The sequence below is a fragment of the Lysobacter sp. BMK333-48F3 genome (genome assembly GCF_019733395.1).
Lineage (GTDB): Bacteria > Pseudomonadota > Gammaproteobacteria > Xanthomonadales > Xanthomonadaceae > Lysobacter.
In genome coordinates, this window is record NZ_JAIHOO010000001.1 from 2,998,602 (window position 1) to 3,054,264 (window position 55,663).

Sequence of the window (55,663 nt, forward strand, 5' to 3'; positions counted from 1 at the left end):
GCCGGCGAAGAAGAAATCCTCGCGGCGTCCACGCCCTTTGTAGGAGCGGCGTCCACGGGGATTTCCTCCGGTCACAAGCCGCGACAGCCGAAGCGATGGAATATCACGCCTCGGCCCGAGGCGGTGGCGCTCGGCGCATGCGGTCGCCGTTTGGATTTCGGTCCCCGCGCTTGCGTACGTCGCTGCGGCGGTCGCGGCTTGTGAGCGGAGAAATCCCTGTGGGACGCCTCCTGCAGGCGATGGGGGCGGGCGATGGGTTCGGGCTTCGATCAGTGGCGGCGGCCTTGGTTTTTCTGCGCGTCCCGTGGTCGCGGCTCGCGCCGCTCCTACCCCCTTGCAGGTGCTCAAGCCGGCGGTGGGTCGCCCTTGTCGACCGCCAGCAGCCAATCGAGGAAGGTCTTGGCCGCGGGGCGCAGGCGGCGGTGGGCGGGGTAGATCGCGTAATAGCCCCAGCGCGCCGGCATCGCCGGGCCGGGCAGGCGCTGCAACTGGCCCGAGCGCAGATAGGGCACGGCGATCTGCGCCCGCGCCAGCGCCACGCCCAGGCCCTGCGCGGCCGCCATCATCGCGTCGGTGGTGTCGCTGAAGGTATAGCGCTCCTCCAGTTTGCAGCCGTGCACGTCGGCGGCGCGGAACCAGTCGTGCCAGCCCTGGCGCGCGTGGTCGGCGATCAGCGGCAACTCGGCGATCTGCGCCGGCGTGCGCACCCGTTCGATCCCGGGCATCCGCGGCGAGGCGACCGGAAACAGGCTGTCGTCCATCAACGGGTGCGCGGTCAGGCCCGGCCAGTGGCCGGCGCCGTGGCGGATGCCGAGGTCGGGGCCGCCGTCGTCGAAGCGGGCCAGGGCGATCTCGGTATCGAGGCTGAGCTGGATCTTGGGGTGAGCGCGGGTGAACTCGGGCAGGCGCGGCAGCAGCCAGGTGTAGGTCAGCGAGTGCAGGGTGGTGATGCGGACCCGGTCGCGGTCGTCGCGGGCCAGGCGCAGGCTGCGCAGCACCCCGTCGACGTCGGCCAGCGCGGTGCCGGCGGCGTCGGCGAGTTGGCGGCCTTGCGCGGTCAGCGCCACGCCGCGGGCATGGCGCTGGAACAGGCTGACGCCGAGCCGGCTTTCCAGCTTGCGCACGTGGTGGCTGACCGCGCTGGCGGTCAGATGCAGTTCCTCGGCGGCATGGGCGAAGTTCTGGTGCCGCGCCGCCGCCTCGAACGCCGCCAGGGCCGGCAGCCAGTCCGCTCGCAATGCCATCGGAGCCTCAAATATGGTTTGTGGCTGGATGCGAAAGTATGCGCTTGCATCGGGTTGCGGGCCAGTCAGAATAGGCGGCAGGGAAAAGCCAGATTGTCGTCGCGACCCGCGCGACCCGCCATCCAGTACTTGCGCATGAGCCTCATCGACCTGCTTGCGACCTCCGCCGAACTGCCCGACGCCTGGCGCTCGACCGTGGTCGGCCGCTTCGGCGGCGCCAACTTCAAGCTGGTGCGGATGGACGACGGCGGGTACGAGGAAGAGACGCACGATTTCGCCGAGGGACTGCTGGTGCTCGACGGCGCCATGAACCTGAGCATCGGCGACCAGATCGTCGAAGTCGGGGCAGGGCAGCTGTACGTGGTGCCCGCGGGCGTGGCCCACGGGGTCGCGCCGGGCAGCCGCGGCACGCTGGTGATTTTGGATGTCTGAGACCGGTTGCGAGAGCGCGGACGTCTGAGCAGGGACGTCTGAGCGAGGACGGCGGGCCGGATCGCGGTCGGTTCCGATTCGTTCTAGCCGTCAGCTCTTGCATGGATTTCGTTCTTGCATAGATCCGGATATCGGCACCCGGGCCGCGCGCCGATACTGCGATCGGCTCCCGTGTTGGATTGCATCAAGCCAGGGCCGGCGCCGATCCACCGCAACGCGCGCAACGGCGTCGCCGCCGCTGCGCCCAACGCGCCGCCGCGAGGCCGGGCGCGGCCGTATTCCCCCGCAGGCGCCCGCATCGCGCGGCCGCCGCTTTCGAGGATTTAGCGCATGCGTTCCCCCGAGCTCGCCGCCAGCATGACTTCCAACGGCTCCGCTTCTTCGGCCGCCGTCGCCACCGATTCCGCGCGCGCCGGCTGGCGCACGCCGCTGGAGCTGACCGTGCTCGGCGCGATCTGGGGCGGCTCGTTCCTGTTCATGCGCGTGGCGGCCAAGGACTTCGGCGCGCTGCCGCTGGTGGAGATGCGCCTGGGCCTGGGCGCGCTGATCCTGCTGCCGTTCCTGTGGAAGGCGCGCGAGTCGTTCCGCGGCGGCAAGATCTGGGCCAAGCTGGCCCTGATCGGCCTGATCAACTCGGCGGTGCCGTTCGTGCTGTTCGCCTGGGCCGCGCAGCGCGCGCCCGCCGGCATCGGTGCGATCACCAACTCGATGGCGGTGCTGTTCACCGCCTTGGTCGGGTTCCTGTTCTTCGGCGAGAAAATCGGCCTGCAACGCGCGATCGCGCTGCTGGCCGGTTTCGCCGGCGTGGTGGTGCTCGCCAGCGGCAAGACCGCCGGCGCCAGCATCGGCTGGGCGGTCGCCGCCGGCTGCACCGCGGCTTTCCTGTACGGGATCGGCGCCAACCTGGTCCGGCGCCAGCTGACCGGCCTGCCGGCCGCGGCGGTGGCCGCCGCGACCTTGGGCACTTCGGCCCTGCTGACCCTGCCGTTCGCGATCGCGCAATGGCCGGCGCACGCGATTCCGGCCAAGTCCTGGCTGTCGGCGGCCCTGCTCGGCGTGCTCTGCACCGGCATCGCCTTCGTCATGTACTACCGGCTGATCCAGCGCATCGGCGCCGGCCGCGCGGTCGCGGTGACCTACCTGGTGCCGCTGTTCGGCGTCGCCTGGGGCTGGATGCTGCTCGGCGAACCGCTGACCGCGACCATGCTGGCGGCGGCGGTACTGATCCTCGGCAGCGTCGCGCTGAGCCAGCGCGCGGCGAAGTAAGCACGGTCGGCGACGACGGCGAAAGAGTGCGGCGCGGCGACGCTCGGCTGGCAGCAGCCGCGGCAGACTTCTGAAATCGTCATTCCCGCGAAAGCGGGGTGAATGGATGCGCTTGCGAACCATGGGTTCGCGCATCCGAGAACGCCAGGGCGCTTTGCGCCCTGGCCGGGTCGTCAAGCCTTCGGAGTCGTGTCGCGGTGGAGCCCTGGATTCCCGCCTTCGCGGGAATGACGAGCAAAACCGTAGCCTCAGGCTTTAGCCTTTCCCGATTCCCGATTCCCGATTCCCGATTCCCGATTCCCGATTCCCGATTCCCGATTCCCGATTCCCGAGTCCCGAGTCCCGAGTCCCGATTCCCGATTTCCGAGTCCCCATTCCCCATTCCCCATTCCCCATTCCCCATTCCCGACCCAAAGCCTTGAACGCCATCCAACACCGCGTCCAGTTCGACTTCGAAATCGAGTTCAGCAACGGCGGCGGCCTGCAAGGGCAGGGCTTCCGCCTGGACATCGACGGCGACGACATCGGCGATGCCGAATTGATCGACTACATCGTGCGCGACCTGCGCCTGCTGATGGTCGGGCCGGCGCGCATCCTCAACAAGCGCATCATCGTCGAGGCGCACAAGCGCAAGGATGCGCTCGAGACCGGCCGGCTGCGCTACGTCGATCTCAGCCACACCATCGAGGACGGGCTGGTGACCTATCCCGGCCTGCCGGCGGCGCACGTCTGCGATTACCTCAGCCGCGAACGCTCGCGCGAGATCTACGAAGCGGGCACCGAATTCCAGATCGGCCGCATCGACATGGTCGCCAACACCGGCACCTACATCGACTGCCCGTCGCATCGCTACGCCGACGGCAAGGACTTGTCGCAGATCGGCCCGGAAGACTGCGCCGATCTCGACGCCATCGTGGTGCGGGTGCCGGCGGAGGTGCAGGCGATCGACGTCGAGCGCTTCCGCGACCTGGAGCTGCGCGGCCGCGCGGTGCTGGTGCATACCGGCTGGGACCGCCACTTCGCCACCCCGGCCTACGCCGACGGCCACCCCTTCCTGACCGAAGCCGCGGCGCGCTGGCTGCGCGATTGCGGGGTCAAGCTGGTCGGCATCGATTCGATGAACATCGACGACACCCGCGGCAAGGCGCGACCGGTGCATACGGTGCTGCTCGGCGCCGGGATCCTGATCGTCGAACACCTGCGCAATCTGGCCGCGGTGCCGGACCAGGGCTTCCGCTTCAGCGCGGTGCCGCCGAAGGTGAAGGGCATGGGCACTTTCCCGGTGCGGGCGATCGCGACCCTGGCGGACTGAGCGCGCCGCGCCGCGGCCGGCTCAGGCGCCGGCCGAGGGCGCGTTCGCGTCGAGATAGGCCTGCAACGCGGCGATCGCCTGGCGCACCTTGGCCGGCTGCGCATCGCGCTGGGCGGTGACCGCGTACACGCCCAGCGGCGGCATCGACCACTCCGGCAGCACCGGCACCGCGCGGCCCTCGGCCAGCAACGGCAGCGCGTCGGGCTCGGGCAGGCGGACGATGCCCAGGCCCTGCAGCATCATCTGCTGCACGGTGCGCGAGTTGTTGCTGACGATGCGGCCACCGACCCGGACCCGCTGCGCGGGCTCGCCGGGACGGTGCATCTCCACGTACTCGGGCTGATTGATCACGCTGAGGATGATCAACTCGTGCCGGGCCAGCTCGGCCGGCGTGCGCGGCAAGCCGTGCTCGCGCACGTACTCGGGCGCGGCGACCAGCAGATGCCGCCATTCGGCCATGCGCCGCGCGATCAGGTTGGAGTCGACCAGCCGGCCGATCCGGATCGCCAGGTCGATGCGCTCGCCGATCAGGTCGATCTGGCGGTCGTCGGCGAACACCCGCAGCGACAGCGCCCGATGCGCGCGCATCAGCGGCGCCAGCGCCTGGGCCAGGTGGGCGGCGAAACCGATCGGCACGGCGATGCGCAACTCGCCGCGCGGTTCGTCGCGCAGATTGCCCAGGCGGCCGTCGGCGTTGCGCGCGGCGTGCAGCATCGCCGCGCAGTCCTCGTAATAGGCCTGGCCGACCTCGGTGGTGGTGAGCTTGCGGGTCGAGCGGTGCAGCAGCACCACCCCGGTTTCGGCCTCGAGCTGGCGCAGTTGCTGGCTGACCGCCGAGGGGGTCATGTCCAGCTCGCGCGCGGCCGCGCTCATCGAGCCCAGCTCGACCACCCGGGCGAACACGGCCATGCGCTTGAGGCGGTCTATCGTGAAGTCCAGCTTCATGGTCCTAGTCCGATCGGGCGGATTATCGCCGCGTCTGTTAGTGGTCAGACTAGATCCCGTCCCCACTTACTGCAACGGAGTCGTCCCATGAACCTCGTCCTGATCGGCGCCACCGGCTATGTCGGCCGCGCCCTGCTCGAAGAAGCCCTGCAGCGCGGCCACCAGGTAACCGCGGTCGCCCGCGATCCCTCGGCGCTGCCGGCCCGCGACGGCCTGCGCCTGCGCCCGGGCGCGATCGACGGCGGCGACCCGGCCCGGGCGGCGGAACTGGTGCGCGGCGCCGATGCGGTGATCGCCTCGCTCAACGTCGGCGGCTGGAGCAACCCAAACCTGGAAGACGACACCGTCGCCGGCTACGCCCAACTGGTCGACGGCCTGAAGCAGGCCGGAGTGCCGCGCCTGCTGGTGGTCGGCGGCGCCGGCAGCCTGGAAGTCGCACCGGGCCAGCAGTTGCTCGACCAGCCCGGCTTCCCGGATCAATGGCGCGGCGGCGCCGAGGCGATGCGTCGGGTGCTGGGCACCCTGCGCGACGAGCGCGAACTGGACTGGAGCTTCCTGTCGCCGGCCGCGCACCTGGTGCCGGGCGAACGCACCGGCCGCTTCCGCCTCGGCGGCGACCAATTGCTGGTCGACGAGCAGGGCGAAAGCGCGATCTCGGTGCAGGACTACGCGTTGGCGATGATCGACGAGCTGGAACAGCCGGCGCATTCGCGGCGGCGGTTCACCCTGGCGTACTGACCAAGCCAGGAACGAGTGGAGAGGAACGGGTAACCAGCGAAAGAATCGGCGAAACAGGCGGCGTTCTTGCTGGTTGCTCTTTTCTCTTCACTTTTTGCCGGCCCCGAGCCGATCGATCAGCCCCATCGCCGCCGCCGGATTGCGTTCCTTGGCGGCGCTGATGAAATAGACGAAGACTTCGCGCGGCGGCGCGTCGGTCTGCGCCGCGGCGACGTGCGGCAGGTCGGCGCAGTCGCCACCGCGGGCCCACAGGCGGGCGCGCTCGGCCCAGGCCTGCAGTTCGTCGTCGGGATAGCCGGTGTCGACGCCGGCGCGCGAGCGCATCAGGCGCGCATAGACGAAGTCGCCGGTGAGATCGGCCAGCGACGGATACTCGTCGGAGTCGGTGAACACCGTGGCGATGCGTCGTTCGCGCGCCAAGGCCAGATAGGCCGGATCGAGGAAACTGGGGTGGCGCACTTCCAGCACGTGCTTGAGCGCTCGTCCGTCCAGTTCGCGCGGCAGGGCGTCGAGAAACGGCGCCAGGTCGTCGCGGTCGAAACGCCGGCTCGGCGCCAGCTGCCACAGGATCGGACCGAGCCGGTCGCCGAATTCGCCCAGGCCGCCGTCGATGAAGGCGCGCGCGCCGTTGCCGGCGCGGGCCAGCGCGCCGGCCTGGGTGATGCGCCCCGGCGCCTTCAACGAGAACACGAAATGCTGCGGGGTTTCCGCCGCCCATTTGGCGTAGGTCGCCGGCTTCTGCGCGCTGTAGAAAGTGCCGTTGATCTCGATGCTGCTGAGCCGGCGGCTGGCGTATTCCAGTTCGCGCCGTTGCACCAGCTTGTCGGGATAGAAATTGTTCCGCCACGGCACGAAGGTCCAGCCGCCGATGCCGACGCGGATGCCGTCGACGGCGGCCGGTCCCGGGCCGAAATCGCCGGCGGATGCGGCCGTCTTGGCCGGAGCGGGCGCGGCGAACAGGTCGTCGGCGGGTGCGGAAGCGGAGCGTTTGCGGTTCATAAGGTCCAGGGGTTGTAGGTGCCGAACCACCACAGCCGGCCTTCGAGGTCGCGGCAGGTGTAAGCGCGGCCGCCGAAGTCCTGATCGGCGATGTCGGCGACGATCTGCGCCCCGGCGGCGCGGGCGCGGGCGTAGTGCTCGTCGGCATCGGCGACGATGACCGAGCAGGCCTGAGTTTCGCGTCCGCCGATCTCATCGGGTTGGACGATGCGGCGGGCCCATTCGTTGTCGTCGTCCTCGACCACCGAGCCGAGCATGATCATGCCCGGCCCGTAGGTCAGCTGGGCATGGTGGACGATATCGCCGTCGGCGTAGACGGCATGCTTCTCGAAACCGAAGGCGCGGCACAGCCAGTCGATCGCGGCCGGCGCGTTGCGGTAGCGCAGCGAGGGGATGATGGTGCTGCCGGCGATGGGGTCCATGGATGCGCTCCTGGCAGCGGGACGCAGGCGGCCCGCGGATGACGAACGTCAGGCGACGAGGATAGCGCGGCGGCGTTATTCTCGCGTCTTCGACGGCGCGGGAGGGAACGGCTATGACGACGTATACCGGCGGCTGCCACTGCGGCAAGATCGCCTACACGGTCGAAGGCGAGATCGAGCAGGCGATGGACTGCAATTGCTCGATGTGCCTCAAGCGCGGCGGCCTGCTGTGGTTCGTGCCGCGCGCCTCGATGAGCCTGACCACCGATCGGGCCGAGCTGGGCACCTACCACTTCAACAAGAACGCGATCGATCACCACTTCTGCCCGAGCTGCGGCATTTCGCCGTTCAGCGAAGGCAAGATGCGCGACGGCTCGCCGATGGCGGCGATCAACGTACGCTGCCTGGACGGGATCGACTTGAGCCAGATCAAGATCGTGCCGATCAACGGCCGCGAGTTCTGAGTCCGGCCAGCGGCGCGGTCGCCCTCCTGTAGGAGCGGCGTGAGCCGCGACCACCGAAGCGATGTCATACCACGCTGTCGCAAGAAGCGAGGTTCGCCAGGGGGTTCCAGAACGTTGCGATGATGGCTTCGGCAAGTAGCGCTTGCGTTCATCGCTTCGGTGGTCGCGGCTTACGCCGCTCCTACAGGGGGAAGCGCGTCCTTCGCGGCTTATGCCTTGCCCGCGGGCGGAGGCCCATCCTCGAGACGGGCGCGGCCGCGCTCGGTCAGCACGGCCTCGAGGATGGGCCTCCGCCCGCGGGCAAGGCATAAGCCGCGAAGGACGCGCTTCCCCCTGTAGGAGCGGCGTAAGCCGCGACCACCGAAGCGATGAACGCAAGCGCTACTTGCCGAAGCCATCATCGCAACGTTCTGGAACCCCCTGGCGAACCTCGCTTCTTGCGACAGCGTGGTATGACATCGCTTCGGTGGTCGCGGCTTATGACCGGAGGAAATCCCCGTGGGACGCCGCTCCTACAGGGGGAAGCGCGTCCGTCGCGGCTTACGTCTTGCTCGCGGGCGGAGGACCGTCCTCGAGACGGGCGCGGCCGCGTTCGGTCAGCACGGCGATGCGGGTTTCGCCGCGCGCGTCGCTGCGCACTTCGATCCGCACCCAGCCCAGGCCGGCGTGTTCGCCGATCGGGTCCTCGCCGATCCAGGCCAGCTCGCGCAGCAGCACGCTCATGCGCAGGCCCAGGCGCTTGCACAGCCGCGGCAGCGACACGCCGCCGGGCTCGGCCGCGAGCGCGGCGAGCAGGCGCGGGGTCGGACTGCCTTCAGTCCACTCGGACATGGCCGATGTCCCGCGCCGACTGCAGTCCCGCGTCCGCGACCGGACGATGCGGATGGACCACCACCGGAATCGATTTCGAGGTCGGCGTGCGCGCCTGGTCGGCGAAGCTCGACAGCGGCACCAGGGCGTTGGTCTCCGGGTAATAGGCGGCCAGGCAGCCGCGCGGAATGTCGTACTCGACCAGCAGGAAGCGCCGGGCGATGCGTTGCACGCCGTCTTCGCCCAGGCTTTCCAGGTCGACCCAGTCGCCGGCCGCGAGGCCCAGCGCGGCGATGTCCGCGCGATGGATGAACACCACCCGGCGTTCGCCGAACACACCGCGGTAGCGGTCGTTCAAGCCGTAGATGGTGGTGTTGTACTGGTCGTGCGAGCGGGTCGTGGCCAGGTTGAACACCGGTTGCGCCTGCGCCGCGCGGGCGCGATGCAGCGGCAGGTCGGTCGGCACCGCGTGCGGCTTGAACAGCGCCTTGGCTTGCGGATTGAGCCAGCGCCGTTCGGCGGCGGCGTTGGGCAGATGGAACCCGCCGGGTACGCGCACGCGCCGGTTGAAGTCGTGGAAGTCGTCGAACACCTGCGCGATCAGATCGCGGATGCGGTCGTAGTCGCCGGCCAGCCAGCGCCACGGCAGCTTGCTGCGTGCGCCCAGCGTGGCCTCGGCCAGACGCGCGACGATCGCCGGCTCCGACAGCAGCATCGGATCGGCCGGCGCGTTGATGCCGGCCGACAGGTGGACCATGCTCATCGAGTCCTCGACCGTGACCGCCTGCGGGCCGGCCTCCTGCAGGTCGATCTCGGTGCGGCCCAGGCAGGGCAGGATATAGGCCTCGCGCCCGTGCACCAGGTGGCTGCGGTTGAGCTTGGTGGTCACGTGCACGGTCAGCTCGCAACCGCGCAGCGCGCGGTGGGTGGCTTCGGTGTCGGGCGTGGCGGTGGCGAAGTTGCCGCCCAGGCCGAAGAACGCCGTGCAGCGGCCGTCGAGCATGGCCTCGATCGCGCCGACCGTGTCGTGGCCGGGCGCGCGCGGCGGCTCGAAGCCGAACACCTGCTGCAGCCGGTCGAGGAACGCGGCCGAGGGCTGTTCGTAGATGCCCATGGTGCGGTCGCCCTGCACGTTGCTGTGGCCGCGCACCGGGCAGGCGCCGGCGCCGGGCCGGCCGATGTTGCCGCGCATCAGCAGCAGGTTGCACAGCATCTGGATGGTCGCGACCGAATGCTTGTGCTGGGTGATGCCCATGCCCCAGCAGAAGATCGCGCTGCCGGCGCGGGCGTAGATATCGCCGGCGCGCTCCAGCTCGTCCCGGCTCAATCCGGATTCGGCGCAGATCGTTTCCCAGGGCTCGCCGGAGACGTCGGCGGCGAAGGCCTCGAAGCCCTGGGTGTGCTCGGCGATGAAATCCAGGTCGAGCGGGCGCGCGCCGCCGTCGCGCCGCGCCCGGGCGTCGAGTTCGAGCACGCGCTTGGCGATGCCCTTGGCCGCGGCCAGGTCGCCGCCGATGCGCAACTGGAAATAATCCGAGGAGATCCGGGTCGAGCCGTTGTGCAGCATCTCCCGCTTGTCCTGCGGGTCGGCGAAGCGCTCCAGGCCGCGTTCGCGCAGCGGGTTGAACGAGACGATCGCGGCGCCGCGCTGGGCCGCGCGGCGCAGCTCGCCGAGCATGCGCGGGTGGTTGGTGCCGGGGTTCTGGCCGAAGATGAAGATCGCGTCGGCGAGTTCGAAATCGCGCAGCTGCACCGTGCCCTTGCCGACCCCGAGCTGGGCCTTCATCGCCGTGCCGGAAGGCTCGTGGCACATGTTGGAGCAGTCGGGAAAGTTGTTGGTGCCGAACTCGCGCACGAACAACTGGTACAGGAACGCGGCCTCGTTGCTGCAGCGGCCGGAGGTGTAGAACAGCGCGCGGTCGGGCGAATCCAGCGCCGCCAGTTGCGCGCCGATGCGGGCGAAGGCCTCGTCCCAGCCGATCGGCAGGTACTTGTCGCTGGCCGCGTCCCAGCGCATCGGATGGGTCAGCCGGCCCTGGTTTTCCAGCCAGTGATCGCTGTAGCGGGCCAGTTCGGCCACGCTATAGCGGGCGAACAGCTCCGGCGTGGCGCGGTGGCGGGTGGCCTCGGCGGCCACCGCCTTGGCGCCGTTCTCGCAGAACTCGAAGGTCGAGGTGTGGTCGCGATCGGGCCAGGCGCAGCCGGGGCAATCGAAGCCGTCGGGCTGGTTCGCAGAGAGCAGAGTGCGCGCGCCGTGCACCGGCACCTGCTGTTCGAGCAGATGCTGGGCGACGCTGCGCAACGCGCCCCAGCCGCCGGCCGGGCCGTCGTAGGGGCGGATGGTCTTCTTGCTCATGGCGGGGTTCCGGTGGCGTCGGCGGCGTCGTCGAGCAGGCGCTGGGGATGGGTGTAGACCGCGTAGCCGTCGTCGCGGGCGAAGCCGACCAGGGTCAGTCGCGCGCTGTCGGCCAGGGCGATGGCCAACGCGGTCGGCGCCGAGATCGCCGCGAGCAGGACGATGCCGGCCTGCGCGGCCTTCATTGCCATCTCGTAGCTGGCCCGGCTGGTGACCACGGCGAAGCCTTGCGCGGGATCGATCCGGGCGGCGGCGAGGGCGCCGATCAGCTTGTCCAGCGCGTTGTGCCGGCCGACGTCCTCGCGCACCAGCGCGATCCGGCCGTCGCCGGCGGCCCAGGCCGCGGCGTGGGTGGCGCCGGTCAGCGCATTGAGCGGCTGCTGCGCGCGCAACTCGCGCAGGGCGCGGGCGAGGGCGGCGCCGGCGATCGGCGCGCCGGCAGCGACCTGCGGCGGCGCACGCAATACCGCATCCACGCTTTGGCTGCCGCACACGCCGCAACCGCTGCGCCCTTCCAGGCTGCGCCGGCGTTGGGCCAGGGCCTGCGCGCGCGGCTCGGGGATGCGCAGGCACAGCTGTGCGCCGTCCAGGCCGTGGGCGACGGCTTCGATGCGCAGCTCGGAGGGCGCGGCGACGATGCCTTCGCTGAGAGAGAAGCCCAGGGCGAAGTCTTCCAGGTCGGCCGGGGTCGCCATCATCACCGCGAACGGCGCGTCGTTGTAGACCAGGCTCACCGGCACTTCGGCGGCGATCGCGTCGAGGCCGTCCTCGCGGCGATCGCCGCGGCGGCGATGCACTTGCCGCCGCACCGCGCCGGGTTCGGCGGCGATCTCGGCGGCGGACGGGTTCGGGTTCGCAATCATGGCAGCGGCCGCGGGGCGGCCTTCCTCTCGGCGCGACGGTAGCATGCCCGCGGCGGCGGCGCGGACCGTGCGTCGGCGCCGCCCCGACGAGGCGGCTACGAGGCTAGCGCAAGCGGCGCGACGGAACCATCGCCGCCGGCACAAAGCGCGGCGGCGCGGCGCCCGGCGCGATTCGGCGGCCGCCGCGGTTCAGCGGATCGGCTCGTCCAGCACCAACTGGCGCACGAAGCGCACCGGCGGCGCGCCGTAGGACAGCACCTGGTCGTGGTAGGCCTTCTGCTCGAACTTGTCGCCGAGCTTGGCCTGCACCGCCTTGCGCATGTCGAAGTGCTCCTGCGCGCCGACGAAGTAGGTCGGCAGCTGGGCCGAGGTCAGCTGCGCGCGCACCCACTTGCCTGCGGCTTCGCGCTCTTGCTGGAAGGTCTGCCGGGTCATGAACTCCATCGCCTGCTCGCGGCTCCAGTCCTCGACCTGCACGCCCTGGTCGAGGATCGCGTTGCCGATGCTGCGCAGATAGAACTTCAGCTGGACCAGGCGGAACAGCGGATCGCCGCCGAGGTAGCCGGCATCGGCCATCATGTCCTCGGTGTACACCGCCCAGCCTTCGGCGAACACGCCCGAGCGCAGCACCGCGCGCAGGGTCGAGGGCGCCTTGGCCGAATGCGCGCCCTCCAGGTAGTGGCCCGGCATCGCCTCGTGGATCGACAGCAGGTGGACCATGCGCGAGTTGTATTCGCGCAGGAACGAATCGACCTGCTGCGGGTTCCAGTCGTCGGGAATCGGCGAGATCGCGTAGTAGGTGTCCAGGCCCTTGTCGAGCGGGCCCGGCGAGTCGCAGTACGCCAAGGCCACGCCGCGCTGGAACTCCGGCATCAAGATGATCTTGACCGGCGCGTCGGGCACGGTGACCAGGTTCTTGGCGCGGGTGAAGGCGGTGGCCTCGGCGGTGGTCTGCTTGGCGAATTCGACCACCTTGTCGCGCGCCGGCTTGTCGGCATAGGCCAGCTCCAGCGCCGCCTCGATCGCCTTCTGCTGCTGTTCGGGGGTCGGCTTGTCCGGCAGTTCCGGCGCGCCGGGCTTGCCCTTGAGCTCCTGCTGGGCGATCGCGTACATCTCCTGGCGCACCCGCGCCAGTTCGGCCTGGGCGCGCTGCATGATCTCGGCGCGCGACAGCGAGGCGTTGAGCGAGAACTTCAGCTTCTCGTCGTACAGGGTCTGGCCGATGCGGAAATTGCCCTTGGCGTTCGGCACCAGGGTCTGGTCCAGCCACTGCTGCTGCTCGGCCACCGCCTTGCGCAAGCCGGCCACCGCCGCGTCCAGGCGCTTGCGCTCGGCGCCCTTGAGCTGGCCGGCGTTGGGGACGATGAAGGTGTCGATCAGGCTGAGCACGCCCGCGTTCTGCTTGGACACGGTCTCGGCGTGGATCTTCGGCACCCGCGCCGGGTCGAGGTTGGCGCGCGCCTGGGCGAAGATCTGCGGGATCTTCTCCATGCGCGCGGTCGCCGACTTCAGCCGCTGCGGCATCGGCGCGAACTCGCGCGCCATCAGGTTGTAGATCGCATCGCCGGCCAGGCCGTTGTAGATCAACGGATCCCAGGCCCAGCTCTGCAGGGTCTGCAGCGACCACACTTCCGATTCCAGGCGATTGCGCAGGATCGCCGCGTCGACCTGGTTCTCGCGCGACAGCTTGGCGGCGTCGACGGCGTCGAGCTCGGCGAGCAGCTTGCGGTTGAAGTCGAGCTGGCGCTGGCGGCCGGCGGCGCTGAGGTCGTCGATCTCGGCGTCGTAGCGGTGGTCGCCGATCTGGGTGGCGCTGACCGGGTTGAGCCGCATGACTTCGTCCAGCCAGCGCTTGGACAGCGCCGCGAAGGCGGTGTCGACGGCCGGGTCGGCGGCGCCGGGCGCGGCGGTCGCGGCCGGGGCGGCGCCGGCCGCGGGCTGGGCGGCGCTGTGCGGGCCGCAGCCGGACAGGGCCAGGGCGAGCAGGGCCGGAGCGAGCAGGGCCAGCGCGAGCGGGCGCGGCGCCGGAGCGAACGGGGAGGGGGAGGGGCGCAGACGCATATCCATATCGGGTCGTGGCAGGCGGCGGTGGCCGCGATGCGCGGAGGATAGGCCAAGCCGCAGGGCCCCGCATGGGTCATTCGTGGGGCCTTCGCTGCGCCGCGGCCGTGCCGTTGCGGGCGCGGCACGGGCGTGGGCGCGCGGGCGACGCCGTCGGCACCGGCGACCGCCGTGCTCGGCACCGCCGGCCGCCCGCTCGGGCATGGGGCCGGAGGCCGATTCCGGCGCAGTTACCGTGTCCAGGGTCGGATTTCGGCGCCTCGCAGGGCGGCGGTGTCATAAGCATCGGTAATGTCCTCATGCGCACTGCGGCGCACTTGACGGAATCTGTCCGAACCGCCTGCAAGCCAGCAGCGGCGCGGGTTCCGGCGGCCCCGCCAGGCGCCGTGCCGGGCCGGCGCATTCGGCACAAGGCAGGGTGAGCTGCGAACCATCGCCCGGGAGTGGCGAAAAAATAGCCAGCCGGGGCCGGGCGCGGTTTGACGTCGCTTTATCGCGATGCAACATATCTCCCGTCGCCGCCCTGGCGACGTCCGAATCCATGCAGACCGCCGCCGTGAACCCAGCCGCCCCGACCCGCCGACCGATCGCCGCACCGCGCCGAATGCGCGCGTGTCGCCGGTCGATGCGTCGCTGTTGAAGCGCTTCGTTCCGTCTCCCGTTCGCGCATCGCCCGCCTTAGCGGCAACGCGTTCGCCTCCCGGTCGCTGTCCTGGTTCGTCTTCGCTCATGTCCGCTTCGCTCCTCGATTCTTCGCTGCCGCCCGCCTGCGCCGCCGTCCGCCGCGCACCGCGCATGCGCCACGTCTGTAGCCGGCGGGTGATGCCCTGACGGGCTGAACCTGCCGCCGGTTTCGCCCGCTCCGGAACGGTGCGCGGCTTTGCGGTCGATCCGCATCGCGTCGTACCCCTCCCCAACGTGACTTCGCTGCGCCCAGCGCAGCGCGGACGGCTGCGCGCCGTTCCGGTCGGGCCTTTGTTTTCGCTTCGCCTCTCTCTTCGACTCAGGAATCCACCCATGTCCCTCGTTTTCGCTGCTTCCCGCACCGGCGTGCGTTACCGACGACTCGCCCTCGCGCTGTCCCTGGCGCTGGCCGCGCCGCTGGTCCTGGCCGAGGAGGCCGCGCCGCAACCCGACGCCGAGCCCGGCGTCACCCTCGACGCGGTCCAGGTCACCGGCTCCAACCTCAAGCGCAGCGACGAAGCCGGGGTCAACCCGGTGCTGGTGCTGGACCGCGCGCAGATCGAGAAGAGCGGCAAACTCACCGTCTCCGACCTGCTGCGCAGCCTCACCGTCAACAGCGGCAACAGCTTCAACGAGCAGTACACCGGCAGCTTCGCCAACGGTTCGGCCGGCGTGTCGTTGCGCGGCCTGAGCCAGAAGAACACCCTGGTGCTGGTCAACGGCTACCGGGTCGCGTCCTACGGTTTCGCCCAGAACACCCAGGACAATTTCGTCGACCTCAACGCGCTGCCGCTGGGCGCGATCGAGCGGGTCGAAATCCTCAAGGACGGCGCCTCGGCGCTGTACGGATCCGACGCGATCGCCGGCGTGGTCAACCTGATCCTGCGTCGCAAGATCGAAGGCATCGAACTCGACGCGGCCTACGGCGCGGCCACCGAAGGCGGCATCGACCAGCACCGCATCGGCCTGCGCGCCGGCCGCGGCGACCCGGCCAGCGATCGCTACAGCCTGCGTTTCAGCCTCGACGTGTTCCAGCGCGGCCGGCTCGACGCCGACGAACGCGACCTGACCCGCGACGGCGATTACCGCGATCAGCCCGGCGGGCGCCTGGCCGGCTGGTCGACCCAGGGCGGCGCCTACCTGAGCAATCCGCGCGCGCCGGTCGCCTTCCCGTGCCAGCCGGGGACCCAGTCGCGGCCGTACAGCGACTTCGGCAGCCCGCTGCCGGGCAACGCCTGCGCCTTCAACACCCAGCCGTTCCGCACCCTGGTCCCGGACGTGGAGCGCTACCAGGCGCTGCTGGCCGGCGACGTCTGGTTCAACGATTCGCTGCAAGGCTTCGCCGAAGTGCTGTACAGCACCAGCCACAACGGCACCTATTTCAGCGCGCCGATGACGGTCGGCGCCGGCCTGCGCGCCTACGACCGCAGCACCGGCCGCCTGGTCGACATTCCGGCGGTGTTGCCGGTCGGCCACCCGAACAATCCCTACGCGACGCCGACCCCGTTCGAGTACTCGTTCCTCGACCTGGGCGCGCGCTACAAGATCAACAAGTCGGAGTTCTCGCGGGTGCTGTTCGGCCTGCGCGGCAAGGGCGAGACCTGGGACTGGGACGTCGCCGCCAGCCATTCGGAAAGCCGCCAGCACGAGTACGTGCGCAACTTCCTCAACCGTTACGCGTTCGAGCAGACCCTGCGCGACGGCAGTTACGACTTCCTCGATCCCGCGCGCACTCCCGGCGCGCTGGAGACGCTGCGCCTGTCGACCCGGCGCCCGGGCACGTATCGGCTGAGCACGCTCAGCGGCAAGATCTCCGGCTTCCCGTGGCAGTGGCGCGCCGGCGACGTCGGCGTCGCCGCCGGGGTGGAGTTCCGCAACGAGGCCCAGGACGCGCGCACCAGCCCGCAGGTGCTGTCGGGCACCGAACTGCGCCCGGCGATCAACCTGATCGACGGCGACCGCCGGGTCTCGGCGGCGTTCTTCGAACTCAGCCTCAAGCCCTGGCAGCAACTGGAAGTGCAACTGGCCGGCCGCGGCGACCACTACAGCGACTTCGGCAGCGCGTTCTCGCCCAAGCTCGGCCTGCGCTGGCAGGCCAGCGACGACTTCCTGGTGCGTTTCAACGCCTCGCGCGGCTTCCGCGCGCCGTCGCTGCCGGAAATCGCCCAGAGCACCACGATCAGCTATGGCAGCGTGATCGATCCCTACGATCCGGTGCAGCCGGGCGCCTCGCGCGGCGTCACCATCCTGCGCGCCGGCAATCCGGAGCTGAAGGCCGAGCGTTCCAGCAACATCAACCTCGGCCTGCTGTGGTCGCCGGACGCCGACACCAGCCTGGGCGTCGACCTGTACCGGATCCGCCAGGACGACCTGATCGCGCCGGACAGCGTGCAGTACGTGGTCTCCAATCCGCAGCTCAACCCGGGCCGGATCACCCGCGACGCCCAGGGCCGCCTGCAACTGGTCGAGAACCGCTACGCCAACCAGGGCACCCTGACCACCACCGGCTTCGACATCGAGGGCCGCAAGGTCTGGCGCGCCGGCGACGCGGCCTGGACCCTGGACGGCACCTGGACCCGCCTGCTGAGCTACGAGCAGCCGCAGGTGGCCGGGCAGGGCGCGCTGGAAGGCGCCGGCGGCAACCGCTTCGGCGCGCTGCCGAAGTGGCGCGGCATCACCTCGCTCAACTACGGCCGCGGCGACTGGAACGCGCAGCTGTCGTGGCGCTACATCGGCGGCTACCGCCAGCAGGTGGTGGACGCGCGCAGCAACCCGGGTCTGGACGCCAAGGTCGACGATCACCATCAGTTCGATCTGTACCTGGGCTACGAGGGCCTGCGCGACACGACGCTCTACCTGTCGGTGCAGAACCTGGCCGACAAGGACCCGCCGTTCGATCCGGCCGGCGGCGCGCTGCCGTACGACATCAGCCAGTACGACGCGCTGGGGCGGTTCGTCACGGTCGGGTTCAAGCACAAGTTCTGAGCCCGGCGCGGCCAGCCGCCGCACGGGGACGGAGGGGGTTAAGCGCGCTTAACCCCCTCCGTCCCTTCGTCGTTGCGCAGTCCGCGAGGCCCAAGGCCCGTCATGCCCGCGTAGGCGGGCATCCAGGGCTTTATCCAGGCATGGCTCCGAAGTCTCTGGATCCCCGCCTTCGCGGGGATGACGGCTCGAAGATCCGGCGCAGCCGCCAACCCCGTTCCGCCCCGACCCGCGTTGATGTATCCACGACAACGGCGGCGCTGGGCGGATCCGCGTCCGCCGGCGGCGATGGCATAGTGCCGGGGCCGAACGGATCACGGACTGGGGCAGGGAGAACGGATATGGCATATGGATTCGCGAAGCGGCTGCTGGCCGCTGCGCTGGTGGCGGGGACCTTGGCGGGCGCGGCGGGCTGCGCCAGGCACGACAGCGAGGCGGCCGCCGACGGCACCGCAGCCTCTGCTGTGGCGGCGCCGGCGGCGCCGCCGGCGGAAGGCGGCAGCGCCGACAAGCCCGACCTCGGCGTGCTGCTGGCCTACCAGCATCGGGTGCTGCTGCGCCTGCCCGGCGAGCGCATCGCGACCCAGGCGCAGGCGGTGCGGGCCGGCTGCGACTCGGGCAAGTTCGGCGCCTGCGCGGTGTTGGAGATGAGCCAGACCGGCGGCGATTTCCCCAGCGCGATGGTGCAGGTGCGGATCGTGCCGGCGGGCGTCGAACCGCTGGTGGCGTTGGCCGGCAAGGGCGAGGAAATCTCCGACCGCAGCATCCAGGCCGACGACCTGGCCGCGGCGGTGCGCGACAACGCCATGCTGCGCGACCGGTTGCAGAAAGAGCATGCGCGCCTGTTGGAATTCCAGCAGCGCGACGACCTCAAGCTCGCCGACGTGCTGACCCTGTCCAACCGCATCGCCGAGCTCGAGGCGCAGTTGCAGGGCGCGCAGCAGGAAGCGGCGCAGCAGCAGCGGCGGATCTCGACCCAACTGATCACCTTCGATTTCGAAACCACCCGCAGCCAGGCCAGCCGCAGCGAAATCGGCGAAGCGTTCCGCGATTTCGGCGGCATCGTCGCGTCGGTGGTCGCGTTCCTGATCCGCGCGATCGCGGTGCTGCTGCCGCTGACCCTGGCGGTACTGCCCTTGCTGTGGCTGCTGCGCCGCTATCTGCGCAAGCGCCGCCAGGCGCGCGGCGGCTGAGCCTCGACCGGCGGCGGATCCGGCATCGCGCGCCCGCGTCCGGGCACCGATCCGCTGCCGGCGCAGCGGATTGTGCGCGGCCCGCGCCGATCCGCCGGCCGCGCGAAGGATCAGCGCGCCTCGTCGTGCTCGAATTCGACCAGCACGTCCAGATCGAAGGCCAAGGCTTCCACCGCCTCGCGCACCCGCGCGGCGGTGTAGTCGTTGGGCGCGTCGATCTCGATCTCGTGGATGCCGGGGCCGGCGTCGTCGGGCAGGCCGGCGGAGCTGGAGTCGGCATCGTCCATGTGCGGCATCAGGTCGGCGACTTCCTCGACGTGCTCGATGCCGTCGAGGCTGGACAGCAGGTTGCCGATCGCGCGGGCGTCGGTTTCGTTGCCGGTGACTCGCAATCGAAGCAGGGGCATGGCGTGGCCTCGGCGCTGGGGGTGATTCGAGGCTAGGCAGGGGTCGGCTAAGGCGCCGTGAAGCGTCACACCGCCGCCGTGGACGATGGAGTAGGGTGGCGTCATGAATGCGACCGACGCCAGCGATACGATCCATGACGAATCCGCCGCGGCCGGCGAAGCCGTGCCGATCGTGACCCTGCGCCCGCTGGAGCGCGGCGATCTGCACTTCGTCCACGTGCTCAACAACAACCGCAGCGTGATGGGCTACTGGTTCGAGGAGCCGTACGAATCTTTCGTCGAGCTCGAAGAGCTGTACCGCAAGCACATCCATGACCAGTCCGAACGCCGCTTCATCGTCCAGGACGGCGGCCAGGAGCGGGTCGGCCTGGTCGAGCTGGTCGAGATCGACCACCTGCACCGGCGCGCCGAATTCCTGATCATGATCTCGCCCGAGCAGCAGCGGCGCGGCTATGCGCGCGCCGCGACCCGGCTGGCGATCAGCTACGCGTTCCGGGTGCTGAACCTGTACAAGCTGTACCTGCTGGTCGACGTCGACAACACCCACGCGATCCGCATCTACGAGGACGCCGGCTTCCGCCGCGAAGGCGTGCTGATCGACGAATTCTTCAGCGACGGCCGCTACCACGACGTGGTGCGGATGTGCCTGTTCCAGCATCAGGCGCTGGGCGTGAGCGAGGACGGGCCGCTGTCGCGGCGCCAGCGCCGCGACTGAGGCCTGCGCGCCGCGCTGGCGGCAGCGGGCTCGCGGTACCGGCCCGGCCCCGGCCGTGCGGCCGGGGCGGAAGGGCGCCTCAGCGCTTCTTGGCCTTGCCTTTGCCCTTGTCCGCGGCCGCCGCCGCGGCGGCCTCGCGCACCGGCACCGGCACGTTGCAGATGTTGATGTGGCCGGCCGGCTGCAGGTACCAGTCGTCGCGGCGGTTGCGGCGCGATTCGACCAGTTCGGCGAACAGCGGCGTATCGGTGCGCAGCACTTCCAGGTTGGCGCGCTCGGCCTTGGGCACGTCGCTGGCGAGGCGGATCGCGCGGATCGGCGTGCGCTGCGCCGGATCGGCGTAAAAGCCCAGCGGGCCGGTGCCGCGCGGCAGCGCCGAGAGCAGTTCGATGCCCTGGACGACCCGGCCGACGGTGGTGATGTTGCGGTCCAGGTGGCGCGGCGACTGGCCGATCACCACGTAGAGTTCGGCGCCGTTGCTGGAGTCGGCGGCCATGTCGCGGCCGGCGCCGACGGTGCCGTAGCAATGCGCCAGCCAGCTGCTGCCGGTGGCCGAATCGCGCGCGGCCGGGAAGCCGGCGACGAAGCCGGCTTCGCTCGCCCAGCCGTCGGCGTCGGGCAGCACGGTCATCGCCAGGCCCTGGCTCTTGCGCGCGAACTCGGCCGGCAGCTTGGGCTTGACCCCGCGCCCCAGCGGCTTGCGCTTGGCCGCGTCCTCGGCGTTGCCGTCGCCCCACTGCACGACGTAGTTGTCCTGGGCGCGGTTGATGCTCAGGCCGTTCCAGTAGCCGTTCGACGCCAGGGCGCGGATGTTGGCCACGTGCGCCGGCGCGAACTGCGGCGCCAGCTCGATCACCACCCGGCCGGCGGTCAGTTCCAGGTACAGGGTGTTCTTCGGATCCAGCGCGCGCCAATCGCCGGGCCGGCTGGCCTCGAGCACTTGCTGCATGGTCCGGCCCTTGCCGGCGGCGGTCTGGGCCTGGGCGGCGGGCAGGGCGGCGGTCAACAGGCAGAACAGGGCGGCGTGCGGCATCCAGCGCATCGGGCGGTCTCCGGAGCAAGGGCGTAGGGAACGGAAGCGCCGGCGCGGGGCCGGCGCGGTGAGGTTGGCGAGCATGGCATGGAGGCAGGAGTGAGCGTAGAGGAGCGAGGAGCGAGCAAGGCGCCGGCTCGCTCCTCGCTCCTCTCCGCTATTCACTGGCTATTACTATCAGCACATCCGCTATACCGAACTTCGCACTAGTCTGAACTCCAAGATAGCGGAAGGAGGCGGACGTGGACGAATTCGAAAGCCAACGGCGCAAGTTCCAGAAAGAGCTGAGCACCGGCACGGTCTCGCTGGCCCTGCTCGCCGTGCTCGGCGGGGCGGACGAACCGATGTACGGCTACCAGATCGCCAAGCGCCTGGAACGCGAGGGCGAGGGGGTGCTCAGCGGCAAGCAGAGCGCCCTGTATCCGGTGCTGCGCAACCTCGGCACGGCCGGGTTGCTGGACAGCCACGTCGAGCCTTCGGTGACCGGGCCGCCGCGCCGCTACTACCGCATTACCGACGCCGGGCGGCAGGTACTGCGCGAATGGGTCTCCGCCTGGCGCGCCACTCGCGATTCCGTCGATTCCGTACTCCAGGGGCTAGACCTATGAACGCCACCACCCACCATGCAGGTTCCGCTTCCGTCGCCGACACGGGCCTGCCGCGCTCCATCCCCGAGTACCTGGAGCGCCTGCGCGCGGCCCTGGCCGGCGCCGATCCGGCGCTGGTGCAGGACGCGCTGTACGACGCCGAGGAATACCTGCGCTCGGAACTGGCGGAAAACCCGGGCCGCAGCGAGGCCGAGGTGATCGCCTCGGTCGCCGGCAGCTACGGCGCGCCGGACGAAGTCGCCGAGATCTACCGCGACACCGAGGTCAAGGTGCAGACCGCGCTGCGGCCGCCGGCGCCGAAGCCGCGCAAGTCGCTGCTGGGCCGCTTCTTCGGCGTCGCCGCCGAACCGCGCACCTACGCCGCGCTGTTCTACATGCTGCTGTCGCTGGCCACCGGCGTGTTCTACTTCACCTGGGTCACCACCGGCCTGTCGGTGTCGATGGGGCTGATGATCCTGATCGTCGGCCTGCCGCTGCTGATCCTGTTCCTGGGCTCGGTGCGGGTGCTGGCCCTGGTCGAAGGCCGCCTGGTCGAGGTCATGCTCGGCGAGCGCATGCCGCGGCGGCCCTTGTACAGCCAGCGCGGCCGGCCGCTGCTGGAGCGGATCAAGGACATGTTCACCGATCCGCGCACCTGGGGCACGCTGCTGTACATGCTGCTGATGCTGCCGCTGGGCACGGTCTACTTCACCGTCGCGGTGACCGGGTTGAGCATCTCGCTGTCGCTGATCTTCTTCCCGCTGCTGCGCCTGATGGGCATCGGCACGATCCAGGTCGAGGGCTACGACGTGTTCGCCGCCTGGGAGCCCTGGTCGTGGCCGGCGACGGTGCTGGCGGGGGTGGTGGTGCTGTTCCTGACCATGCACGTCGCCCGCCTGGTCGGCCAGGTGCACGGGCAGTTGGCCAAGCACCTGCTGGTGCGCTCGGCGCAGTACGGCTGAGTCGCCGGCGCGGCGCGATGCGGCGCCGATCGGCGCGAACGAAAAAGCCGGCCGCAAGGCCGGCTTTTTCATCGACGTCGTCGCGTCGTCGCTCAGGGCAGGAAGCAGCTCATCTTCACCTGCAGGAACGCGACTTGTTCGTTCTGCATCGCCACCTGGCAGGTCGGGTCGGTCGAGGAACCGGCCTGCTGGCAGGTGGTGGCGCGCTGCTGCGAACGGATGTTGTACAGCTGGCGCTGAACCGCGCACATGCCGGTCGGGGCCGGGCACACGGCATCCATCATCTGCCAATAGACGTTTTCGACCTGCTGGCTCTGCAGGCACAGCGGGCTGTTCGGCCCCTGGGTGGTGCAGGCGTTGACGCGCTGGATGTGGCTGACCTCGACCTGCAGGCGCGCGCTCTGGCAGGCGGGGGTGGCGGCGGACGCGGCGCCTGCGGCCAGCAACAGCGCGGACAGGGCGGTGGATACGATGGCGATCTTCATCAGGCTCTCCTTAGCTGATCGGGATGGGTGAACATGGGGACGCGGCGATCCCGGCGCCGCGCCGGGCGCGACTGTAGCGGCTGCGGCGACGGCCTCGCCTGTGCCGTTCGGCCGATGCGGGTCGCAGAAAGCGAAAGCCCGGCCAGAGCCGGGCTTGTCCTGCGCCGGATTGCGCGGCTCAGCGCGCGTACTTGGCGATGAAGTCGCGCACCTGCGGATACACCTGGTCGCGCCAGCGGCGGCCGCTGAAGATGCCGTAATGGCCGGCGCCGGCCACGGTCAGGTGCTCGCGGTCGGCTTCGGCCACGCCGGTGCACAGGGTGTGCGCGGCGCGGGTCTGACCCTGGCCGGAGATGTCGTCCAGCTCGCCCTCCACGGTCAGCAGGGCGGTGTTCTTGATCGCGCTCGGGTCGACCCGCTCGCCGGCCACGTCCCACAGCCCGCGCGGCAGCAGGTGCTGTTGGAACACCACCCGGATGGTGTCCAGGTAGTACTCGGCCGGCATGTCGAGCACGGCGTTGTACTCGTCGTAGAAGCGGCGGTGCGAATCGGCGTCTTCCAGGTCGCCCTTGAGCAGGTCCTGGTAGAAATCCCAGTGCGACTGGAAATGCCGCTCCGGGTTCATCGCCACGAAGCCGCCGTGCTGCAGGAAGCCCGGGTAGACGCGGCGGCCGCGGCCGGGGAAATTGGCCGGCACGTGATGGATCAGGTTGCCTTCGAACCACCACAGCGGCTTGTGCACGGCCAGGTCGTTGACCTTGGTCGGGCTTTCGCGGGTGTCGATCGGTCCGCCCATCATCACCAGCGAACGCGGCGTGGCTTCGCCGCGCGCGGCCATCAGCGACACCGCCGCCAGCACCGGCACGGTCGGCTGGCAGACGCTGATCACGTGCAGGCGCTCGGCGCCGATCAGGCGGATGAAGTCCTGGATGTAGGCGACGTAGTCGTCGAGGGTGAAGGCGCCGTCCTCGATCGGCACCATGCGCGCGTCGACCCAGTCGGTGATGTAGACCTTGTGGTCGCGCAGCAGGGTCTTGACCGTGTCGCGCAGCAGGGTGCTGTGGTGGCCCGACAACGGCGCGACCACCAGTACCGGCGGATCGTCCTTGAGCTCGGCGATGTTGCCGGCGTCGTCGGCGTAGCGCTTGAAGCGCAGCAGCCGGCAGAACGGCTTGCGCTGCATCTCGCGCTCGATCACCGGGTAGGCGTTGCCGTCGATTTGCACCGAGTGGATGCCGAATTCGGGCTTCTCGTAGTCCTTGCCGACCCGGTACAGCAGCTCGTAGCCGGCGGCCAGGCGCGAGGCGCCGGGCAGCGACGACAGCCAACTGCCGGGCGCGGCGAACATCTTCGCGCCGGCGTCGGCCCAGTAGGTCATCGGGGCCATCCAGGCGCGGCCGAGTTCGTGCATTTGATAAAGCAGCATCGGGTCGGACTCTCAGTGGCGGACGAACTGGCGCCGGAGCGTAGCGGTTCCGGCGCGGGCGGTTTGCTGCGGCGCAGCATAGCGGATTGCGACGAGGGTCGCGTGAATGGCGCGGTGGCGGCGATCGCCGTTCCAGAATGTGATGAGACGCCGCTCGGCTGCATGCCAGGGGTAGGAGCGGCGCGAGCCGCGACCGCCATCTTGCCGGTCGCAGCGTGGGGGGAATGCCTGATCGTCGCAGCCAGCAACGTCGATGCGATGGCGCGGTCGCGGCTTGCGCCGCTCCTACCCCGAGCGGGACGCCGCCGCTGCTCGCTCAGTCGGCGGTTTCCAGCGCCGCGGTGTCGCCGCGCAGGGCCGGGCCCAGCCACAGGTGCGAGCCCAGCGCGGCGAAGCCGTGCGCGGCGAAGCGCTCGCGATAGAAGCGCGCCGGGCGGCGCTTGAAGCCGTCGGTGTCGCCTTCGATGCCGTCCTCGCGGGCGAAGGTTTCCAGGAAGGCGACGCCGCCGCACAGCTCGGCCAGGCCGGGCAGGCCGCGATCGAGCTCGCGCGTGTCCAGGTAGTGCATGACGTCGCTGCAGATCAGCAGGTCGACCGGCGCGCAGGGGCGCAGGTACTGGAAGTCGCCGAAGCTGGCCAAGTGCAGGTTGCGGCTGCGACCGAAGCGCGCAGTGGCGTACTGGCTGGCGTCGAATCCCAGATACTGCGCGCGCGGCCGCAGCTTCAGCAGCGGCGCGCGCCACACGCCCTCGCCGCAGCCGATGTCGAGCACGCTGCGTACGGGACGCTCGAGGTGGTACTCGGCCGTGGCAACCGCCAGGGCGACCTTGCGCGCCAGGCGCGCGGCGCCGCCGATGGCCTGGGCCTTGAGCGCCGGGTCGCGGTACCAGCGCTGGAAGTAGTCGGCGTCGTACTGTTTGCTCATGCGGGGCGTGGCTCGGCGGCGGGCGTGGCATCCTAACGCGCGCCGCGCCCGCGCGCAGGACGCCCCGGCCGCGACCGTCGCGCGCGGGCCCGCAGCGGGCCGCGGCGACGGCATCGCTCGTTCTCCCCTTCGCCGTGCCAGCCTCGCCAGCCCGCCCAGGAAACCGCCATGAATGCCTATCTGTTGACCAAGACCTTCCATCTGGTGTTCGTGATGGCCTGGATGGGCGGGGTGTTCTACCTGCCGCGGATCCTGGTCAACATCGCCGAAGCCGGCGACGAACCCGCGGTGCGCGCGCGCCTGGTGCTGATGGGGCGGCGGCTGTACCGCTTCGGCCACATCATGTTCGGCCTGGCCGCGATCCTCGGCGGCGTGTTGTGGTTCGTGTTCCACATGAGCGGCGGCTGGCTGCACGCCAAGCTGACCGTGGTCGCGGCGATGTTCGCCTTCTACATCGTCAGCGGCCGCTGGCTCAAAGGCGTCGACCAAGGCCGTCCACTGCCGTCCTCGCGCGCCCTGCGGGTGTTCAACGAGATTCCGGTGTTCGCCCTGATCGCGGTCGTCTGGCTGGTGTTGGCTAAGCCGTTTTGAGCTTTTGGGGCCGGGAATGGGGAATCGGGAATAGCGAATCGGGAATAGGGAATCGTTTAAAGCTAAAAGCTGAAGCCATGAACGAGAATGGCGACCTTGGGAGGGTCGCCGTTTTGCTGTTTCTTCGCCTTTGGCTTCTGCTGTTCCCCCCTTGAAAAAGGGTGAGAGCGTGCGCTTGCGAACCGCCAGGTTCGCGCACGATCGAACGCCAGCAGGCTGTGCCTGCTGGCCGGACGGGCAGGAGGGATTTGCCGTTGCCGTTGCTCTTGCGCCTCAACGCGCCTTGAAGTCGTCCGGCTTGGGCAGCGTCACCGGCACCTGGTTGGCGTCGCAGTCGCCCTTGGCGCACAGCGCTGCGCGCAGGCTCGGCATCGACTGCAGCAGGAAGTGGTAGATCGCGTTCTGCTCGACGCTGCCGCGCACCGCGGCGCTGCCGGGGCCGCGCGCCCAGATGCCGACGTCGTCGCCGCCGTGGGTTTCGGCGTTGGTCGGCACCAGCGCTTCCTGCATGAAATCCGGATGCTCGGTGTCGACCCGGCTCAGGTCCGGCCGGCCCTTGGCGATCTCTTCGAAGCCGCTGGCGGTGTGCGGGAAGGTGTGCGGGCCCTCCGGCTGCTGCGCGCTGGCGCCGGTATAGCCCGGGCCGTTGCTGTAGCTGAGCGTGGTGTAGGGCCGGCCGAGCGCGTCGCGGGCGTATTCGTTGGCGTCGCCGTCCTCGCCGCTGGTGCCGCGCACCTTGCCCAGCATCGGGTTGCCGCGGGTCGGGTAGCCGACGAAGCTCAAGGTGTGCGAGTGATCGGCGGTGACCAGGATCAGGGTGTCGTCGGCCGAAGTGGCGCGGTCGGCGGCGGCGACCGCCTCGCTCAGGGCGATGGTGTCGGTCAGGGCGCGGTAGGCGTTGCCCATGTGGTGGGCGTGGTCGATGCGGCCGCCTTCGACCAGCAGCACGAAGCCCCGGTCGCCCTTGATCGCCTTCAAGCGTTCGATCGCGGCGACGGTCATCTCGGCCAGCGACGGCTCGCCGGCGCGGTCCTGCGGACGGTCGTGGCTGAACTGCATGTGGTCGGGTTCGAACAGGCCGAACAGCGGCCGGTCCTTGGGTGCCGCGGCGAACTGCTTGGCGTTCCAGACATAGGCGCCGTCGGGGTGGCGCTGTTTCCAGGCCGCGATCAGATCGCGGCCGTCCAGGCGCTGGCCGACCTTGTCGTCGTACTCCGGATCGCGCTGTTCGACGGTCATGAAGTTGCCGCGGCCGCCGCCGAGCAGCACGTCCGGGCCGGTGCCGAACGGCGACTCGATCATCTGCCGGGCGATGTCGACGCAGCCTTCGGCCTTGGCCTTTTCCGGCAGGTCCATGTCGTTTTCCCAGTTGCGGTCGGCCGAATGGCTGAAGGTCGCGCCCGGGGTGGCGTGGGTGACGCGGGTGGTGGTGACCACGCCGGTGGCCAGGCCGCTGCCCGCGGCCAGTTCCCACAGGGTCAGCATCGGCGCCTTCAGCGCTTGCGCGCAGTCGCCGCGCAGCCCCTTCTGGCCGATGCTGAGCACGCCGGCGCGGGTCTTCACCCCGGTCGCCATCGCGCTCATGGTGCCGGCCGAGTCGGGGGTCTGCGAGTCGGTGTTGTAGGTCTTGCTGAGCGCGGTGGCCGGGAAGCGTTCCCAGCTCAGCCGGTTCTCTTCGCCCGGGGCGCCGCGCTGCTGGCCGGCGAGGATGCGCGCGGCGGCGACGGTGGTCAGGCTCATTCCGTCGCCGACGAACAGGATCACGTTCTTGGCCTTGGCCGCGCCGGCGCCGCGCTGCGCGGCCTGGGCGGCGCCGTCGCGATACCACCAGGCCGGGGTCTCGTCCTGCGGATGCTGGATCGTCGGCACATCGACCACAACGCCGGCCGAAGGCGCATCGGCGCGGGTGGTCGGCGCGGCCGCCGCGCAGGCAGTCAGCAGCGCGGGCACGAGGAGGGCGGAGGCGGAACGCAGCTTGGGCATCGGACGGCCGGACTCAGGACGGACAAGCGGCCGATTATGCCCCGGGCGTGTGACGGCGCGAGAGCGCGGCGGGCGGGTGGGTTTGCGGGACAAGGCGGGAAAGCCAGCGCCGGCCCACCGATGCGCCGGAGACGACAAGGCCGAACGCTATCCCGACTCCCGACTCCCGACTCCCGACTCCCCAATCCCCATTCCCCATTCCCCATTCCCGATTCCCGATTCCCGATTCCCGAAAGCTGTAGCGACCTGCCCCCGCTTGTAGCAAGCTTGCCCGATGCGCCCGCTGCACCATCCCGCCACCGAAGACATCGAGCTGACCGCCGTGCTGTACGCGCTGGCCGACCCGGTGCGGCTGCGGCTGATCCGCGGGCTGAGCCGCGACAAGCCGGTGTCCTGCGTCGGCGCCTGCGTCGAGGACGAGCTGCCGCGCGCGACCCTGTCGCGGCACTTCGACGTGCTGCGTTCGGCGGGTCTGGTGCGTACGGTCAAATCCGGAACGCAGTATCTCAACACCCTGCGCTGCGACGATCTGGAACTGCGCTTCCCGGGCCTGTTGCGTGCGGTGCTGGCCGGTTGCGGCGCCGCCGCGGCCGCCGCCGGGCCGGCGCCGAAGCCCGCGGCGAAAGCCTCCGCGGCCACCCGCCGCCGCGGCGCGGCGCGCTCGCCCGCGGCCAAGGCGCGGGGCTGACGATGCACCGGCGCGCGCGGCGATTTGCCGAAGCGGTCGCTGTTCATGACGTTTGGTTGCCGGCTTATGCCGCCGGATTAGCCGGGGCCGCCGCTAAGCTGTTTATCGTGGCGTCCCGCCATCGCCGGGCCGCCTCGCGCGGCACGGCGCCTCTCTCGACTTCACTGGACGATACGCCATGACCGCAGTGTTCCAGGCCTGGTTCCGCATTCCGTTCTGGCAGCGCGTGGTCGCCGGCTTCGTGCTCGGCGCGCTCGCCGGCTGGGCGTTCGGGCCCGCGGCCGAAACCTGGTTCGGTCCGCTCGGCGATCTCTACGTCACCCTGATCAAGATGATCGCGGTGCCCTTGGTGTTCTTCGCGGTGATCAACGCGGTGGCCTCGCTGCACGGGCAGAAGTCGATCGCCGCGCTCGGCGGCCGCACCTTCCTCTGGTTCGCGATCACCGCGGTGCTGGCGGTCGCGGTCGGGCTGGCGGTCGGCACCGTGCTGCAGCCGGGCACCGGAGTGATCGGGCTGGCGGTGGATTCGGCTTACAAGCCGCGCGACGTGCCCAGCGTGACCCGGGTGCTGCTCGACGTGGTGCCGAGCAATCCGTTCTATGCCCTGACCGGCATCGGCACGACCAAGAACGCCGCCGGCGACACCGTGCTGGCCGCGGGCAAGGGTTCGATCCTGCCGGTGATCTTCTTCGCCGGCTTGCTCGGCTTCGCGATGGTCAAGCTCGGCGAGAAGGTCGCCGGCGTGCGCAAGCTGGTCGGCGAAGCCAGCGACCTGATGATCCAGGTCACCCGCTTCGTGCTCGAAGTGACCCCGATCGGCACCTTCGGCCTGATCGCCGGCCTGGTCGGCGCCTACGGTTTCGAAAAGCTGCTGCCGTTGGGCAACTTCGTTCTCGCCCTGTACCTGGCCTGCGCCCTGCACATCGTCGTGGTCTACAGCGCGCTGCTGCTGGCGCACGGACTCAACCCGCTGAAGTTCTTCCGCGGCGCCGCGCCGGGCATGCAGGTCGCGTTCGTCAGCTCGTCGAGCTTCGCCGCGATGCCGGTGGCGATGCGCTCGATCACCCACAACCTCGGCGTCAACAAGGATTACGCCGCGTTCGCCTCGCCCTTGGGCGCCAGCATCAAGATGGACGGCTGCGGCGCGATCTACCCGGCGCTGTGCGCGGTGTTCATCTCGCAATACACCGGCACGCCGTTGAGCGCCGATCAGTACTTCATCGTCCTGATCGCCTCGGTGCTGGGCAGCTTCGGCACCGCCGGCGTGCCGGGCACGGCGGTGATCATGGCCACGGTGGTGCTCAGTGCGGCCGGCCTGCCGTTGGAGACCATCGGCTATCTGTACGCGATCGACCGCATCCTCGACATGATGCGCACCATGACCAACGTCACCGGGCAGATGCTGGTGCCGGTGCTGGTGGCCAAGGAAACCGGCCTGCTCGACCGCGCGGTCTACGAGGCGGCGCCGACCAACGTCGGCATCGAGGACGGCCCGGAGCAGGGCCGTACCTGATCGAACCGGACGGCCCGTGGCCGTCCGCCGCGCGCCGTCCGCGTCCTTCGGCGGGGCGACGCTGCGTCCAAAGGCCGTGGCACATTCGCGCCGGTTTGCGGCATCATCCAGCCCTCGCGACCGACACGGAGTGCTGGGATGACGGCAGGGACGTCGACAGGAAACAGCGCCAGGACGGCGCGCGCAGCGATTCGCCTGGCCGGCGCCGGGATGGCCTTGGGCCTGGCCGCCTGCGCCAGCGCGCCGCCGGCGGCCGAGGCCGATGCGCGCTCCGGCGCGGTCGGCGTGCGCTCGATCGACAAGCAGTTGCTCGACGCCGATCGTTTGTCGCTGGCGGCCAACGAAACCTTCCAGATGCCGCTGGCCGAGGCCGGCAACGCGGTGCCGGCCTATCCCGAGGATCTGCTCGCGCAGCGGCTGGGGCCGCAGACGGTCTGCCTGAACCTGGCCATCGGCGCCGACGGTGCGGTCGCCGACAGCCGCCCGGTCGAGCGTGCCGAGGGCTGTCCGGCGCCGGACACGGTCGACCCGCGCTTCTTCGCCGCGGCCCGGCGCACGGTCGCGGATTGGCGGTTCGACCCGGCGTTCCGCTGCGTCTATCCCGGCGCCAAACCCGCCGACGAGCAGGGCTGCGTCAGCGGCCGCGAGGAGCCGGTCGCGGTCAGCCTGGCGTTCCGCTTCGTGTTCGAGCAACTCGACGGCCGCGGCCTGGTCCGGATCGGCGGCTGATGGCGACTTTGCGCGAGAGCGAGCCGTCGTTCGGCGTCGCGCAGGCGCCGATGCAGGACGAAGAGCGCCGGCGTCTGTCGCGCTTCGCCGGCCTGGATCGGCCGGCCTCCGATGCCGGCCTGTGGCGGCGCGTGCTGCGGCCCTGGTTGAGTTTGATCCCGGCGAGCCTGCTGCTGGCCTGGTTGGCGCAGCGCGCGGCGCTGCTGCCGGTATGGCTGGAGGGCCGGCTGGGCGCGGCGCTGGCGGCGTACCTGAGCGCGAGCGGGCTCGGCCTGCTCGGCTACTGGCTGTGGCTGCGCCGTCGTCGCGTGCAGTGGCGGCGGCGCGTGCTTGGGCCGTACCTGGCCGATCTGGACCGCGGCGATGTCGAGGAAGAGCGTTACGCCTTCGACGCCTGCAAGTCCTGGCGCGAGCCCGAACGCGGTGCGGTGCTGCACCTGCTGCGCATCGACGCCGAGCACTGCCTGGCCGTGCACGATTATCGCGACCAGGACTATGCAGACTTCCCGGCCGGCGAAGCGCCGCGACGCCTGTTGCGGCCGGCGCGGCGCGCGGTGTTGCGGCGCGCGCCGGTGTCGCGGCTGGCGCTGTCGCTGCGCTTCGACGACGACGCCTTCGCCACCGTGGTGGAGGACGGGCCGTACAGCGATCGTTGGCCGCCGAACCGGCAGGTCTGGCGGGTGCCGTGGGATGAGATCGAGCGGCGGCTGATGGCGGCCTGAGTGGCGCGCGCCGGCCGGGCGCTCAGATGCGCGAGTAATTCCACGACTGCATGCGCCCGTCGCGATACGGCATGACGCCGTGGAACGGGCGCGGATCGGCGTCGAACACCAGCGGCAGGAACTCGCGGTCGCCTTCCCACATCGGCAGCTCGTGCAGGCGATCGATCGCCACCCATTCCAGCGCGCCTTCCGCGTTGCTGGCCGGCGGGGTGCCGGCGAAGGCGGTGATCACGAACACGAAGCCCAGCCAGTCCTCGCCGTGCTTGCCGAAGCCGGGCCAACTGATCGTGCCGCGCAGGTTCATCGCCAGGCACTCGATCCCGGCCTCTTCGCGGATCTCGCGGCGCATGCCGGCGACCACGTCTTCGTCGCGCTCGAGCTTGCCGCCCAGGCCGTTGTACTTGCCGAGCTGGTGATCGTCCGGGCGCGCGTTGCGATGCACCATCAGCACCTGGCGGCCGTCGGGCGAAAGGACATAGCCGAGGGTGGCGACGATGGGCGTATACGGCATCGGGGGTTCCTGGGGGGAGCGTGCGGACGTGGCCGGCGGCGGACGGGCAGAGTGCGGCGCGGTGGCGGACGCGGGCCGCACAGTGTCGGCGATCCGTCGCGTCGAGGCCAGGACGTCGATATCGGGACGTCCGGGCAAGGACCGTCGCCAACGCAAGCCGCGGCGAATGCCCCACGTGACTTCCGACCCATGTTTTTGCTCCGTTCGCTCGCCGCGCCGTTCCGGGTTGGCGTGCGGCCGCCTCGGTCACGTAGCATCGGGGGCCCGCCGCGGTTGCCGGCGGACCATTCGACCAGTAAGGAGACATCCATGCGCAAGCGTCATCTGAGCGTGTTGCTGGCCGGTCTGGCCACGATCGCCAGCGCCGCGTCCGCCACCGCGCACGCCGCCGAGAGCGATCGTTGGCAGGTGCCGGTCGCAGTGAAGAAACTCGACAACGGACTGACCGTGGTCGTATCCCAGGACCGCACTTCGCCGACCGTCGGCGTCAGCGTGGTCTATCATGTCGGCATGCGCCTGGAACCGCGCAACCGCACCGGCTTCGCCCACCTGTTCGAGCACCTGATGTTCCAGGGCACGCCGGTCGCGCCCAAGGGCGTGTTCGACAACGTCATCAGCGGCGGCGGCGGGCGCAACAACGGCTCGACCCGCGCAGACTTCACCAACTACATCGAGGTCGCGCCGGTATCGGCGCTGGACCGCATTCTGTGGCTGGAAGCCGACCGGATGAAGACCCTGGACTTCAACCCGACCACGCTCAAGAACCAGCAGGACGTGGTCAAGGAAGAGATCCGGGTCAACGTGAAGAACAAGCCCTACGGCGGCTTCATGTGGATCGACATCGCCCAGCAGGCGTTCCAGAAGTGGGAGAACAACCACGACGGCTACGGCAGCTTCGAAGACCTGGAAAACGCCAGCCTCGACGACGTGCGTTCGTTCCACCGCGACTACTACGGTCCCAACAACGCGGTGCTCGGCATCGCCGGCGACATCAGCCCCGAGGACGCGTTCAAGCTCGCCGACAAGTACTTCGGCGCGATCCCGGGCCGGCCGACGCCGCAGGCGCCGGATTTCTCCGAAGGCCTCAACACCCAGGAAAAGCGCATCACCCAGAGCGACGCGCTGGCCCAGGTGCCGGCGCTGGCCGCGGCCTGGAAGATGCCCGCGCGCGGCAGCCGCGACCAGGCGCCGATGGCGGTGCTGGGCAACCTGCTGGCGGGCGACGAGGCCTCGCGCCTGTACCAGGGCCTGGTCAAGCAACGCCAGATCGCGATCAACGTCGATCCGCTGTACGGCCTGACCGATCCGTGGAGCTATAACGGCCCGACCCTGTTCACCCTGTTCGCGCTGTATCGCCCCGACAGCAGCGCCGACGCGGTGCTGGCGGCGATCGACGAGGAAGTGGCGAAGATCGCCCGCGAAGGCGTCGACGCGGCCACCCTCAAGCGGGTCAAGACCCGCATGCTGGCCGATTGGTACAACGGCCTGGAAAGCTTCATCGAACGCGCCGATACGGTCGCGCGCATGCAGACCCTGTGGGGCGATGCGCAGGTGGTGAACAAAGTGCCGGGCTGGATCGAGGGGGTGACCTCGGCCGACCTGCAGCGCGTCGCCAAGACCTACCTGACCCGCGCCAACCGCACCGTGATCGACCGCCGTCCGGCGGCGATGATGCAGGGCGCGGCCAAGCCCGCCGCCGCGCCGTCCGGCCAGCACTGAGGAGACGACCATGACGATCCATAAGACTGTGCTCGCGCTCGCCACCGCGCTGGTCCTGTTCGGCAGCGGCGCCGCCGTGGCCGGCCCCGGCGTCAAGTTGCCCGCGCAACTGCCGCCGCTGGCCGCCGACAAGGCCCTGCCGGTGCCGCAGATCGCCCAGAAGACCCTGGCCAACGGCCTGCAGGTGTGGGTGGTGCCGCGCCAGGGCGTGCCGCGGGTGGACTACGTGCTGGCGGTGCGCAACGCCGGCCTGGCCGCCGATGCGGCCGACGCGCCGGGCTTCGCTTCGTTGTACGCCGGCCTGCTGACCCAGGGCACCGCCAAGCGCGATGCCAAGGCGATCGCCGAGGCGGCGCAGGGCTACGGCGGCGGCATCGGCGCCAGCGCCGCCAACGACGGCATCCAGCTCAGCGCCAACGCGCTGCCGACCCAGGCCGAGCCGATGCTGCGCCTGCTGGCCGAAGTCGCCCAGCAGCCGACCTTCCCCGACGGCGAGGTCAAGCTGGCCCAGGCCAACGCCCTGCAGGGGCTGAAGGTCGCCCAGTCGCAACCGGGCTTCAAGGCGACCCAGGCCCTGCTCGCTACCACCTTCGGCGACCACCCGTACGCACGGGTGCAGCCGACCGAGGCGGCGATCGCCGCGGTCACCGCCGAGAAGGTGCGCGCCGAACATCTGCGCCGCTTCCGTCCCGACCGCGGCCTGCTGGTCATCACCGGCCGGATCGCGCCGGAGCAGGGCTTCAAGCTCGCCGAAGCCGCGTTCGGCGGCTGGAAGGCCGAAGGCGAGGCGATCGCCGACGCCGCGCCGGCGCGGCGCGAGGCGCCGGCGAAGCGGGTGTTCGTGCAGCGCGACGGCAGCGTGCAGTCGGCGGTCCGGCTGGGCCATCCGGCGATCGCCGCGACCGAGCCGGACTACGTGCCGGCGCAGTTGGCCGGGATCGTGCTGGGCGGCGGTTTCAGCAGCCGGCTGATGCAGAACCTGCGCGAGGACAAGGGCTATACCTACGGCGCGCGCGGCGGCCTCAGCGCGATGCGCGCCGGCGGCCTGGTCCAGGCTTCGGCCGACGTGCGCAACGAGGTCACCGGCGAGGCGATCAAGGAGTTCCTGTACGAGTTCGGCAAGCTCAACGACTACAAGGTCGATGCGCCCGAGCTGGAGGACACCAAGCGCTACGTCGCCGGCGGCTATCTGATCAACAACCAGATGCAGGGCGCGGTCGCCGCAACCCTGGCCGGCAACTGGCTGGCCGGGCTGGCCCCGGAGTTCCTCGGCGAGTACGTGCCGAAGGTGCGCGCGGTCGGCGCCGAGCAGCTGCAGGCGATGGCGCGCAAGTACTACGCGCCGAAGGACTTGTCGATCATCGTGGTCGGCGACGCCAAGGCCCTGGGCAACCAGCTCAAGCCTTACGGCGAGTTCGGCGCCAGCCCCTGATCGCGGCGGTTTGAACAGCGACGAAGCCCCGGCCGCGAGGCCGGGGCTTTTCGTTTGCGTTCGCTCAACCGTCGGCGGCCCCGGCCGCTGCGCTCAGTTCTCGCCGAACCACTTCAGCACCACGCCGACCGCGAGCGCGGCGAACAGCAGGCCGGCGGCGCCGTAGATCAGGCCGTTGAGGAAGAATCCGTGGCCGCCGGGAAAGGCGCCGACGATCGCCCCGGTCAGCGCGGCGTAGACGGCGTAGACCGGAACGAACACCAGCCGCGCCAGCCATTGGCCGCGTTCGCCGCGCTCGGGCGCGGGTTGCAGCGGCCGGCCGGTGGCGGCCCAGCGCAGCGCCATGCGCGCCAGCACGAACGGCGCGATCAGCATCGCCAGCGCTTCCAGCGCCTTGTAGCCGACCACCAGGCCGACTGCGAGCATGCCGCCGCCGATCCACATCGCAGTGTCGTCGCCGGGCGCACCAAAGCGGGCCAGGCCGGCGCCGAGGGCGAACGCGGCGACGAACACGCCGAATCCGTACAACACTTGCTTCATGCGCTCTCCTTCGAGCGGCGCGCGATCGTGCGGGCGCCGAGCCAGCTGGCCGGCAAGGGCAGCAGCAGGCCGGCGATCAACATCCACAGCGGGTGGGCGAACATCGCGTTGACCGCGATCACGGCGCAGACGATCAGCGCGCCGACGGTCAGGGCCGCGCCGCGCCGGTGCCGGCGCGAGATCAGCGCCGCGACCAGGCCGCCGGCGTAGCCGCCGACGGTCCAGCCGGCGACCACCAGGGCCAAGGCCGCGAACGGCGCGCCGGCCACGTGCGCGGCCCAGGCCGCCATGTCGTTCGGGTCGGCGCCGGGCGCGAACGGGTGCAGGCGGGCCGAGCCGAATTCGAACAGCTTCATCGTCGCCATCGCCGCCAGCATGCCGACGAGCACTGCCAGGATCGTACGTGCCATGGTCCGCGCCTCCCCAGGGTCGGTGGCCGCGAGCATCGCGCCGCCGCCGTCGCCGCGCAAGCTCCCGCTGCCGGAAGGGCTCGCGCATAATTCCCGCTTCGCCACGGAGCCCGCCATGTCCGCCGCCATCCCGTCCGCCGCCCCGCGCCTGCTGGCTTTCGCCGGCAGCCTGCGCCAGGGATCCTTCAACCGCCGCCTGATCCCGGTCCTGGCCGAGGGCGCGCGCGCCGCCGGCGCGCAGGTCACCCTGATCGAGCTGCGCGACTATGCGTTGCCGGTGTACGACGGCGACATCGAGGCCGAAGGCATGCCCGACAACGCGCGCCGGCTGCAGGCGCTGATGGCCGAGCACGACGGCCTGCTGATCAGCACCCCGGAATACAACGGTTCGATGCCGGCGCTGGTCAAGAACACCCTGGACTGGATCTCGCGGCCGCTGCCGGACGGCGTCTCCGGCACCAGCCTGTTCGCCGACAAGGTCGCCGGGATCGTTTCGGCCTCGCCGGGTCCGCTCGGCGGGCTGCGCTCGCTGCTGGTGCTGCGCGACGCGCTGGCCAAGCTCGGCCTGCTGGTGGTGCCGCAGCAGGTCGCGGTCGGCCAGGCCGGCGACAAGCTCGCCGATTACGGCCAACTGAGCGACGAACGCCAGCGCGAGGCCGTGCAGCGGGTCGGCGCGGCGGTGGTGCGGCATATCAAGGTCGTACGGGAGGGCTGAGCATGAAAGGGCAGCAACGCGAATTGAACCTGCGCTTCCTGGCCCAGCCGACCGACGTCAACTACGGCGGCAAGGTCCACGGCGGCATGGTCATGAAGTGGATCGACCAGGCCGGCTACGCGGCCGCGGTCGGCTGGAGCGGCAAGTACAGCGTCACCGTCGCGGTCGGCGGGATCCGCTTCGTCGCTCCGATCCGGATCAGCGACCTGGTCACCGTGCACACCAAGCTGATCCACACCGGCACCAGCAGCATGCATTTCGCGGTCGACGTGAAGGCGCGCGACCCGGGCCTGGACGACGGCGTGGCCGAAGAGCGCCTGTGCACCCACTGCGTGATCGTGTTCGTGGCGATGGACGCCGACGGCAAGCCGACCCCGGTGCCGACGTGGACCCCGCTGAGCGAGGACGACAAGCGCCTGGCCGAGTACGCGCTGAAGATCATGGAGCTCAGCAAGGGCATCGAGGCGACGGTCGAGCGTTACGTGCACGAGGGGTGAGGGGAGGAGGGGGCTTGCGGGTTCGCTGTGGATCGGCGCTAAAAGCAAATCCCCCGCGCTGCGGACATCGCTCGGCAACCCGCTTGCGCCGGGCGCTGGCCCCCTTTTTCAAAGGGGGCGATCGATGACGCGCTCGGTTCTCGGTGGCTCGATGCTCAGTGGCCCAGTGGCTCGGTGGCTCGGTGGACCGAAGGACCGCTTTTGCTGTTCCCCCATTTGGAAAAGGGTGAGAGCGTGCGCTTGCGAAGCGCCAGGTTCGCGCACGATCGAACGCCAGCAGGCTGTGCCTGCTGGCGTTCGATCGTGCGCGAACCTGGCGCTTCGCAAGCGCACGCTCTCACCCTTTTCCAAATGGGGGAACAGCAAAAGCGGTCCTTCGGTCCACCGAGCCACCGAGCCACTGGGCCACTGAGCATCGAGCCACCGAGAACCGAGCGCGTCATCGATCGCCCCCTTTGAAAAAGGGGGCCAGCGCCCGGCGCAAGCGGGTTGCCGAGCGATGTCCGCAGCGCGGGGGATTTGCTTTTAGCGTCCACCACGATCTCCGTCGGCCCGACACACCGACCGCCTCCATACCCCCGCGTCCGCCCCGCGCCGGCGCGCTGTGCTAGATTGCGCGCGCTTTGCATCTGGTGCCGCTTCGCCGTCCGGCGACGCGGTTAAACGGGAAGCCGGTGCGTCCGCGATGCCGCGGACCAGTCCGGCGCTGCCCCTGCAACGGTAGGCGGGTAAAGCATCGGCACGTCGGCGACGGCTCCCGGGACGCGATCCAGCGCCTCGATCCGCGCCCGCCACAGCCACTGGAGCGTCCGCTCCGGGAAGGCGCCGATGCGCCGGGTTCGTCCCGGCCCCCGCAAGCCCGGAGACCGGCCGGTGCGTATGCGGTGGACGTCGCGGAGGGCGGCGTCGCGCGCCCGTGCACCGGGTCCGTGGCCTGCCTCTGCGGTTTCGTTCGCCTCCTTCATCAGCTCCGCACAGGGCGTGCGGCGAGCGAGGCCGTCGATGCGTGTTGCGCGTGGGTTTGTCGGGCGTGGGTTCCGTGAGCGGTTTCGTGGGCACGGATTCGAAGGACTGTGGCGCGCCTTGGGCGCAGCGGCCCTGTTGCTGTTCGCCGCCGCCGCGCCGGCCAAGACCGTGTTCGGCGTGGTCTCCGAGCGTGCCGCGCCGGAAGCGGCCGAGGCCGCGCGCGAACTGTTGGCCACCCGTCCCGGCGACCGCATCGTGCTGCGCACGCCGCAACAGCTCGAAGCCCTGGACCGCGAACAACTGCGCGCACTGATCGGCGCCAGCGACGCCGTCGTCGCGGTGGCGTTGTTCGGCGAGCAAGGCGTACGCCTGCGCGAAGCGGCGGCCTGGCTGCGCCAGCGCGGCCGCGGCCCGCAGCGCCTGTACGCCTTCCATGGCGAAGCCGGCCTGACCCAGGCCAGCCATCGCGAGCGCCATGGCCTGGGCGCGTTCAGCGCCGCCGAACTGATCCGCGTCACCGCCGAGACGCCGCCGGCCGAACTGGTCCAGCGCGCCCGCGCCGACGCCTTCGCCGGCGAGTGGCTGGACCTGCGCGCGCTGTGGCGCGAGGGCGGCAGCCGCAATCTGCAGCGCAGCTACGCCTTCCTGCTCGACGGCGGCGCGGTGCCGGCGGCGCAGCCGCAGCCGGATCTGGTGCTGCGCCAGAACGGCGCGGTGGTCGCCGCGCCGGCCGCCGATACCCGGCCGTTGCTGGCGGTGCTGGATCTCAACAACGCCGACGTCGCCACCGGCGACGCGCTGTGCGCACAGGCGCAGGCGCAGGGCCTGGCCTGCCTGGGCCTGTACGCGCGCTGGGGTGAGGCTTCGCTGCAGGCGGTGCAGAACCTGCGCGCGATGCTCGGCGCGCAGCCGCTGGCCGGGCTGGTGGTGCTGCAGGACTTCGTGGTCGGCGCCGCCGAAGGCCGCGACGCGGCGACCCGCGCGATCGCCGCGCTCGACGTGCCGGTGTTCAAGGCGATCCGTCTGCTCGACCGCAGCGAAGCGCAATGGCGCTTGTCCGGCGACGGCCTGCCGGCTTCCAGCGTGCAGTATCGGGTGGCGATGTCGGAGCTGCAGGGCAGCAGCCAGCCGATGGTGCTGGCCGCGGCCGGCGCGCCGCGCATCGACCCCCTGACCGGGGTGCGCCTGCAACGGCCCGAACCGCTCGGCGGCGAGATGCGCGCCCTGGTCGAGCGCGCCCAGCGCTGGCGCGCGCTGCGCGCCAAGCCGGCGAGCGAACGGCGCATCGCCCTGATCTACTACAACCACCCGCCGGGCCGGCAGAACATCGGCGCCGACAACCTCGACGTGCCGGCCTCGCTGCACGGCATGCTGCGGGCGATGCGCGCCGGCGGCTATCGCGTCGACGACTTGCCGGCCACGCCGGAGGCCCTGCTCGACCGGATGATGCAGACCGGCGTCAACACGCCCGAGGACGGCGGCGAACTGGCGGCTATGGCGACCCAGACGACCACGCTGTCGGGCGAGGATTACCGGCGCTGGTTCGCGACCCTGCCGGTAGCGGTGCAGGGCGAGGTCAGCGACGGCCCGCTGGCGCGCCTGCAGGCCCAGGTCGCGCTGGCGCGCGCCGGACACGAGACCGGGCTCGGCGAGCGCCGGGTGCGCGATGCCGAGCGCGAACTGCTGCATCTGCTCGAAGGCATCGACCACCCCGCGCGCGACGCGGCGCTGAGCGAGTTCCGCAGCCTGATCCAGGCGCATCTGCGCTGCCTCCAGACCGAGGGCGCGGCCGCCGACGCGCCCTGCGCCGAAGCCGAGGCTTCGCAGCGCCGGCTGCTGGCGCTGCAGGTGCCGGGCCTGCGCGGCTGGGGCCGCGCGCCGGGCAAGGTGATGGTGCACGACGACACCGTGGTGCTGCCGGGCCTGCGCCTGGGCAACGTGTTCCTCGGCCCGCAGCCGCCGCGCGGCTGGGAAGTCGACGAGGAACTGCTGCACGCCAACACCCAGATCCCGCCGCCGCACCAGTACCTGGCCTACTACCACTGGCTGCGCGATGTGTTCCGCGCCGACGCGATCGTCCATATCGGCCGCCATTCGACCTACGAATTCCTGCCCGGCAAGGCGGTCGGGCTGGCCGAAGACGACTACTCGCGGCTGATCGCCGGCGACGTGCCCGGGATCTATCCCTACATCGTCGACGGCGTCGGCGAAGGCACCCAGGCCAAGCGCCGCGGCCTGGCGGTGATGGTCGACCACCTGACTCCGCCGCTGGCGGCGACGCCGCTGTACGACCGCTTGCTGACCCTGCGCCAGTTGGTCGAAAGTTTCGAGAGCAGCAGCAGCGAGCCGCTGCGCGCCCAGGCCGCCAGCGAGATGCGCGCCCAGGTCGAGGCGCTGCAACTGCGCGCCGAACTGGAAGCGAGCATGGCCGACGTGCTCAAGGTGCGCGGGATCGGCTTCGAGCAGGCCGACGACGACCTGCTCGCGCACGAGATCGGCCATTACCTGACCAAGCTGCAGGAAAAATTCATGCCGCACGGCCTGCACGTGTTCGGCCAGGCCTGGGATGCGGGCCAGCTCGACACCATGCTCGACTCGATGCGCGGCCTCGGCGAGCGCGACGCGCTGCGCGGCAAGCTGCTGGAATCGCCGCCGGCGGAAATGGCCGCCTGGCTGCACGGCCTGGACGGCGGTTTCGTCCAGCCGGGCAAGGGCAACGACCCGCTGCGCGCGCCCGAATCGCTGCCGACCGGGCGCAATTTCCACGGCCTGGACGGCGACGTGCTGCCCTCGCCGCTGGCCCAGCGCCTGGGCGCCGAACAGGCGGCGCGGGTGCTGGCGCGCAGCGACGGCCGCAGCGGCAGCGAGGGCGTGGTGCTGTGGGCCTCCGACGCGGTGCGCGACGAGGGCGTCATGGTCGGCTTCTCGCTGGCGCTGATGGGCGTGCAGCCGCGCTGGAACGCGCGCGGCATCGTCCAGGGCCTGGAGCTCAAGCCGATGCCCAAGGGCCAGCCGCGCCGCGACGTCATCGTCACCACCTCGGGCCTGTTCCGCGATCTGTACCCGAACCTGGTGCTGCTGCTCGACCGCGGCGGCCGCCTGGCCTTGGCCGCCAGCGCCAAGACCCTGCGCGCGCAGCGCCCGGAACTGGCGCCGGCCTTGGCGGCGGCGCTGGCGCCGCTGGGCGAACAGGTCGAGTACGGCGACGAAGCGGTGGCCGGCAACGGCGTCGCCCGCGAATGGCTGCAGCGCACCGATAGTTTGCGGACCCAGGGCGTGGCCTTGGCCGACGCCGGCCGCGAGGCGGCCTGGCGCATCTTCGGCGACGCGCCGGGCGCGTACGGCGCCGGGGTCAATCGACTGACCGAACGCTCCGGCGCCTGGAGCGAGCGGCGTCAGATCGGCCGCGCTTATCTCAATCGCATGGGCCATGCCTACGGCCTCGACGCCGACGGCAGCGCCGCGCATCGCGCGTTCGAGATCGGCCTGGGCCGGATCGAGCGCAGCTACCACGGCCGCGCCTCGCACCTGTACGGCCTGCTCGACAACAACGACGCCTTCGATTATTTCGGCGGCCTGTCGCTGGCGGTCGAAACCCTGACCGGACGCGTGCCGCAGGCGCAGGTGCTGTACAACGCCGATGCCGAGCGCGCCGATGTCGAGCCGCTGGAAGCGGCGCTGTTGCGCGAGTTCCGCGGCCGCTACCTCAATCCGGCCTGGATCCGGCCGCTGATGAAGCACGGCTACGCCGGCGCGCGCACGGTCAGCCAGGAATTCCTGGAAAACCTGTGGGGTTGGCAGGTGACCCGGCCGGACGTGATCCGCGGCTGGGCCTGGGACGAAGTGCAGAGCGTCTACCTCGACGACCGCCACCGCCTCGGCGTCGCCGACTTCCTCGATCGCGGCCACGCCCAGCAGGCCAAGGCGCACATGCTGGCGCTGATGCTGGTGGCGGCGCAGAAGGGCTACTGGAAGACGCCCGACGCCAACGTCGCGCGCCTGGGCGAGCAACTGGCCGCGCTGATCGCGCGCAACGGCTTGCCCGGCAGCGGCCATGCCGCGCCGGACCATCCGCTGTGGGGCTGGCTGCAGCCGCGCCTGTCGCCGGCGGCGCGGGCGCAGGTCGCCGAAGTGCTGGCGCGCGCGCGCGGCGAGCGCGGCGCGGTGTCGACCTACGCCCGCGGCGAAGCGGCGCGGGCGCGGCAGGCGGCGGTTCGGGAAGCCGCGACGGATGCGCCGAGCCAGGCCGCAGACGTCGCAGCGAACCGCCCGTCGCCGTCGGTGCCGCCGCGCAAACCGCAGCCTGCGGCCAAGCCGGCCGGATCGACGCCGAAGCCGACCGAGCCGGCGCGCGACGAACGGGTCAGCGAACTGTCCACCCTGGCGCCGGTGGCGCTGGTCCAGCGCCATCCGTTGCCGTCGGCGCTGATCGCGCTGGCGATCGCGCTGCTGCTCGGCTTCGGCCTGCGCCGCGGCCTGGCGGTGCCGTCGGCGCGGGCGCGGTGACGATGGAGCGCAGCTTGCCCTGTGCGTGCGCGGCGAAGCAGCGAGGGCCCGCAGGGCCGCGAGCGATCAAGCCGCAAGCCGGCATCGCCGCCGTTCCCCCCTTTGAAAAAGGGTGAGAGCGTGCGCTTGCGAACCGCCGGGGTCGCGCACGATCGAACGCCAGCAGGCTGTGCCTGCTGGCCGGACGGGCAGGGGGCTCTTCGCGCGGCAACGACCTCCCGAGCGCGCGCCGATGCGATCCCGCTGCCCCACCACGTCGGCATCGCGACCGGGGTGGCCGCGGGATCTATCCGATCAACGAACATGAGGTAACACGACGATGGAATGGATGACCCATTTCGACTGGCTGCACCACCTGATCGCACGGCTGCTGCCGGTGGCGATGGCGGTGTTGCTGGTGGCCTGCGGCGCGGCCCTGATCGAGGCCGGGTTGGCGATCGGCGAGCGCTGGCTGGGCCTGCGCCGGCTCGAACGCGCCGGCGACCCGGCCCTGGTCGAACGTCTGGCGCGGCGCCGCATCGAGCGCTGCGACCTGCTGGCGCGGGTGCCGCCGATGCTGGGGCTGATGGCGACCATCATCCCGCTCGGCCCGGGCCTGGCCGCGCTGGGGCAGGGCGATCCGGCCCAGTTGGCCAGCGCGGTGACGGTGGCCTTCGACGCCACCGTGCTCGGCCTGATCGCCGGCATCGCCGGGCTGTGGATCGGCCGCCTGCGCCGGCGCTGGTACGAGGAACTGCTCGAACGCATGGAGGCGGCGGCATGAGCCTGCGCGCCACCCGTGCGGCGACCCGGCGCCGGCTGCGTACCCGCTTCGACCACGACGACGAAGACCCGCGCGCCAGCCTGGTCAACCTGGTCGACGTGATGCTGGTGTTCGCCTGCGGCCTGCTCGCCGCGATCAGCGCGACCACGTCGCAACGCACTCCGGTCGAAGTCGCGCGCGGCAAGGCGATCGAACGCCCGCACCGGGGGCAGCAAGGCGCCGGGCCGGGCTACCAGGAGGTCGGCCAGGTTTACCGCGACCCCAAGACCGGCAAGCTGATCCTGATCGAGCGCTGAGCGCCGGGCTTCTTGTAGGAGCGGCGCCCCGCAGGGATTTGCTTCGATCGCAAGCCGTGCCGCCATCTCGCCCGTTTGCCGCGCCTTTGTCCTGTGCCCTGTAGGAGCGGCGTAAGCCGCGACCGCGCTGCTGCGGTCTCACGGCGTCTGTATTCGAAGGCTTCAAAAGCAAAGCTTCCGTCCGCAAGCGGCCGGGTCACTTTCTTTGTCCAAGGCGACAAAGAAAGTAACCAAAGAAAACGCCATGGCTGTTTCGGATCAAAAGCCACTATGGGACGAGGTTTGCGCAGGGCTGCTCCGCACAGGCCATCCATGGCCTGGCTGCGCACGGCCCGCATCCCTGCGGGCCGCCCTTCGGGGCTTCAGGTCTTCTCGCGAGTTCGTGGCGACGCCAAGCTCTTCACGGCAACGGCAACGGCAACGGCAACGGCAACGTCGGATGCAGCGTCGTTGTTTCTGGGTAGGAGCGGCGTCCTACGGGATTTCCTTCGGTCACAAGCCGCGATCACGGGCTGGTAACAACGGCGCAACTGACGGGGCGCGGTTGCGGCTCGTGACCGAAGCAAATCCCCGTGGGATGCCGCTTCCCAAAACGAACAAGCCGCCCGGAGGCGGCTTGTTGGGATGCGCGGTGCGGAGACCTCAGATGCCGTCGACGCGGCGGGCTTCCATGAACTTGCCGCTCCAGTAGCCGGTGTCCAGGCTGGAGACGGTGACGTCCTTGCCGGTGCGCGGGGCGTGGACGAAGCGGCCGTCGCCGAGGTAGATGCCGACGTGGTCGACCCGGCCGCGGCGGCCGAAGAACACCAGGTCGCCTTCGGTCATCGAGGCGCGGTCGATCACCGCGCCGGTCTTGGCCATCTCGCGCGAGACGCGCGGCAGCTCGATGCCCAGGGCGTTGCGGAACACGTAGCCGACCAGGCCGCTGCAGTCGAAGCCCTGGTCCGGGGTGCTGCCGCCCCAGCGGTACGGGGTGCCGAGCAGGCCCAGGGCGCGCTGCAGCAGGTTCTTGATCCGGCTCTGTTCGGCGACCGGCAGATCGGCCTTGCCCAGGTTGGCGTTCGGGCCCAGCAGGCGGTTCAGGTCGGTCGCCAGCAGCAGGGCGCGGTCGGACAGGGTCATCGCCTCCGGCAGCATGCTGCCGGCGCTGGACTCCGGCGCATCGGCCGAATCGTTGCGCAACGACGGGCCGCCCGGCAGGGCGCCCATCGACAGGCCGGTGGCGGGATCGGCGAAAGCGGGAAGGGCGCAAACCGCCAGGACGGCGGTGAGCAGGAGACGTTGGCTAGCCCGAGCGGTGCGGGTGCTCTGGGCCAGGGGAGCTTCGGGGGTAGCAGCCTGGCGGCCTTGGCGAGTGAATTGAGGCGTCACGCAGTCATCACGAAGTCGTCACCGGGGAAAGATGATGCCCGGCGCGTGCGAGACATAGGTTCAAATTTCGTTAGCTACGCGTTAACAAACACGTGATTTGATTCACATTTTTAACCCGGGCCGAACATCGTTCCCTGTTCAGGAAGCGAGGCCTCACTTCATCAGCACCCGCTTGGCGCCGCTGTAGTGATCTACCCAGTAGGGGCCGTCGAGCCGGTCCAGCCGCACCGTGCCGCCGCTGCTGGGGGCATGGACGAAGCGGCCCTCGCCGACGTAGATGCCGACGTGGCTGACGTTGCCGCGGCTGCCGAAGAACACCAGGTCGCCGGCGGCCAGGCGGGTCGGCTCGATCCGCGGCCCCTGGAAGGCGGCCAGGTCGCGCGAGGTGCGCGGCAGGCTCAGCGCCAGCATGTCGCGGTAGACGTAGTTGACCAGGCCGCTGCAGTCGAAGCCGCTGTCGGGGGTGTTGCCGCCGTAGCGGTAGGGGGTGCCGACCAGGCTGATCGCGCGCATCAGCACCGCATTGGCCGAATCCGGATCGTCGGGCTGGACGTGCGGCCAGTGCCGGGCCGGGGCGCCGGGCGGGGCCGGCTTGCGGACCAGTTCGCGGCCGCCGCCGCAGGCCGCCAGCAGCGCGCTCAGCACGGTGGCCAGGGCCAGCGCTGGCAACGGCAGCGGGCCGCGCGCTGGCGCGGGAGCGGTGTTGCCGGGATAATGCGCGGCCTTCGTCACGTCGCTAGCTTGGCGGCTAACGGCAGCGGCGACAAGACAGCGTCCCTGTCGTTTTGTGGCGGTCCGCGCATTCCTGCGCGCCGCCGTGTCCCTTTCCGACCGCCGCCGCGCGGTCTTCATCCGGATCCAGCAATGAAAATCGAGAAAGATCGCGTCGTCCGTTTCCACTACACCGTCTCCGAGCAGGGCAGCGAGCCGCTGGAGAGCTCGGAAGGCCGCGATCCGCTGGCGATCCTGATCGGCCACAACAACATCATCCCGGGCCTGGAGAAGGCCATGGACGGTCGCGAAGCCGGCGAGAAGTTCGAGGTCGACGTGGCCGCGGTCGACGCCTACGGCGCCCGCCAGGAAGGCCTGACCCAGCGCGTGCCGAAGAAGTACTTCAAGGACGCCAAGCTGAGCCCGGGCATGCAGGCGGTGCTGCCGACCAGCTTCGGCCCGCGCGCGGTCACCATCCAGAAGGTCGGCATGAGCGTGGTCGACGTCGACCTGAACCACCCGATGGCCGGCAAGGACCTGCATTTCGCGATCGAGATCGTCGAAGTGCGCGAAGCCAGCAAGGAAGAGATCGAGCACGGCCACGTCCACGGCGACGGCGGCCACCAGCACTGACCGCGTAGCGGTCGGCGTTCCGGACGGCCCGCTCGCGCGGGCCGTTCGCGTTTTTGCGGGTCGGTCCTGTCTTGTGCGGCCGGGACGGGCTACATAAGAGCCGGCTACACAGGAACCGGCTAGATAGGAACCGGCTAGATAGGAACCGCGATGCCCACCGACCCTGGCCCCGTTGCGCAGTCCCCGCCGCCGGCCTTGCCGCTGGCGCCGGTCGCCGCCGGCGAACGCCTGCAGGCCTTGGACGCGCTGCGCGGCATCGCCCTGCTCGGCATCCTGCTGAGCAACGCGCCGTTCTTCAGCGCGCCGCTGGCCGACCTGGGCGACGGCGTCGATCCGGCCCTGCGCGGGCTCGACCGCTGGGCGACGATGGCCGTGCATGTAGCGGTCCGGCACAAGTTCTGGACCGTGTTCTCGCTGCTGTTCGGCATGGGCTTCGCGGTGATGGGCGAGCGCGCCGGGGCGGCCGGGCGCGATTTCCGTCCCTTGTACCTGCGCCGCAGCTTCGGCCTGCTGGCGATCGGCCTGGCGCATGCCTGGCTGGTCTGGTCCGGCGACATCCTGGTCACCTATGCGGCATGCGCGTTCCTGCTGTACGCGCTGCGCGGGCTCGGCGCCGCGACGCAGTGGCGGCTGGGCCTGTCGCTGTACGCGGTGCCTTGCGCGTTCTTGCTGCTATTGGCCGGACTGCTGGCGCTGCCCGGAGTGGCCGACGGCGATCCGCAGGCGCAGGCGCGCGGCGCCGCCGAACGCGCGCAGGCGGTGGCGGCCTACGCCCACGGCAGCTATGCCGAGGCGACCGCGCAACGCCTGCGCGAGTTCGTCGGGCTGACCCTGTCCAGCGCCTCGATCATGGTGCCGTTGGCCTTGGGCCTGTTCCTGATCGGCGCCGGCCTGGCGCGCAGCGGCGTGCTGGCCGATCCGGCGGCGCACCGCGGACTGTGGCACCGCCTGCTGTGGGGCGGGCTGGCGAGTGGCGCGGCGCTGACCGCGGCGAGTCTGGCGATCGATCCCGCCGCCTACGGCGCGCGCCTGAGCGCGCGCACCTTCCTCGCCAGCACCCTGCACATGATCGGCGCCTTGCCCTTGGCCCTGTCGCTGGTCGCGGCGGTGGTGCTGTCGCTGGCGCGCGGCTGGCGCTGGCCGCGGCCCTTCATCGCCCCCGGCCGGATCGCGCTGAGCCTGTACCTGATGCAGTCCCTGGTCGGCACCTGGGTGTTCTACGGCTACGGCCTGGGGCTGTGGGGGCGGATCGCGCCGGCGCCGTTGTTCGCGGCGGCCGCCGGCTTGTTCGTGCTGCAGCTGTTGCTGGCGCAATGGTGGCTGCGCCGGTTCCGCTTCGGCCCGGCGGAATGGCTGTGGCGCGCCTTCACCTATTGGCGCCTGCCGCCGTGGCGCGCGGCGCGCGCCTGATCGCCGCTGCCGTCCGCCTGGCGCCGGCAGCGCAATGGCCCGCATGCGCGGGCCATTGCGTCTCGCCTGGCCGGTGGAGCCCGGCGCGTCGGGCTCAGTTGACCGAGACCGCGCTCCAGGTGCGGGCCACCGCCTTGTATTCGGCCGAGTTGCTGCCGTACAGGTCGGCCGCCGCCTGCAGGGTGCCGGTGCGCGCCTGCGGGTAGGTGGTGCTGGAGACGAAGTAGCGGGTCAGGGCGCGGTACCAGATCGCCCCGGCCTTGGCCCGGCCGATGCCGGCGATGGCGCTGTCGCCGTTGCAGACCAGCTGCGCCGGGGTGTAGCTGAAGCCCTTCGGCGTGACCGCGCCCTCGGCCAGCAGGTAGAAGAAACGGTTGCCCACGCCCGAGCTCAGGTGCGGGTCGTACTTGCCGTTCTGGCCGGTCTGCGAGGCGGTGAAGCCGCCGACCGGATAGCAGGAGAACGAGCGGCCGTCGGCGTCCTGCTTGAACATCAGGCGCAGCGCCTTGGTGTCGCCGGGATTGTTGATGTAGACCTCTTCGCCGAGCAGGTAGTCGCCCGGGTCGTTGGCGTTGCCGACGCTGAATTCGACCAGGGTGCCGAAGATGTCCGAGGTGGATTCGTTGAGGCCGCCGCTGTCCTTGATGTTGTAGTAGCCCAGGCGCGCGGTGGCGCCGGTGACGCCGTGGGCCATTTCGTGGCCGGCCACGTCCAGCGCGACCAGCGGGCGATAGGTCACCCCGTCGCCGTCGCCGTAGACCATCGCCGAGCCGGTCCAGTAGGCGTTGACCAGGTTGGTCGGGCCGTAGTGGACGTAGCTCTTGACCCCGCGGCCGTCGTTGAAGATGCCGTTGCGGCCGTGCACGTTCTTGAAGTAGTCGAAGGTCGCGGCGACGCCGTAATGCGCGTCGGCGGCGGCCGAGGCGCGGTCGGAGGTGGCGTTGTTGCCCCAGACGTTGTCGGCGTCGTTGAACGCGGTGGCCGCGCTGGTGCCGGTCTGGTTGCGCGCGTCCAGGGTCTGGCCGTTGCCGCGGGTCGGGTCGGTCAGGGTGTAGCCGCCGCTGATCGAGTTGCTGACCAGGCCGACATTGCCCAGGGTCAGGGTGCGGCCGGTGCCGTTGGCGGCGGCCGAGTGCACCCGGTCGTCTTCCTGCAGCAGCTTGCCGTTGCGCGCATCCAGGTAGTAGCTGATCAGGCCCGGCGCCGGATCGTTGCGGCGGTCGCCTTCGACGTCGACCTGCCAGGCCAGGGTCGGCTCGGTGCCGCGGGCGAAGATCACCAGACTGGCCGGGGCGATCGCGGTGACCCGGCCGTCGAACGCGGCGCCGGCGTCGATGCCGGCCTGTTCGGCGCTGATCTTCGGCTCGATCGCCGGACGGCCGAAGCTGCGCATGTTGTCGCCCTGGCTGACCGAAAGCAGTTCGCCGTTGCGCGAATGCACCACCAGGTCGCCGCCGACCACCGGCAGGCCGCGGTAGCTGCGCTCCATGCGCACGTGCTCGGTGCCGTCGCGGTCGATCATCACGTCGCGGGCGGCGAAGCCGTCGGCCGGGGCGCGGCGCACCTGTTCGGCGGCGACGGTTTCCAGCAGGCGGCGCGCGCGCTGCGCGGCGGGCGAGGCCGCGGCCTGCTCGGGCGAGGTCGAGGCGGCGAGCAGGTCGCTTTCGCGGCGGCTGCCGACCGCCAATTGCATCGACTGGGCGGCGCGGCGTTCGTGTGCGACGGTCGTATCGGCCTGCGGCGCGGGCGCAGCCTGGGCGGCGCCCGCGGCGAAGCCGGCGGCCGCGGCGGCGGAAGCGGCTTCGGAGCCGGAACGGGACGAGACGGCGAGGAGGGCGATGCCGGCGACGACGGCAGCGCTGAGCAGAGCGGTCTTGGCGTGCATGGATGGATCCCTGAGTGGTTTTTATAGGCCGCAGCCGTCCCTGCCGGCCGCGGCGGCGGTCGGTACGGGCAGTGGCGTCGGGTCCGGCGCTCCAGCGCGCAGCCGTGGCTGTGGAGATCGCGGCGCGCGTGTCGATGGACGAGTGCGACCTTAGGCGGAGCCGGCAATGTGCTTGAACGCGAAACCCGCGTTCGCGGTCACACAACGCCGCGGGCTTTTCTGTTGCCGATCACAGAACCGCGGGCGGCCCGCCACGGCGGCGCGATCGGCGGCCCGCCGCATGGCGCAAAGCCGGGCTCGGCCGGGCCGGTCCAGTCTTAGTACTATGGGGCGTGTGCCGCACGGCTCCCCGACGGCACTGGGGCCGTCGGCGCACGCCGCACGGCCGCACGACCAGACTCCGGACGGCTGAAAGGGCAGATGGGCGAAGCAGAAGTGGCTGAGGCGGAAGCGCGGACGGACCGCGGCCGCAGCGATGTGATCGTGGTCGGCGCGGGCGTGATCGGCCTGACCTGTGCCCTGGCCCTGCTGGAAACCGGACGCAGCGTGCGGGTGATCGACGCCGGCCGGATCGGCGGCGGCAGCTCGCACGGCAATTGCGGCACCATCACCCCGAGCCATGCGACGCCGCTGGCGGCGCCCGGCGTGATCGCCCAGGCCCTGCGCTGGATGCTGACTCCGGACGCGCCGCTGTACGTGCATCCCAAGCTCGACCTGCAATTGTGGGGCTGGCTGCTGCGCTTCGCCGGACGCTGCAACCAGCGCGACTGGCGCGCCAGCGCGCAGGCCAAGTCGGCCCTGCTCAACGACTCGCGCGCGCGCCTGGAGGACTGGGTCGGCCGCTACGGCCTGGTCTGCGAGTTCGACAACGCCGGCGTCGACTACGTGTTCCGCGAGCGCAAGTCGTTCGAAGGCGGCCAGTTCGAGCTCGACCTGCTGCGCGAGTTCGGGATCCAGGTGGAGGTGATCGACGGCGCCCGCTACGAGGCCCAGGACCCGGCGTTCAAGCCCGGCGTGACCGGCGCGATCCGCTTCGAGCACGACGCGGTGCTGCGCCCCGACCGCTATGTCGCCGAACTGGCGCGCACGGTGCGCGAGCGCGGCGGCGAACTGATCGAACAGTGCCGATTGCAGGAACTGCAGCGCGACGGCGCGGACTACCGCGCCGCGACCTCGTGCGGCGCGCTGCGCGCCGGCCAGGTGGTGGTGGCGACCGGCGCCTGGTCGCCGAAGCTGTCCGAACTGATCGGCCTGCGCACGCTGCCGCGCGCGATGCAGCCCGGCAAGGGCTATTCGATCACCTACGATCGCCCGGCCCTGGTGCCGCGCCGGCCGGTGGTGCTGCGCGAGCGCAAGGTCTGCGTGACCATGTGGGACAGCGGTTTCCGGCTCGGCAGCACGATGGAGTTCTCCGGTTACGACGAGAGCCTCAATCCGCGCCGCCTGGCCGCGCTGGAACGCGGCGCCGCCGAATACCTGCACCAGCCGGTCGGACCGGTGCTGCGCGAGCGCTGGTTCGGTTGGCGGCCGATGAGCGTCGACGACGTGCCGATCATCGGCGCCGTGCCCGGCCGCGACGGCCTGTGGCTGGCGACCGGCCACGGCATGATGGGCGTGAGCATGAGCGCCGGCACCGGCCAGCTGATCGCCGACCTGGTCGCCGGCCGCGCGCCGGCGATCGATCCGCATCCCTATCGACCGGAGCGTTTCGCATGAGTTCTTCCGAGCAAGCCGACGGCCGCTACGACCTGATCGTGATCGGCGGCGGTTCCGGCGGCCTGGCCGGCGCGTTCCGCGCCGCCGAATACGGCGCGCGGGTCGCCCTGCTCGAACCCGGCGCGCTCGGCGGCACCTGCGTCAACGTCGGCTGCGTGCCGAAGAAGGCGATGTGGCTGGCCGCCGACATCGCCGCCAAGCTGCGCATGGCCCAGGGCCTGGGCTTCGGCCTGCAGGCCGATCCGCAGCGACCCTGCGCGCTGGACTGGCCGACCTTCATCGTCCATCGGCAGCGCTACATCGCCAACATCCACGACAGCTACCGGCGCCGCCTCGACGCCTCCGGCATCGCGGTGTTGCCGATGCGCGCGCGGCTGGTCGACGCCAACACGGTCGAATGCGACAACGGCGCGCGCCTGAGCGCGACGCGGCTGTTGCTGGCGACCGGCGGCCGGCCGCTGCGCCCGGACATTCCCGGCGCCGCGCTCGGCGCGGTGTCCGACGATTTCTTCCAATGGTGCGCGGCGCCGGCGCGGGTCGCGATCGTCGGCGCCGGCTACATCGCGGTCGAGCTGGCCGGGGTGCTACAGGCGCTGGGCAGCCAGGTCGAGCTGTTCGCGCGCGGCGCGCGCCTGCTCGACGGTTTCGACGCCGAGCTGACCGCGCAATTGGCCGAGGACTATCGCCAGAACGGCGTGCGCCTGCATTTCGGCCACGCCGTCGCCGCCCTGGAAGGCGAGCCCGGCCGTGTGCGGCTGCGCGGCGCCGACGGTTCGCTCAGCGAGCCTTTCGATCAGGTGGTGTTCGCCACCGGGCGCCGGCCCAACACCGCCGGCCTCGGCCTGGAGCGCGCCGGGGTGGCGCTGGACGCGCGCGGCCACATCGCGATCGACGAACTCAACGCCACCAGCGTCGCCGGCATCGACGCGGTCGGCGACGTCACCGCCGACCCGCAGCTGACCCCGGTCGCGATCGCCGCCGCGCGGCGGCTGATGGACCGCGTGTTCGGCGGCCGCGACGGACGCCTGAGCCGCGAGGACATTCCCAGCGTGGTGTTCTCGCATCCGCCGATCGGCAAGGTCGGACTCAGCGAGGACGAGGCGCGGGAACGCTACGGTGACCATCGACATGGTGACAATCTGCACATCTATCGCGCCGGCTTTCGGCCGATGCTGTACGCCTTGGCCGAGTCGCCGCAGCGCAGCCTGTTCAAGCTGATCTGCGTCGGCCAGGAACGCCGCGTGGTCGGCATCCATCTGTTGGGCGAGGGGGCCGACGAAATCCTGCAGGGCTTCGCGGTAGCGCTCAAACGCGGCATCACCTTGGACGACCTGCGCGACACGGTCGCCATCCATCCCACCAGCGCCGAAGAAGTGGTGTTGATGCGCTAGCCCGGCGACGCCCGCCGCGCCGGCGCCGCCCACGCGCGCGATCCGAACCGGGGCAGCGATGAAACACAAGGAACGTCATTGGATTCTGGCCGGCGCGGTAGCCGGCATGATGGGCATCGCGGCGAGCGCCGCGGCGGCGCCGCCGGCGATGGACATCGCCGATTTGCTCAGCGTGCCGCGGCCGGACCAGTTGGTCGGCGCCAGCGACGCGCCGGTGTTGGCCTGGGTGTCGAACGAGCAGGGCGTGCGCAACGTGTGGACCGCGCGCGCGCCGGCTTTCGCGCCCAAGCGCCTGACCTCCTATGCCGAAGACGACGGCCAGGCGATCGGCCCCTTGCAGTTCAGCGCCGACGGCCGCTGGCTGGCTTATGTGCGCGGCAGCGGCCCGGATGCGGCCGGCAACAACAGCAACCCGACCAGCGACCCCGACGGCCAGGAACAGGCGGTATGGGTGGTGGCCAGCGACGGCTCGGGCCCGCCGCAACGCATCGCCGCCGGCCGCGGCATGCAGTTCGCGCCGCAGGGCGATGCGCTGCTGGTGCAAGGCTCGGCGCTGGCCTGCCATGCCTTGCCCGGAGTCCAGGCGCCGGCGTGGTGCAAGAGCGACCTGATCAGGACCCGCGGCGGCAACGGCAACGCCGGGTTTTCGCCCGACGGCAAGTCGCTGAGCTTCGTCAGCGGCCGCGGCGACCACAGCTTCGTCGGCGTGCTCGACCTGGCCGCGCGCACGGTGCGCTGGATGGGCGCGGACTTCAATCGCGACAGCCAGCCGGCCTGGTCGCCGGACGGCCGCCGCATCGCCTTCCTGCGCACCGCCGCGGCGCGCAACGGCGAAGTCTTCGACCTGACCGGCGCCAATCCGTTCGAGATCTGGGTCGCCGAGGTCGCCACCGGCCAGGCCAGGCGCGTGTTCCGCTCCAACGACACCGCCGGCGGCTACGCCCAGTTCGCCGAGCCCGATGCGCTGCAGTGGAGCCGCGACAACCGCCTGGTGTTCAGTTCCGAACAGAGCGGCTGGCTGCACTGGTACGCGCTGTCGCCCGACGGCGGCGAGCCGGTCGCGCTGAGCCGCGGCGAATGCGAGGTGGAAACCAGCGTCCTGGCCGAGGACGGTAAGTTCTTCTTCAGCGGCAACTGCGCCGACCTGGATTACCGCCAACTGTTCGCGGTCGACGCCAAGGGCGAGACGCAGACGCTGTTGACCGGTAAGCACGAGATCGCCACCGAGCCGGTCGCGGTCGCCGGCGGCCAATGGCTCGCGTTCCGCCACGCCGACGCGCGCCGCCCGACCGCGATCGCATTGGTGTCGCGCAACGGCGGCGAGCCGCGGCGGATCTTCCCGGAACAGTTGCCGGCGCGGTTCCCGATCGACCGCCTGGTCGAACCCAGCACGATCGCCCTGCGCGCCAGCGACGGCGTGGTCTCGCATGCGACCGTGTTCGAGCCGCCGGCGAGCTTCAAGGGCAAGCGCGCGGCGCTGGTCTACGTGCACGGCGGGCCGATCCGGCAGATGCTGCCGGGCTGGCACTACGGCAGCTACTACTACGCCGACTACGCCAACAATCAGTGGCTGGCGAACCAGGGCTTCGTCGTGTTGGCGCTGAACTTCCGCGCCGGCACCAACTACGGCCAGGCCTTCCGCCGCGCCGCCAAGCAGGGCCCGCGCGGCGCCAGCGAGTACCAGGACGTGCTGGCCGCGCACGCCTACCTGGCCAAGCGCGCCGACGTCGACCCGCGCCGGATCGGCATCTACGGCGGTTCCTACGGCGGCTTTCTGACCGCCTCGGCGCTGGCGCGCAATTCCGACCTGTTCGCGGCCGGGGCCGACCGCCACGGCGTCCACGACTGGCGCGAAAGCGCCAAGGGCGGCGACAACAGCGGCCTGTGGGGGCTGCGGCCGGACGAACTGGAACTGGCCTGGCAGTCCTCGCCGATGGCGCACGTGGACAGCTGGCGTTCTCCGGCGCTGCTGATCCACGGCGACGACGACCGGGCGGTGAAGTTCGGTCAGAGCGTGGAACTGGTCGAACGCCTGCGCGCGCGCGGCGCTCCGGTCGAGACCCTGGTGCTGCCGGACGAGGATCACTTCTTCCTGCGCCATGCGACCTGGCTGCAGGTGCATCGCAGTACCATGGCCTTCTTCCGCCGGCACCTGCAGTCCGGCGCCGCCGACTGAACGCCACCGCATGAACGCCGTCCCCGTACCGCCGCCGACCGAGCCCGTGTTCCAGTTGCACCGCGGCACGGCGCCGCTGCTGATCAGCCTGCCGCACGACGGCTCGCGCATTCCCGAGCCGATTGCCGCGCGCATGGTCGAGTCGGCGCGCCGCGCGCCGGACACCGACTGGCACGTCTCGCGCCTGTACGCGTTCGCGCGCGAACTCGGCGCCTCGATCCTGGTGCCGCACTACTCGCGCTACGTGGTCGACCTGAACCGGCCGCCGGACGACACCTCGCTGTACCCGGGCCAGAACACCACCGGGCTGTGTCCGGCGGTGCAGTTCAGCGGCGAGGCGGTGTACCTGGAGGGACAGGCGCCGCAGCCGGAGGAGGTCGCCGAGCGGGTCGAGCGGTACTGGCGCCCCTACCACGACACCCTGGTCGCCGAACTCGACCGCATCCGCGGCGAACACGGCCGCGCGGTGCTGTGGGAA

49 protein-coding genes and 1 riboswitch (2 of these 50 only partly in view) are annotated in these 55,663 nt (G+C 70.7%); of the genes, 29 read left to right on the forward strand and 20 right to left on the reverse strand.

The genetic code is table 11. From position 1 onward, the window contains the following. Positions 1–43, forward strand: partial view of a TfoX/Sxy family protein gene (locus K4L06_RS12750; protein ID WP_221671717.1) — the 3' portion only. The gene continues 326 nt to the left of window position 1, outside the view; the window shows 43 of its 369 coding nt (coding positions 327–369); its start codon lies beyond the left edge, outside the window; its stop codon occupies positions 41–43. A 301-nt stretch (positions 44–344) separates the two neighbouring features. On the opposite strand, the gene K4L06_RS12755 is transcribed toward K4L06_RS12750, so the two are convergent. Further along, on the reverse strand, positions 345–1,244 hold the full coding sequence (locus K4L06_RS12755) for a LysR substrate-binding domain-containing protein (RefSeq protein WP_221671718.1): 900 nt from the start codon (positions 1,242–1,244) through the stop codon (positions 345–347). Positions 1,245–1,379: 135 nt separating this feature from the next. On the opposite strand from K4L06_RS12755, the gene K4L06_RS12760 reads away from it, so the two are divergent. From K4L06_RS12760 to K4L06_RS12770, 3 genes are all read left to right on the forward strand, one after another. After that, a complete protein-coding gene (locus tag K4L06_RS12760; protein ID WP_221671719.1) occupies positions 1,380–1,676 on the forward strand; it encodes a cupin domain-containing protein in 297 nt (98 codons plus the stop codon). A gap of 357 nt (positions 1,677–2,033) precedes the next feature. Next, entirely contained in the window at positions 2,034–2,942 is a 909-nt protein-coding gene (locus tag K4L06_RS12765; RefSeq protein WP_221673622.1) for a DMT family transporter, read from the forward strand. Between the two features lie 418 nt (positions 2,943–3,360). Beyond that, complete coding sequence (locus K4L06_RS12770; protein WP_255595106.1) at positions 3,361–4,254, forward strand: cyclase family protein; 894 nt, start codon at positions 3,361–3,363, stop codon at positions 4,252–4,254. A 21-nt stretch (positions 4,255–4,275) separates the two neighbouring features. Here K4L06_RS12770 and K4L06_RS12775 read toward each other — a convergent pair whose 3' ends face one another. After that, positions 4,276–5,199: a LysR family transcriptional regulator gene (locus K4L06_RS12775; RefSeq protein WP_221671720.1), complete on the reverse strand. Its 924-nt coding sequence runs from the start codon at positions 5,197–5,199 to the stop codon at positions 4,276–4,278. A gap of 87 nt (positions 5,200–5,286) precedes the next feature. Between K4L06_RS12775 and K4L06_RS12780 the strand changes: the two genes are divergently transcribed. After that, a complete protein-coding gene (locus K4L06_RS12780) occupies positions 5,287–5,937 on the forward strand; it encodes an NAD(P)-dependent oxidoreductase (protein ID WP_221671721.1) in 651 nt (216 codons plus the stop codon). Between the two features lie 87 nt (positions 5,938–6,024). Here the strand turns inward: K4L06_RS12780 and K4L06_RS12785 are convergent, their stop codons facing one another. Together K4L06_RS12785 and K4L06_RS12790 are read right to left on the reverse strand one after the other, a co-directional pair. Next, entirely contained in the window at positions 6,025–6,936 is a 912-nt protein-coding gene (locus tag K4L06_RS12785; RefSeq protein ID WP_221671722.1) for a DUF72 domain-containing protein, read from the reverse strand. Beyond that, on the reverse strand, positions 6,933–7,358 hold the full coding sequence (locus K4L06_RS12790) for a VOC family protein (protein WP_221671723.1): 426 nt from the start codon (positions 7,356–7,358) through the stop codon (positions 6,933–6,935). Before K4L06_RS12790 ends, K4L06_RS12785 begins: the two co-directional genes overlap by 4 nt. Positions 7,359–7,471: 113 nt before the next feature. Between K4L06_RS12790 and K4L06_RS12795 the strand changes: the two genes are divergently transcribed. Next, positions 7,472–7,822, forward strand: a complete 351-nt coding sequence (locus K4L06_RS12795) for a GFA family protein (RefSeq protein WP_221671724.1) — start codon at positions 7,472–7,474, stop codon at positions 7,820–7,822. Between the two features lie 540 nt (positions 7,823–8,362). On the opposite strand, the gene K4L06_RS12800 is transcribed toward K4L06_RS12795, so the two are convergent. From K4L06_RS12800 to K4L06_RS12815, 4 genes are all read right to left on the reverse strand, one after another. Continuing rightward, on the reverse strand, positions 8,363–8,653 hold the full coding sequence (locus tag K4L06_RS12800; RefSeq protein WP_221671725.1) for a hypothetical protein: 291 nt from the start codon (positions 8,651–8,653) through the stop codon (positions 8,363–8,365). After that, complete coding sequence (locus K4L06_RS12805) at positions 8,637–10,988, reverse strand: FdhF/YdeP family oxidoreductase (RefSeq protein WP_221671726.1); 2,352 nt, start codon at positions 10,986–10,988, stop codon at positions 8,637–8,639. The genes K4L06_RS12800 and K4L06_RS12805 overlap by 17 nt, the downstream gene beginning before the upstream one ends. Further along, positions 10,985–11,851: a formate dehydrogenase accessory sulfurtransferase FdhD gene (fdhD, locus tag K4L06_RS12810; protein ID WP_221671727.1), complete on the reverse strand. Its 867-nt coding sequence runs from the start codon at positions 11,849–11,851 to the stop codon at positions 10,985–10,987. Before fdhD ends, K4L06_RS12805 begins: the two co-directional genes overlap by 4 nt. A gap of 189 nt (positions 11,852–12,040) precedes the next feature. After that, positions 12,041–13,912, reverse strand: a complete 1,872-nt coding sequence (locus tag K4L06_RS12815) for a DUF885 domain-containing protein (RefSeq protein WP_221671728.1) — start codon at positions 13,910–13,912, stop codon at positions 12,041–12,043. Between the two features lie 1,017 nt (positions 13,913–14,929). Here K4L06_RS12815 and K4L06_RS12820 point away from each other — a divergent pair. Together K4L06_RS12820 and K4L06_RS12825 are read left to right on the forward strand one after the other, a co-directional pair. Continuing rightward, positions 14,930–17,581 carry a TonB-dependent receptor gene (locus K4L06_RS12820; RefSeq protein WP_221671729.1) on the forward strand — a complete coding sequence of 884 codons (2,652 nt, stop codon included), beginning with the start codon at positions 14,930–14,932 and terminating at the stop codon, positions 17,579–17,581. 338 nt (positions 17,582–17,919) lie between these two features. Continuing rightward, the gene (locus K4L06_RS12825; protein ID WP_221671730.1) at positions 17,920–18,771 is read left to right on the forward strand and encodes a DUF4349 domain-containing protein; all 852 of its coding nucleotides are present in this window, start codon (positions 17,920–17,922) and stop codon (positions 18,769–18,771) included. A 110-nt stretch (positions 18,772–18,881) separates the two neighbouring features. Here K4L06_RS12825 and K4L06_RS12830 read toward each other — a convergent pair whose 3' ends face one another. After that, positions 18,882–19,178, reverse strand: coding sequence for a hypothetical protein (locus K4L06_RS12830; protein WP_221671731.1), 297 nt, complete (start codon positions 19,176–19,178; stop codon positions 18,882–18,884). A gap of 103 nt (positions 19,179–19,281) precedes the next feature. On the opposite strand from K4L06_RS12830, the gene speG reads away from it, so the two are divergent. Next, positions 19,282–19,893, forward strand: a complete 612-nt coding sequence (gene speG / locus K4L06_RS12835; RefSeq protein ID WP_221671732.1) for a spermidine N1-acetyltransferase — start codon at positions 19,282–19,284, stop codon at positions 19,891–19,893. Between the two features lie 79 nt (positions 19,894–19,972). Here the strand turns inward: speG and K4L06_RS12840 are convergent, their stop codons facing one another. Beyond that, the gene (locus K4L06_RS12840) at positions 19,973–20,842 is read right to left on the reverse strand and encodes a peptidylprolyl isomerase (protein WP_255595625.1); all 870 of its coding nucleotides are present in this window, start codon (positions 20,840–20,842) and stop codon (positions 19,973–19,975) included. Between the two features lie 326 nt (positions 20,843–21,168). Here K4L06_RS12840 and K4L06_RS12845 point away from each other — a divergent pair, with 326 nt between their 5' ends. Beyond that, complete coding sequence (locus tag K4L06_RS12845; protein ID WP_221671734.1) at positions 21,169–21,534, forward strand: PadR family transcriptional regulator; 366 nt, start codon at positions 21,169–21,171, stop codon at positions 21,532–21,534. Further along, positions 21,531–22,475 (forward strand): sensor domain-containing protein, encoded by a 945-nt coding sequence (locus K4L06_RS12850; RefSeq protein WP_255595107.1) that lies wholly within the window; start codon positions 21,531–21,533, stop codon positions 22,473–22,475. The genes K4L06_RS12845 and K4L06_RS12850 overlap by 4 nt, the downstream gene beginning before the upstream one ends. A 92-nt stretch (positions 22,476–22,567) precedes the next feature. Here the strand turns inward: K4L06_RS12850 and K4L06_RS12855 are convergent, their stop codons facing one another. From K4L06_RS12855 to K4L06_RS12865, 3 genes are all read right to left on the reverse strand, one after another. Beyond that, on the reverse strand, positions 22,568–22,960 hold the full coding sequence (locus tag K4L06_RS12855) for a hypothetical protein (protein ID WP_221671736.1): 393 nt from the start codon (positions 22,958–22,960) through the stop codon (positions 22,568–22,570). A 178-nt stretch (positions 22,961–23,138) separates the two neighbouring features. Beyond that, complete coding sequence (gene phaZ, locus K4L06_RS12860) at positions 23,139–24,383, reverse strand: polyhydroxyalkanoate depolymerase (RefSeq protein ID WP_221673624.1); 1,245 nt, start codon at positions 24,381–24,383, stop codon at positions 23,139–23,141. A 319-nt stretch (positions 24,384–24,702) separates the two neighbouring features. Beyond that, positions 24,703–25,311 (reverse strand): class I SAM-dependent methyltransferase, encoded by a 609-nt coding sequence (locus K4L06_RS12865; RefSeq protein ID WP_221671737.1) that lies wholly within the window; start codon positions 25,309–25,311, stop codon positions 24,703–24,705. Positions 25,312–25,479: 168 nt separating this feature from the next. On the opposite strand from K4L06_RS12865, the gene K4L06_RS12870 reads away from it, so the two are divergent. Beyond that, positions 25,480–25,902 carry a CopD family protein gene (locus K4L06_RS12870; RefSeq protein WP_221671738.1) on the forward strand — a complete coding sequence of 141 codons (423 nt, stop codon included), beginning with the start codon at positions 25,480–25,482 and terminating at the stop codon, positions 25,900–25,902. A gap of 273 nt (positions 25,903–26,175) precedes the next feature. Here K4L06_RS12870 and K4L06_RS12875 read toward each other — a convergent pair whose 3' ends face one another. Continuing rightward, on the reverse strand, positions 26,176–27,843 hold the full coding sequence (locus K4L06_RS12875) for an alkaline phosphatase (RefSeq protein ID WP_255595629.1): 1,668 nt from the start codon (positions 27,841–27,843) through the stop codon (positions 26,176–26,178). Between the two features lie 316 nt (positions 27,844–28,159). On the opposite strand from K4L06_RS12875, the gene K4L06_RS12880 reads away from it, so the two are divergent. From K4L06_RS12880 to K4L06_RS12895, 4 genes are all read left to right on the forward strand, one after another. Next, the gene (locus K4L06_RS12880) at positions 28,160–28,573 is read left to right on the forward strand and encodes a helix-turn-helix domain-containing protein (RefSeq protein WP_221671740.1); all 414 of its coding nucleotides are present in this window, start codon (positions 28,160–28,162) and stop codon (positions 28,571–28,573) included. A 178-nt stretch (positions 28,574–28,751) separates the two neighbouring features. Next, positions 28,752–30,086, forward strand: coding sequence for a dicarboxylate/amino acid:cation symporter (locus tag K4L06_RS12885; protein WP_221671741.1), 1,335 nt, complete (start codon positions 28,752–28,754; stop codon positions 30,084–30,086). A 210-nt stretch (positions 30,087–30,296) separates the two neighbouring features. After that, the gene (locus K4L06_RS12890; RefSeq protein WP_221671742.1) at positions 30,297–30,815 is read left to right on the forward strand and encodes a hypothetical protein; all 519 of its coding nucleotides are present in this window, start codon (positions 30,297–30,299) and stop codon (positions 30,813–30,815) included. Then, positions 30,815–31,537, forward strand: a complete 723-nt coding sequence (locus K4L06_RS12895; RefSeq protein WP_221671743.1) for a hypothetical protein — start codon at positions 30,815–30,817, stop codon at positions 31,535–31,537. The genes K4L06_RS12890 and K4L06_RS12895 overlap by 1 nt, the downstream gene beginning before the upstream one ends. A gap of 22 nt (positions 31,538–31,559) precedes the next feature. On the opposite strand, the gene K4L06_RS12900 is transcribed toward K4L06_RS12895, so the two are convergent. After that, positions 31,560–32,048, reverse strand: a complete 489-nt coding sequence (locus K4L06_RS12900; protein ID WP_221671744.1) for an 8-oxo-dGTP diphosphatase — start codon at positions 32,046–32,048, stop codon at positions 31,560–31,562. Positions 32,049–32,357: 309 nt separating this feature from the next. On the opposite strand from K4L06_RS12900, the gene K4L06_RS12905 reads away from it, so the two are divergent. Together K4L06_RS12905 and K4L06_RS12910 are read left to right on the forward strand one after the other, a co-directional pair. Continuing rightward, entirely contained in the window at positions 32,358–33,767 is a 1,410-nt protein-coding gene (locus tag K4L06_RS12905) for a pitrilysin family protein (protein WP_221671745.1), read from the forward strand. A 10-nt stretch (positions 33,768–33,777) separates the two neighbouring features. Next, positions 33,778–35,199: a pitrilysin family protein gene (locus K4L06_RS12910; RefSeq protein WP_221671746.1), complete on the forward strand. Its 1,422-nt coding sequence runs from the start codon at positions 33,778–33,780 to the stop codon at positions 35,197–35,199. A 93-nt stretch (positions 35,200–35,292) separates the two neighbouring features. On the opposite strand, the gene K4L06_RS12915 is transcribed toward K4L06_RS12910, so the two are convergent. Further along, positions 35,293–35,739 carry a hypothetical protein gene (locus tag K4L06_RS12915; RefSeq protein ID WP_221671747.1) on the reverse strand — a complete coding sequence of 149 codons (447 nt, stop codon included), beginning with the start codon at positions 35,737–35,739 and terminating at the stop codon, positions 35,293–35,295. Further along, a complete protein-coding gene (locus K4L06_RS12920) occupies positions 35,736–36,149 on the reverse strand; it encodes a hypothetical protein (RefSeq protein WP_221671748.1) in 414 nt (137 codons plus the stop codon). The genes K4L06_RS12915 and K4L06_RS12920 overlap by 4 nt, the downstream gene beginning before the upstream one ends. Before the next feature lie 115 nt (positions 36,150–36,264). Here K4L06_RS12920 and K4L06_RS12925 point away from each other — a divergent pair, with 115 nt between their 5' ends. The 5 genes from K4L06_RS12925 (at position 36,265) to K4L06_RS12945 (ending at position 43,892) form a co-directional block, all read left to right on the forward strand. After that, positions 36,265–36,864 carry an NAD(P)H-dependent oxidoreductase gene (locus K4L06_RS12925; RefSeq protein ID WP_221671749.1) on the forward strand — a complete coding sequence of 200 codons (600 nt, stop codon included), beginning with the start codon at positions 36,265–36,267 and terminating at the stop codon, positions 36,862–36,864. Between the two features lie 2 nt (positions 36,865–36,866). Then, a complete protein-coding gene (locus K4L06_RS12930; RefSeq protein ID WP_221671750.1) occupies positions 36,867–37,361 on the forward strand; it encodes an acyl-CoA thioesterase in 495 nt (164 codons plus the stop codon). A 613-nt stretch (positions 37,362–37,974) separates the two neighbouring features. Next, positions 37,975–38,251, forward strand: a riboswitch (cobalamin riboswitch). A gap of 193 nt (positions 38,252–38,444) precedes the next feature. After that, positions 38,445–42,833, forward strand: coding sequence for a cobaltochelatase subunit CobN (locus tag K4L06_RS12935; RefSeq protein WP_221671751.1), 4,389 nt, complete (start codon positions 38,445–38,447; stop codon positions 42,831–42,833). A 328-nt stretch (positions 42,834–43,161) separates the two neighbouring features. Further along, positions 43,162–43,596, forward strand: coding sequence for a MotA/TolQ/ExbB proton channel family protein (locus tag K4L06_RS12940; RefSeq protein WP_221671752.1), 435 nt, complete (start codon positions 43,162–43,164; stop codon positions 43,594–43,596). Then, the gene (locus tag K4L06_RS12945; protein WP_221671753.1) at positions 43,593–43,892 is read left to right on the forward strand and encodes a hypothetical protein; all 300 of its coding nucleotides are present in this window, start codon (positions 43,593–43,595) and stop codon (positions 43,890–43,892) included. The genes K4L06_RS12940 and K4L06_RS12945 overlap by 4 nt, the downstream gene beginning before the upstream one ends. A 642-nt stretch (positions 43,893–44,534) precedes the next feature. On the opposite strand, the gene K4L06_RS12950 is transcribed toward K4L06_RS12945, so the two are convergent. Both K4L06_RS12950 and K4L06_RS12955 read right to left on the reverse strand, forming a co-directional pair. Further along, the gene (locus tag K4L06_RS12950) at positions 44,535–45,101 is read right to left on the reverse strand and encodes a C40 family peptidase (protein ID WP_343225758.1); all 567 of its coding nucleotides are present in this window, start codon (positions 45,099–45,101) and stop codon (positions 44,535–44,537) included. 315 nt (positions 45,102–45,416) lie between these two features. After that, a complete protein-coding gene (locus K4L06_RS12955; protein WP_255595630.1) occupies positions 45,417–45,938 on the reverse strand; it encodes a C40 family peptidase in 522 nt (173 codons plus the stop codon). 189 nt (positions 45,939–46,127) lie between these two features. Here K4L06_RS12955 and K4L06_RS12960 point away from each other — a divergent pair, with 189 nt between their 5' ends. Together K4L06_RS12960 and K4L06_RS12965 are read left to right on the forward strand one after the other, a co-directional pair. Next, positions 46,128–46,607 (forward strand): peptidylprolyl isomerase, encoded by a 480-nt coding sequence (locus K4L06_RS12960; protein ID WP_221671755.1) that lies wholly within the window; start codon positions 46,128–46,130, stop codon positions 46,605–46,607. Positions 46,608–46,757: 150 nt separating this feature from the next. Beyond that, positions 46,758–48,017: a DUF418 domain-containing protein gene (locus tag K4L06_RS12965; RefSeq protein WP_255595108.1), complete on the forward strand. Its 1,260-nt coding sequence runs from the start codon at positions 46,758–46,760 to the stop codon at positions 48,015–48,017. Positions 48,018–48,111: 94 nt separating this feature from the next. Here the strand turns inward: K4L06_RS12965 and K4L06_RS12970 are convergent, their stop codons facing one another. Continuing rightward, on the reverse strand, positions 48,112–49,902 hold the full coding sequence (locus K4L06_RS12970; RefSeq protein ID WP_255595109.1) for a M4 family metallopeptidase: 1,791 nt from the start codon (positions 49,900–49,902) through the stop codon (positions 48,112–48,114). A 420-nt stretch (positions 49,903–50,322) separates the two neighbouring features. Here K4L06_RS12970 and K4L06_RS12975 point away from each other — a divergent pair, with 420 nt between their 5' ends. The 4 genes in view from K4L06_RS12975 to hutG are tightly spaced (at most 58 nt apart) and all read left to right on the forward strand, a layout consistent with a single transcriptional unit that may run on beyond the window. Beyond that, complete coding sequence (locus tag K4L06_RS12975; protein ID WP_221671756.1) at positions 50,323–51,618, forward strand: FAD-dependent oxidoreductase; 1,296 nt, start codon at positions 50,323–50,325, stop codon at positions 51,616–51,618. Next, complete coding sequence (gene gorA, locus K4L06_RS12980) at positions 51,615–53,009, forward strand: glutathione-disulfide reductase (protein ID WP_221671757.1); 1,395 nt, start codon at positions 51,615–51,617, stop codon at positions 53,007–53,009. The genes K4L06_RS12975 and gorA overlap by 4 nt, the downstream gene beginning before the upstream one ends. Before the next feature lie 58 nt (positions 53,010–53,067). Next, positions 53,068–55,185: a prolyl oligopeptidase family serine peptidase gene (locus K4L06_RS12985; RefSeq protein WP_221671758.1), complete on the forward strand. Its 2,118-nt coding sequence runs from the start codon at positions 53,068–53,070 to the stop codon at positions 55,183–55,185. Positions 55,186–55,195: 10 nt separating this feature from the next. After that, positions 55,196–55,663, forward strand: partial view of an N-formylglutamate deformylase gene (gene hutG, locus K4L06_RS12990; RefSeq protein ID WP_221671759.1) — the 5' portion only. The gene runs 351 nt beyond the window's last position; the window shows 468 of its 819 coding nt (coding positions 1–468); the start codon lies at positions 55,196–55,198; its stop codon lies off the right edge, out of view.

What these genes read in the sequence shown, in the direction of transcription:
- K4L06_RS12780 (WP_221671721.1), top strand. Translation starts at nt 5,287, where the DNA reads ATGAACCTCGTCCTGATCGGCGCCACCGGCTATGTCGGCCGCGCCCTG.
- K4L06_RS12865 (WP_221671737.1), bottom strand. Translation starts at nt 25,311, where the DNA reads ATGAGCAAACAGTACGACGCCGACTACTTCCAGCGCTGGTACCGCGAC.
- K4L06_RS12925 (WP_221671749.1), top strand. Translation starts at nt 36,265, where the DNA reads ATGTCCGCCGCCATCCCGTCCGCCGCCCCGCGCCTGCTGGCTTTCGCC.
- K4L06_RS12885 (WP_221671741.1), top strand. Translation starts at nt 28,752, where the DNA reads ATGACCGCAGTGTTCCAGGCCTGGTTCCGCATTCCGTTCTGGCAGCGC.
- speG (WP_221671732.1), top strand. Translation starts at nt 19,282, where the DNA reads ATGAATGCGACCGACGCCAGCGATACGATCCATGACGAATCCGCCGCG.
- K4L06_RS12950 (WP_343225758.1), bottom strand. Translation starts at nt 45,101, where the DNA reads ATGGGCGCCCTGCCGGGCGGCCCGTCGTTGCGCAACGATTCGGCCGAT.
- K4L06_RS12900 (WP_221671744.1), bottom strand. Translation starts at nt 32,048, where the DNA reads ATGCCGTATACGCCCATCGTCGCCACCCTCGGCTATGTCCTTTCGCCC.
- K4L06_RS12855 (WP_221671736.1), bottom strand. Translation starts at nt 22,960, where the DNA reads ATGAAGATCGCCATCGTATCCACCGCCCTGTCCGCGCTGTTGCTGGCC.
- K4L06_RS12760 (WP_221671719.1), top strand. Translation starts at nt 1,380, where the DNA reads ATGAGCCTCATCGACCTGCTTGCGACCTCCGCCGAACTGCCCGACGCC.
- K4L06_RS12785 (WP_221671722.1), bottom strand. Translation starts at nt 6,936, where the DNA reads ATGAACCGCAAACGCTCCGCTTCCGCACCCGCCGACGACCTGTTCGCC.
- K4L06_RS12830 (WP_221671731.1), bottom strand. Translation starts at nt 19,178, where the DNA reads ATGCCCCTGCTTCGATTGCGAGTCACCGGCAACGAAACCGACGCCCGC.
- K4L06_RS12975 (WP_221671756.1), top strand. Translation starts at nt 50,323, where the DNA reads ATGGGCGAAGCAGAAGTGGCTGAGGCGGAAGCGCGGACGGACCGCGGC.
- K4L06_RS12800 (WP_221671725.1), bottom strand. Translation starts at nt 8,653, where the DNA reads ATGTCCGAGTGGACTGAAGGCAGTCCGACCCCGCGCCTGCTCGCCGCG.
- K4L06_RS12775 (WP_221671720.1), bottom strand. Translation starts at nt 5,199, where the DNA reads ATGAAGCTGGACTTCACGATAGACCGCCTCAAGCGCATGGCCGTGTTC.
- K4L06_RS12970 (WP_255595109.1), bottom strand. Translation starts at nt 49,902, where the DNA reads ATGCACGCCAAGACCGCTCTGCTCAGCGCTGCCGTCGTCGCCGGCATC.
- K4L06_RS12890 (WP_221671742.1), top strand. Translation starts at nt 30,297, where the DNA reads ATGGCCTTGGGCCTGGCCGCCTGCGCCAGCGCGCCGCCGGCGGCCGAG.
- K4L06_RS12795 (WP_221671724.1), top strand. Translation starts at nt 7,472, where the DNA reads ATGACGACGTATACCGGCGGCTGCCACTGCGGCAAGATCGCCTACACG.
- K4L06_RS12945 (WP_221671753.1), top strand. Translation starts at nt 43,593, where the DNA reads ATGAGCCTGCGCGCCACCCGTGCGGCGACCCGGCGCCGGCTGCGTACC.
- K4L06_RS12850 (WP_255595107.1), top strand. Translation starts at nt 21,531, where the DNA reads ATGAACGCCACCACCCACCATGCAGGTTCCGCTTCCGTCGCCGACACG.
- K4L06_RS12930 (WP_221671750.1), top strand. Translation starts at nt 36,867, where the DNA reads ATGAAAGGGCAGCAACGCGAATTGAACCTGCGCTTCCTGGCCCAGCCG.
- K4L06_RS12915 (WP_221671747.1), bottom strand. Translation starts at nt 35,739, where the DNA reads ATGAAGCAAGTGTTGTACGGATTCGGCGTGTTCGTCGCCGCGTTCGCC.
- K4L06_RS12960 (WP_221671755.1), top strand. Translation starts at nt 46,128, where the DNA reads ATGAAAATCGAGAAAGATCGCGTCGTCCGTTTCCACTACACCGTCTCC.
- K4L06_RS12825 (WP_221671730.1), top strand. Translation starts at nt 17,920, where the DNA reads ATGGCATATGGATTCGCGAAGCGGCTGCTGGCCGCTGCGCTGGTGGCG.
- K4L06_RS12965 (WP_255595108.1), top strand. Translation starts at nt 46,758, where the DNA reads ATGCCCACCGACCCTGGCCCCGTTGCGCAGTCCCCGCCGCCGGCCTTG.
- fdhD (WP_221671727.1), bottom strand. Translation starts at nt 11,851, where the DNA reads ATGATTGCGAACCCGAACCCGTCCGCCGCCGAGATCGCCGCCGAACCC.
- K4L06_RS12790 (WP_221671723.1), bottom strand. Translation starts at nt 7,358, where the DNA reads ATGGACCCCATCGCCGGCAGCACCATCATCCCCTCGCTGCGCTACCGC.
- K4L06_RS12820 (WP_221671729.1), top strand. Translation starts at nt 14,930, where the DNA reads ATGTCCCTCGTTTTCGCTGCTTCCCGCACCGGCGTGCGTTACCGACGA.
- K4L06_RS12880 (WP_221671740.1), top strand. Translation starts at nt 28,160, where the DNA reads ATGCGCCCGCTGCACCATCCCGCCACCGAAGACATCGAGCTGACCGCC.
- K4L06_RS12870 (WP_221671738.1), top strand. Translation starts at nt 25,480, where the DNA reads ATGAATGCCTATCTGTTGACCAAGACCTTCCATCTGGTGTTCGTGATG.
- K4L06_RS12895 (WP_221671743.1), top strand. Translation starts at nt 30,815, where the DNA reads ATGGCGACTTTGCGCGAGAGCGAGCCGTCGTTCGGCGTCGCGCAGGCG.
- gorA (WP_221671757.1), top strand. Translation starts at nt 51,615, where the DNA reads ATGAGTTCTTCCGAGCAAGCCGACGGCCGCTACGACCTGATCGTGATC.
- K4L06_RS12940 (WP_221671752.1), top strand. Translation starts at nt 43,162, where the DNA reads ATGACCCATTTCGACTGGCTGCACCACCTGATCGCACGGCTGCTGCCG.
- K4L06_RS12840 (WP_255595625.1), bottom strand. Translation starts at nt 20,842, where the DNA reads ATGCAGCAAGTGCTCGAGGCCAGCCGGCCCGGCGATTGGCGCGCGCTG.
- K4L06_RS12905 (WP_221671745.1), top strand. Translation starts at nt 32,358, where the DNA reads ATGCGCAAGCGTCATCTGAGCGTGTTGCTGGCCGGTCTGGCCACGATC.
- K4L06_RS12765 (WP_221673622.1), top strand. Translation starts at nt 2,034, where the DNA reads ATGACTTCCAACGGCTCCGCTTCTTCGGCCGCCGTCGCCACCGATTCC.
- K4L06_RS12920 (WP_221671748.1), bottom strand. Translation starts at nt 36,149, where the DNA reads ATGGCACGTACGATCCTGGCAGTGCTCGTCGGCATGCTGGCGGCGATG.
- K4L06_RS12910 (WP_221671746.1), top strand. Translation starts at nt 33,778, where the DNA reads ATGACGATCCATAAGACTGTGCTCGCGCTCGCCACCGCGCTGGTCCTG.
- K4L06_RS12805 (WP_221671726.1), bottom strand. Translation starts at nt 10,988, where the DNA reads ATGAGCAAGAAGACCATCCGCCCCTACGACGGCCCGGCCGGCGGCTGG.
- K4L06_RS12815 (WP_221671728.1), bottom strand. Translation starts at nt 13,912, where the DNA reads ATGCGTCTGCGCCCCTCCCCCTCCCCGTTCGCTCCGGCGCCGCGCCCG.
- K4L06_RS12985 (WP_221671758.1), top strand. Translation starts at nt 53,068, where the DNA reads ATGAAACACAAGGAACGTCATTGGATTCTGGCCGGCGCGGTAGCCGGC.
- K4L06_RS12755 (WP_221671718.1), bottom strand. Translation starts at nt 1,244, where the DNA reads ATGGCATTGCGAGCGGACTGGCTGCCGGCCCTGGCGGCGTTCGAGGCG.